The organism is Arthrobacter sp. NPDC056727 (genome assembly GCF_042790555.1).
Classification (GTDB): domain Bacteria; phylum Actinomycetota; class Actinomycetes; order Actinomycetales; family Micrococcaceae; genus Arthrobacter.
Genome location: NZ_JBHTZA010000012.1, coordinates 1 through 56,736, shown reverse-complemented (window position 1 = coordinate 56,736; position 56,736 = coordinate 1). Strand labels below are relative to the sequence as shown.

49 protein-coding genes, 1 pseudogene and 1 riboswitch (1 of these 51 only partly in view) are annotated in these 56,736 nt (G+C 68.1%); of the genes and pseudogenes, 25 read left to right on the top strand and 25 right to left on the bottom strand.

The window, feature by feature from the left end:
• A protein-coding gene (locus ACFRAH_RS13465) for a GerMN domain-containing protein (protein ID WP_377991389.1) crosses the window boundary here: on the top strand, positions 1-35 show its end. The gene continues 931 nt to the left of window position 1, outside the view; the window shows 35 of its 966 coding nt (coding positions 932-966); the start codon falls outside the window, past its left edge; the stop codon is at positions 33-35.
• Here the strand turns inward: ACFRAH_RS13465 and ACFRAH_RS13460 are convergent.
• Positions 32-940: an isocitrate lyase/phosphoenolpyruvate mutase family protein gene (locus tag ACFRAH_RS13460; protein WP_377991388.1), complete on the bottom strand. Its 909-nt coding sequence runs from the start codon at positions 938-940 to the stop codon at positions 32-34. The two genes, ACFRAH_RS13465 and ACFRAH_RS13460, sit on opposite strands and share 4 nt — an antisense overlap.
• A 126-nt stretch (positions 941-1,066) precedes the next feature.
• Here ACFRAH_RS13460 and ACFRAH_RS13455 point away from each other — a divergent pair, with 126 nt between their 5' ends.
• The 3 genes from ACFRAH_RS13455 (at position 1,067) to ACFRAH_RS13445 (ending at position 3,342) form a co-directional block, all read left to right on the top strand.
• Positions 1,067-2,362, top strand: coding sequence for a PLP-dependent aminotransferase family protein (locus ACFRAH_RS13455; protein WP_377991387.1), 1,296 nt, complete (start codon positions 1,067-1,069; stop codon positions 2,360-2,362).
• 45 nt (positions 2,363-2,407) lie between these two features.
• Positions 2,408-2,839: a universal stress protein gene (locus ACFRAH_RS13450; RefSeq protein WP_377991386.1), complete on the top strand. Its 432-nt coding sequence runs from the start codon at positions 2,408-2,410 to the stop codon at positions 2,837-2,839.
• Positions 2,840-3,000: 161 nt separating this feature from the next.
• Positions 3,001-3,342, top strand: coding sequence for a hypothetical protein (locus ACFRAH_RS13445; RefSeq protein ID WP_377991385.1), 342 nt, complete (start codon positions 3,001-3,003; stop codon positions 3,340-3,342).
• A 27-nt stretch (positions 3,343-3,369) separates the two neighbouring features.
• Here the strand turns inward: ACFRAH_RS13445 and ACFRAH_RS13440 are convergent, their stop codons facing one another.
• From ACFRAH_RS13440 to ACFRAH_RS13420, 5 genes are all read right to left on the bottom strand, one after another.
• Positions 3,370-3,999, bottom strand: a complete 630-nt coding sequence (locus ACFRAH_RS13440; RefSeq protein ID WP_377991384.1) for a phosphatase PAP2 family protein — start codon at positions 3,997-3,999, stop codon at positions 3,370-3,372.
• Between the two features lie 65 nt (positions 4,000-4,064).
• Positions 4,065-5,585, bottom strand: a complete 1,521-nt coding sequence (locus tag ACFRAH_RS13435; RefSeq protein WP_377991383.1) for a dihydrolipoamide acetyltransferase family protein — start codon at positions 5,583-5,585, stop codon at positions 4,065-4,067.
• Between the two features lie 90 nt (positions 5,586-5,675).
• Positions 5,676-6,656: an alpha-ketoacid dehydrogenase subunit beta gene (locus ACFRAH_RS13430; RefSeq protein WP_377991382.1), complete on the bottom strand. Its 981-nt coding sequence runs from the start codon at positions 6,654-6,656 to the stop codon at positions 5,676-5,678.
• Positions 6,656-7,882 carry a pyruvate dehydrogenase (acetyl-transferring) E1 component subunit alpha gene (pdhA, locus tag ACFRAH_RS13425; RefSeq protein ID WP_377991381.1) on the bottom strand — a complete coding sequence of 409 codons (1,227 nt, stop codon included), beginning with the start codon at positions 7,880-7,882 and terminating at the stop codon, positions 6,656-6,658. Before pdhA ends, ACFRAH_RS13430 begins: the two co-directional genes overlap by 1 nt.
• Before the next feature lie 148 nt (positions 7,883-8,030).
• Entirely contained in the window at positions 8,031-9,149 is a 1,119-nt protein-coding gene (locus ACFRAH_RS13420; RefSeq protein WP_377991380.1) for a histidinol-phosphate transaminase, read from the bottom strand.
• Between the two features lie 59 nt (positions 9,150-9,208).
• On the opposite strand from ACFRAH_RS13420, the gene ACFRAH_RS13415 reads away from it, so the two are divergent.
• Positions 9,209-9,637, top strand: coding sequence for a phage holin family protein (locus ACFRAH_RS13415; RefSeq protein WP_377991379.1), 429 nt, complete (start codon positions 9,209-9,211; stop codon positions 9,635-9,637).
• On the opposite strand, the gene ACFRAH_RS13410 is transcribed toward ACFRAH_RS13415, so the two are convergent.
• Both ACFRAH_RS13410 and ACFRAH_RS13405 read right to left on the bottom strand, forming a co-directional pair.
• Positions 9,591-11,192 (bottom strand): hypothetical protein, encoded by a 1,602-nt coding sequence (locus ACFRAH_RS13410; protein ID WP_377991378.1) that lies wholly within the window; start codon positions 11,190-11,192, stop codon positions 9,591-9,593. The two genes, ACFRAH_RS13415 and ACFRAH_RS13410, sit on opposite strands and share 47 nt — an antisense overlap.
• On the bottom strand, positions 11,192-11,497 hold the full coding sequence (locus tag ACFRAH_RS13405) for a hypothetical protein (protein WP_377991377.1): 306 nt from the start codon (positions 11,495-11,497) through the stop codon (positions 11,192-11,194). The genes ACFRAH_RS13410 and ACFRAH_RS13405 overlap by 1 nt, the downstream gene beginning before the upstream one ends.
• Positions 11,498-11,698: 201 nt before the next feature.
• Here ACFRAH_RS13405 and purB point away from each other — a divergent pair, with 201 nt between their 5' ends.
• The 5 genes from purB (at position 11,699) to ACFRAH_RS13380 (ending at position 19,926) form a co-directional block, all read left to right on the top strand.
• Entirely contained in the window at positions 11,699-13,141 is a 1,443-nt protein-coding gene (gene purB / locus ACFRAH_RS13400) for an adenylosuccinate lyase (RefSeq protein WP_377991376.1), read from the top strand.
• A gap of 129 nt (positions 13,142-13,270) precedes the next feature.
• Complete coding sequence (locus tag ACFRAH_RS13395; protein WP_377991477.1) at positions 13,271-13,936, top strand: histidine phosphatase family protein; 666 nt, start codon at positions 13,271-13,273, stop codon at positions 13,934-13,936.
• A 129-nt stretch (positions 13,937-14,065) separates the two neighbouring features.
• On the top strand, positions 14,066-18,781 hold the full coding sequence (locus tag ACFRAH_RS13390) for an NAD-glutamate dehydrogenase (RefSeq protein ID WP_377991375.1): 4,716 nt from the start codon (positions 14,066-14,068) through the stop codon (positions 18,779-18,781).
• Positions 18,782-18,907: 126 nt separating this feature from the next.
• A complete protein-coding gene (locus tag ACFRAH_RS13385; RefSeq protein WP_377991373.1) occupies positions 18,908-19,411 on the top strand; it encodes a GNAT family N-acetyltransferase in 504 nt (167 codons plus the stop codon).
• A gap of 80 nt (positions 19,412-19,491) precedes the next feature.
• The gene (locus ACFRAH_RS13380) at positions 19,492-19,926 is read left to right on the top strand and encodes an acyl-CoA thioesterase (protein ID WP_377991372.1); all 435 of its coding nucleotides are present in this window, start codon (positions 19,492-19,494) and stop codon (positions 19,924-19,926) included.
• A gap of 21 nt (positions 19,927-19,947) precedes the next feature.
• Here the strand turns inward: ACFRAH_RS13380 and ACFRAH_RS13375 are convergent, their stop codons facing one another.
• The 3 genes from ACFRAH_RS13375 to ACFRAH_RS13365 all read right to left on the bottom strand — a co-directional run bounded on the left by ACFRAH_RS13375 (position 19,948) and on the right by ACFRAH_RS13365 (position 23,168).
• Complete coding sequence (locus ACFRAH_RS13375; protein WP_377991371.1) at positions 19,948-21,039, bottom strand: FAD-dependent monooxygenase; 1,092 nt, start codon at positions 21,037-21,039, stop codon at positions 19,948-19,950.
• Between the two features lie 57 nt (positions 21,040-21,096).
• On the bottom strand, positions 21,097-22,281 hold the full coding sequence (locus ACFRAH_RS13370) for a 4-hydroxybenzoate 3-monooxygenase (protein ID WP_377991370.1): 1,185 nt from the start codon (positions 22,279-22,281) through the stop codon (positions 21,097-21,099).
• Positions 22,282-22,418: 137 nt separating this feature from the next.
• Positions 22,419-23,168: an IclR family transcriptional regulator gene (locus ACFRAH_RS13365; RefSeq protein ID WP_377991369.1), complete on the bottom strand. Its 750-nt coding sequence runs from the start codon at positions 23,166-23,168 to the stop codon at positions 22,419-22,421.
• Between the two features lie 204 nt (positions 23,169-23,372).
• On the opposite strand from ACFRAH_RS13365, the gene ACFRAH_RS13360 reads away from it, so the two are divergent.
• The 3 genes from ACFRAH_RS13360 (at position 23,373) to ACFRAH_RS13350 (ending at position 27,768) form a co-directional block, all read left to right on the top strand.
• Positions 23,373-24,761, top strand: coding sequence for an MFS transporter (locus tag ACFRAH_RS13360; protein ID WP_377991368.1), 1,389 nt, complete (start codon positions 23,373-23,375; stop codon positions 24,759-24,761).
• 110 nt (positions 24,762-24,871) lie between these two features.
• Entirely contained in the window at positions 24,872-27,310 is a 2,439-nt protein-coding gene (locus ACFRAH_RS13355; protein ID WP_377991476.1) for a molybdopterin oxidoreductase family protein, read from the top strand.
• Complete coding sequence (locus ACFRAH_RS13350; RefSeq protein WP_377991367.1) at positions 27,307-27,768, top strand: hypothetical protein; 462 nt, start codon at positions 27,307-27,309, stop codon at positions 27,766-27,768. The genes ACFRAH_RS13355 and ACFRAH_RS13350 overlap by 4 nt, the downstream gene beginning before the upstream one ends.
• A 19-nt stretch (positions 27,769-27,787) precedes the next feature.
• Here the strand turns inward: ACFRAH_RS13350 and ACFRAH_RS13345 are convergent, their stop codons facing one another.
• Together ACFRAH_RS13345 and ACFRAH_RS13340 are read right to left on the bottom strand one after the other, a co-directional pair.
• Positions 27,788-28,864 (bottom strand): FUSC family protein, encoded by a 1,077-nt coding sequence (locus ACFRAH_RS13345; RefSeq protein WP_377991366.1) that lies wholly within the window; start codon positions 28,862-28,864, stop codon positions 27,788-27,790.
• A gap of 141 nt (positions 28,865-29,005) precedes the next feature.
• Entirely contained in the window at positions 29,006-29,977 is a 972-nt protein-coding gene (locus tag ACFRAH_RS13340; RefSeq protein ID WP_377991365.1) for a hypothetical protein, read from the bottom strand.
• 244 nt (positions 29,978-30,221) lie between these two features.
• On the opposite strand from ACFRAH_RS13340, the gene ACFRAH_RS13335 reads away from it, so the two are divergent.
• Entirely contained in the window at positions 30,222-31,199 is a 978-nt protein-coding gene (locus ACFRAH_RS13335) for an amino acid-binding protein (RefSeq protein WP_377991364.1), read from the top strand.
• On the opposite strand, the gene ACFRAH_RS13330 is transcribed toward ACFRAH_RS13335, so the two are convergent.
• The gene (locus ACFRAH_RS13330; RefSeq protein WP_377991363.1) at positions 31,147-31,653 is read right to left on the bottom strand and encodes an HPP family protein; all 507 of its coding nucleotides are present in this window, start codon (positions 31,651-31,653) and stop codon (positions 31,147-31,149) included. The genes ACFRAH_RS13335 and ACFRAH_RS13330 overlap by 53 nt on opposite strands.
• Before the next feature lie 113 nt (positions 31,654-31,766).
• Positions 31,767-32,750, bottom strand: coding sequence for an aldo/keto reductase (locus ACFRAH_RS13325; protein ID WP_377991362.1), 984 nt, complete (start codon positions 32,748-32,750; stop codon positions 31,767-31,769).
• A gap of 273 nt (positions 32,751-33,023) precedes the next feature.
• Between ACFRAH_RS13325 and ACFRAH_RS13320 the strand changes: the two genes are divergently transcribed.
• From ACFRAH_RS13320 to ACFRAH_RS13300, 5 genes are all read left to right on the top strand, one after another.
• Positions 33,024-34,382: an MFS transporter gene (locus ACFRAH_RS13320; protein ID WP_377991361.1), complete on the top strand. Its 1,359-nt coding sequence runs from the start codon at positions 33,024-33,026 to the stop codon at positions 34,380-34,382.
• A gap of 69 nt (positions 34,383-34,451) precedes the next feature.
• Positions 34,452-35,135 carry a GntR family transcriptional regulator gene (locus ACFRAH_RS13315; protein WP_377991360.1) on the top strand — a complete coding sequence of 228 codons (684 nt, stop codon included), beginning with the start codon at positions 34,452-34,454 and terminating at the stop codon, positions 35,133-35,135.
• On the top strand, positions 35,132-35,941 hold the full coding sequence (locus tag ACFRAH_RS13310; RefSeq protein ID WP_377991359.1) for an aspartate/glutamate racemase family protein: 810 nt from the start codon (positions 35,132-35,134) through the stop codon (positions 35,939-35,941). Before ACFRAH_RS13315 ends, ACFRAH_RS13310 begins: the two co-directional genes overlap by 4 nt.
• Before the next feature lie 31 nt (positions 35,942-35,972).
• On the top strand, positions 35,973-37,394 hold the full coding sequence (locus ACFRAH_RS13305; RefSeq protein ID WP_377991358.1) for an amidohydrolase family protein: 1,422 nt from the start codon (positions 35,973-35,975) through the stop codon (positions 37,392-37,394).
• Positions 37,395-37,403: 9 nt separating this feature from the next.
• Positions 37,404-38,132: an aspartate/glutamate racemase family protein gene (locus ACFRAH_RS13300; RefSeq protein WP_377991357.1), complete on the top strand. Its 729-nt coding sequence runs from the start codon at positions 37,404-37,406 to the stop codon at positions 38,130-38,132.
• A 74-nt stretch (positions 38,133-38,206) separates the two neighbouring features.
• Here the strand turns inward: ACFRAH_RS13300 and ACFRAH_RS13295 are convergent, their stop codons facing one another.
• The 3 genes from ACFRAH_RS13295 to ACFRAH_RS13285 form a co-directional block, all read right to left on the bottom strand.
• Positions 38,207-39,124: a diacylglycerol/lipid kinase family protein gene (locus ACFRAH_RS13295; RefSeq protein WP_377991356.1), complete on the bottom strand. Its 918-nt coding sequence runs from the start codon at positions 39,122-39,124 to the stop codon at positions 38,207-38,209.
• Positions 39,125-39,208: 84 nt separating this feature from the next.
• On the bottom strand, positions 39,209-40,456 hold the full coding sequence (locus tag ACFRAH_RS13290; protein WP_377991355.1) for an MFS transporter: 1,248 nt from the start codon (positions 40,454-40,456) through the stop codon (positions 39,209-39,211).
• Between the two features lie 11 nt (positions 40,457-40,467).
• Complete coding sequence (locus tag ACFRAH_RS13285) at positions 40,468-41,391, bottom strand: dihydrodipicolinate synthase family protein (protein WP_377991354.1); 924 nt, start codon at positions 41,389-41,391, stop codon at positions 40,468-40,470.
• A gap of 95 nt (positions 41,392-41,486) precedes the next feature.
• Between ACFRAH_RS13285 and ACFRAH_RS13280 the strand changes: the two genes are divergently transcribed.
• Positions 41,487-42,899: a PLP-dependent aminotransferase family protein gene (locus ACFRAH_RS13280; protein WP_377991353.1), complete on the top strand. Its 1,413-nt coding sequence runs from the start codon at positions 41,487-41,489 to the stop codon at positions 42,897-42,899.
• Positions 42,900-42,927: 28 nt separating this feature from the next.
• On the opposite strand, the gene ACFRAH_RS13275 is transcribed toward ACFRAH_RS13280, so the two are convergent.
• Positions 42,928-43,533, bottom strand: coding sequence for a LysE/ArgO family amino acid transporter (locus ACFRAH_RS13275; RefSeq protein ID WP_377991352.1), 606 nt, complete (start codon positions 43,531-43,533; stop codon positions 42,928-42,930).
• Positions 43,534-43,603: 70 nt separating this feature from the next.
• Between ACFRAH_RS13275 and ACFRAH_RS13270 the strand changes: the two genes are divergently transcribed.
• Positions 43,604-44,512 (top strand): ArgP/LysG family DNA-binding transcriptional regulator, encoded by a 909-nt coding sequence (locus ACFRAH_RS13270; RefSeq protein WP_377991351.1) that lies wholly within the window; start codon positions 43,604-43,606, stop codon positions 44,510-44,512.
• Between the two features lie 97 nt (positions 44,513-44,609).
• Here the strand turns inward: ACFRAH_RS13270 and ACFRAH_RS13265 are convergent, their stop codons facing one another.
• The 6 genes from ACFRAH_RS13265 to ACFRAH_RS13240 form a co-directional block, all read right to left on the bottom strand.
• Positions 44,610-45,548: a LysM peptidoglycan-binding domain-containing protein gene (locus tag ACFRAH_RS13265; protein WP_377991350.1), complete on the bottom strand. Its 939-nt coding sequence runs from the start codon at positions 45,546-45,548 to the stop codon at positions 44,610-44,612.
• A gap of 3 nt (positions 45,549-45,551) precedes the next feature.
• Positions 45,552-45,753: riboswitch (cyclic di-AMP (ydaO/yuaA leader) on the bottom strand.
• A 156-nt stretch (positions 45,754-45,909) separates the two neighbouring features.
• Positions 45,910-47,283: an NAD(P)(+) transhydrogenase (Re/Si-specific) subunit beta gene (locus tag ACFRAH_RS13260; protein WP_377991349.1), complete on the bottom strand. Its 1,374-nt coding sequence runs from the start codon at positions 47,281-47,283 to the stop codon at positions 45,910-45,912.
• On the bottom strand, positions 47,280-47,624 hold the full coding sequence (locus tag ACFRAH_RS13255) for an NAD(P) transhydrogenase subunit alpha (RefSeq protein WP_377991348.1): 345 nt from the start codon (positions 47,622-47,624) through the stop codon (positions 47,280-47,282). Before ACFRAH_RS13255 ends, ACFRAH_RS13260 begins: the two co-directional genes overlap by 4 nt.
• Positions 47,624-48,895 (bottom strand): Re/Si-specific NAD(P)(+) transhydrogenase subunit alpha, encoded by a 1,272-nt coding sequence (locus ACFRAH_RS13250; RefSeq protein ID WP_377991347.1) that lies wholly within the window; start codon positions 48,893-48,895, stop codon positions 47,624-47,626. Before ACFRAH_RS13250 ends, ACFRAH_RS13255 begins: the two co-directional genes overlap by 1 nt.
• Positions 48,896-49,042: 147 nt before the next feature.
• Positions 49,043-50,311 (bottom strand): M20 family metallo-hydrolase, encoded by a 1,269-nt coding sequence (locus ACFRAH_RS13245; protein WP_377991346.1) that lies wholly within the window; start codon positions 50,309-50,311, stop codon positions 49,043-49,045.
• Positions 50,308-52,005, bottom strand: coding sequence for an amidohydrolase (locus ACFRAH_RS13240; protein ID WP_377991345.1), 1,698 nt, complete (start codon positions 52,003-52,005; stop codon positions 50,308-50,310). The genes ACFRAH_RS13245 and ACFRAH_RS13240 overlap by 4 nt, the downstream gene beginning before the upstream one ends.
• A 201-nt stretch (positions 52,006-52,206) precedes the next feature.
• Here ACFRAH_RS13240 and ACFRAH_RS13235 point away from each other — a divergent pair, with 201 nt between their 5' ends.
• The 4 genes and pseudogenes from ACFRAH_RS13235 to ACFRAH_RS13220 form a co-directional block, all read left to right on the top strand.
• Positions 52,207-53,391, top strand: a complete 1,185-nt coding sequence (locus tag ACFRAH_RS13235; protein WP_377991344.1) for a helix-turn-helix domain-containing protein — start codon at positions 52,207-52,209, stop codon at positions 53,389-53,391.
• Between the two features lie 203 nt (positions 53,392-53,594).
• Positions 53,595-54,923, top strand: coding sequence for an MFS transporter (locus ACFRAH_RS13230; protein WP_377991343.1), 1,329 nt, complete (start codon positions 53,595-53,597; stop codon positions 54,921-54,923).
• Positions 54,924-55,029: 106 nt separating this feature from the next.
• Positions 55,030-56,304 (top strand): ArgE/DapE family deacylase, encoded by a 1,275-nt coding sequence (locus ACFRAH_RS13225; RefSeq protein WP_377991342.1) that lies wholly within the window; start codon positions 55,030-55,032, stop codon positions 56,302-56,304.
• A gap of 67 nt (positions 56,305-56,371) precedes the next feature.
• Positions 56,372-56,736 (top strand): annotated as a pseudogene (locus tag ACFRAH_RS13220) (HNH endonuclease); the annotation flags it as partial.

The window sequence follows — 56,736 nt, the reverse complement described above, 5'->3', positions numbered from 1 at the left end:
GCGTGCCGCTGGCAGAAGTCCTCGGCCTCCGCTAGCCCTGATCGGCACCAGGCCGGGAGAACAGGGCATCCATGTCAGCGTGGCTCGGTGAGCCTGCCAGTTCGGACCAGTTGCCGTCGCCCAGGATTTCGGCCGCCACGCGGGAAACCGTTGCGTAAGCCGCTTTGGCGGCATTGCCGCCGATGCTGACCCGCCGCACACCGGCGTCGTGCAGTTCGCCCACCGACGCGGAACCGACGCCGGCCAGGGCATTCAACGGCGCAGGTATCCGCCTGCTGAGCTCATGCAGGACGTGGAGGTCCGTCACGCCGGGAACGAAAATCCCGTCGGCCCCGGCGGCAAGGTAGCCCTCCGCCCGCGCCAGAGTTTCCTCGTAGGCGGAATCCCCGAACTGCCCGGAAAGGTACGTGTCCGTCCGGGCATTGATGAACAGGTGCACACCGGCCTCGGCCGCAACGCTCCGGACCAGGCGGATCCGGCGGGCCTGTTCGTCGATGGCGGCCAGGCGCGCCCCGCCCGAGTCTTCGATGTTCACTCCCACCGCGCCGGCCCCGAGCACGGCCGCGACGGTCTCCCGGAGCCGGCCGTCATCGAAGGCGCCGTCCGCACCCGCATATCCGGATTCGATGTCCGCCGTCACCGGCATCCGCGTGGCCGCGGCAATCCTGCGGAGCGCGCCGAACGCCAGGCCCGGCGGCACGTGGCTGCCGTCCGGAAAGCCGAGGCTCCAGGAGATGGCCGAACTGGAGGTGGCAATGGCCCGCGCACCGGCCTTCTCCACAAGCCGGGCCGAGGCCGCATCCCACACGTTCACCAGCACCAGCGGTACAGCACCGGCACTATGCATCTGGCGGAAGGCGTCGGCCCTGGCAGCCTGGGACTCTGCGGCCTGGGATATAGCGGAAGAGGACACTGGGGATGAGGGCTCGGCTGACGTCATGGCTCCATTTCATGCCTTGCGGCGGCGGACGTAAAGCCGCCGCGAGGTACCAGTCCGGAAACCCGCATGGATTTTCAGGTCAACAGCTGTTGCCTAACCAGCAACCGAAGGCTGTACTCTGGGATTGTGACCCACGAGACACTCGACGCCGCCGCAGCCGTCCTCCCCGCCGAAGCCATCGACGCCATCGAGCGGGCCGCGACATCAGCCCACCGCCACGACGAACTCTTCTCCGAGCGCGCCGCGAACATCAGACAGTCGGCTGTCCGGGACGTCTTCGACATCTCCATGCGGCCGGGCCTGGTCTCGCTGGCCGGCGGCAGCCCGTACCTGCAGTCCCTGCCTCTCGAAGAGCTGGCTCACACCGCCGCCCGGATCATCTCAGAGGACGGCCTGACCGCGCTGCAGTATGGCGGCGGCCAGGGCACCGAGGAACTGCGGACGCAGATCTGCGAAGTCATGGCCACCGAAGGCATCCTGGACGCCCTGCCGGAAAACGTTGTGATCACCGCCGGCTCGCAGTCCGCGCAGGACGTGGCCACCAAGGTGTTCTGCGACCCCGGCGACGTGGTCCTCGTGGAGGAACCCACCTATGTGGGGGCACTGAACACGTTCGAGGCGTACCAGGTCCAGGTGGAGGCCGTTCCCATGGACGACGACGGGCTGGTGCCCGAGCTGCTCGAGGCCAGGATCGCGGCGCTCCAGACGGCCGGGAAAAACATCAAGTTCCTCTACACCATCCCCAACTTCAACAACCCGTCAGGCATCACGCTGGCGCAGGAGCGCCGGCAGCAGGTCGTGGACATCTGCAGACGCGCCAACATCCTGGTGCTGGAGGACAACCCGTACGGCCTGCTGCGGTTCGACGGCGAGCCGCTGGCACCGCTGCGGGCAGGCAACCCCGACGACGTCATCTACATGGGCTCGTTCTCGAAGATCTTTGCCCCTGGCCTGCGCATCGGCTGGGCCCTGGTTCCGGCCCACCTGCAGCGCCGCTACTACCTGGCCTCCGAGGCGGTGACGCTCTGCCCGCCCACGCTGAACCAGATGCTCGTCTCGGCCTACCTGCGGGACTACGACTGGAAGGGCCAGATCGAGACGTACCGCGGGCTGTACGCCGAGCGCTGCCATGCGATGCTGGCGGCACTGGAGGAGCACATGCCGGAGGGGCTCAGCTGGACTAGGCCGCAGGGCGGGTTCTTCGTCTGGGTGACGCTGCCCAAGGGCGTAGACACCTATCCCCTGCTCCAAAAGGCGATTGATGCCGGCGTCGTCTTCATTCCCGGCGCCGCCTTCACGCATTCGGATGAGCCGTCCAACAAGCTCCGCCTGGCGTTCAGCGCGGTTCCGCCGGATGCCATTGCCGAGGGCGTGCGGCGCCTGGCGCCCGTGCTGCAGAAGGCCATAGACGAGCTGTCCTGACCTGGGCGGCGGACGGAACACCAACCTATCCAAGGAGATTGGGCCATGGCAGGAACCATCATTGTGGGCGTTGACGGAAGCGGGACCGCCCGCAAGGCAGCGGAAGTGGCACGGGACTTGGCCGCGGCACTGGACGCGCGGCTCCACGTCGTGTCCGCGTTCGACACCGACCGCACCGAGGTTTTCGGCAGCGGCAGCGACCGGTGGATCGTCTCGGACGCCGGGGAAGCCGAAAAGGTGGCCCGGGATGTGGCGGCCGGCCTCGCGGGCGGCGAGCTGAAGATCACCTACTCCTCGGCGCGGGGCAAGCCGGCCGAGGCCCTGGTCCGGGAGGCGGACCGCCTCGAGGCGCGAATGATCGTCGTGGGAAACCGCCGCATGCAGGGCCTGGGGCGGGTGCTGGGCAGCGTGGCGAACAGCGTCGCCCACAGTGCATCCTGTGACGTCTACATCGCCAACACCTATGGGGCGGACTAGCCGGAGCCGGCAGGCACAGTACAGCCTGATTTGACGCGGATCACCCGGGCTGGTGGGCAGTCTCACCCCGTTTTCCGGCAATCCGGCATGCCCTGAAAGATAAAATTGGAGGTGCCCCCGATGGTGCGGACAACCCAAAAACTACCTTTCAGGGGAATACTGTGCTTACACTCCAGCGGCGCCACCTCGTCGGCCACGACATCCTCCTTGCCCGCCACGGCAACCACATCAGCGCCATGCGCGTGGACCGCTCCGCGGACCGCGTCATCGCCCTCCTCGACGACGGCTCCGTGGACAGCGCCCCGAACCTCATCTCGCCCGATCTGCGGCTGCCGGACACACTGAAGAGCGTCATCCGCGAAGACTGGAAGTTCCTTGCCCTGGTCAGCACCGGCATCGCGGCCGTGTGCGGCATCATGCTCGCCGGCGCCGTGAGCATGGCGGGCATGTCCTCGGATCCGGCCATGGCGCAGCTGCTGGCCAACACCTACGCCGCCTACTAAGCCGGCCGAACCACGCTGTCCCCGGGCTCAGCCCATCCGGACCAGCAGCTCGCGCAGCAGCCACCAAAGCCCGGCGGTGACACCGCCGCCCACCAGCGCACCGGCAACCACCTGCGCCACCGTGTGAGCGCGCAGCACCACCCTGGACCAGCCGACGGCGGGAACCAACAGCAGCAACGGCAGCCACTGGAAGCCCAGGATCAACACCGCGATGACCGCTGTCAGCGCGATGGCTCCGGCGTGGCCGCTGATTTTCCAGAACAGGCTGATGACGGCGAGCACCACCACGCCGCCCACTATCGCGAGAACCACCACAATGACGCTGTACGGGGCGTTGATGGCCAGGAGCACGGCCAGCCCGGCGAGCAGTGACACCACCGACATGGCCAGCACCGGCGCGCGCTGCTTGCGGTCGCTGACGTGGTGGTCCGTCACCTTGCCCAGCCGCACCAGAAGAACGACGGCGGCCAGCGGCAGCACACACACAAACAGTACCGCCACCGCGCCGAACCAGACGGTGCCCGGAAAGCCCGGTTCCATCGCCGGGCTGAGGAGCAGCAGCAGCGCAACGGTGATGGGCGGCTGAAGGGCCTCCGTGATGACCCGGGCCACGCGGTTCTTCACGCGGATGCTGACGATCCCGCGATCCTCACCCATGGGAACCCCGTCCCTGCCTGTCCGGTCCATCCCCCTTTGTCCGGAGGGTACCCCTCCGGGGCCCGTCAGTCGAGCAGCAGTGCCGGCTCCTCCAGGATGGCGGCGACGTCGGCCATGAAGCGGGCTGAAAGGTCGCCGTCCACGACGCGGTGGTCGAAGGATCCGCCCAGCGTGGTGATCCAGCGCGGAATGACCTCCCCGTCCAGGACCCACGGCTTCTGCTTGATGGTGCCGAACGCCACGATGGCCACCTCACCCGGGTTGATGATGGGGGTTCCGGTGTCGATGCCGAGGGCGCCGATGTTGGTGACCGTCAGGGTGCCGCCCTGCATCTGCGCGGGCTGGGTCTTGCCGGCACGTGCCGTGGTGGCGAGCTCGTTGAGGGCCAGCGCCAGTTCCTTCAGGGACAGGTCCTGGGCGTTCTTGATGTTCGGGACCATCAGCCCGCGTGGCGTGGCTGCGGCGATGCCCAGGTTCATGAAGTGCTTGACGTGGATCTCGGCGGCATCGCTGCCGTCCGGGTTGTCCACCCAGGTGGCGTTCACGCTCGGGTTCCGCGCCGCCGCCCAGATGACTGCCTTGGCCAGGATCAGCAGCGGCGAGACCTTAATGCCCTCAAAGTCGCGCGACGCCTTGAGCCGCTTGACGAATTCCATGGTGCGGCTGGCATCAACGTCCACGAAAATGCTCACGTGCGGCGCTGAGAACGCCGACTCCACCATAGCCTTCGCGGTGGCCTTGCGGACGCCCTTGACCGGGATCCGCTCAATCCGCTGCTCCTGCGGACGGCCGGAGGTCCCCCAGAAGGTGTCCGCCTTGTCCACTTCGGCATCGCGCTGCGCCTGGTAGCTGACCAGGTCCTCGCGCGTCACCTCGCCGCGCGCGCCCGTGGCCACGACGTCGGCCAGGTCGATGCCCAGGTCGCGGGCAATCTTGCGCACCGGCGGCTTGGCCAGGACCCTGTTCATGAGCCCGGAGATGGCGCCGCCGAAGGTCGGCTTGTCGGCCTCGACTGCAGGAGTCCATTCGGGCCGCCTGGTCACAGCGCGCCCAGCCACCGGCCCGGCGATGGCCGGGCCGTCCAAGAGTGTTTCCTCCGCAGAGTGGGGCTGGACGGGTTCGACCTCCGGGGCGCCGTGCACGGCGTCTGCCGGAATTACATGCCCCGTCTTGCGCGGGCGCCGCTTCACGGCATCGGCCTTCGGACCGGAACCCACCAGCGGGCCGGCGGCAAGGCCGCCGGCGGCAGCTCCGTCGTCGGCCGGGAGCTTTCCGTACATCAGCGCAGGCTCATCTGCCTGGACCGCAGGCAGCGGAGCGTCCGCCGGTGTGGGGTCGCCGTGCATCGTGTCAGAAACGCTGATGATGGCCGTGCCGACGTCGACAGTCACCCCTTCCGGGACCAGCAGTTCGGTGACGGTACCGGCGAACGGCGACGGCAGTTCCACGAGGGACTTGGCCGTCTCGATTTCGCAGAGGACGTCGTTGATGGCCACCTCGTCGCCGGGCTTGACCTTCCACGAAACGATCTCTGCCTCGGTCAGGCCCTCACCGACGTCGGGGAGGTTGAACTTGTTAAGCGTCATGGGATCCTCGGGTTCGAAAGCTCGGGCGCTCCGGGCGGTGCGGAGGCAACTGTTGGCGAAAAAGTCGGCAGGCGCTGGTGCGCAACAGCGTCAGTACGCGAAGGTGCGGTCCAGCGCCTCAAGGATGCGGTCGATGTCCGGGAGGTAGTCCTCTTCGACCTTGGCCACGGGGTACGGCATATGGAAGCCACCCACCCGGATGACCGGCGCTTCCAGCGACAGGAAGGCCCGTTCGCTGATCCGGGCAGCGATTTCGCCGCCGATGCCGCCGAAGGTGGGAGCCTCATGCGCCACGACCAGCCGGCCCGTTTTCTTGACGGAGGCTTCGATGGCGTCGAAATCAATCGGCGAGATGGAGCGCAGGTCGATCACTTCGATGCTGTGGCCGTCCTCTGCCGCGGCGTTGGCGGCGGCCAGGGCGACAGGCACGAGCGGGCCGTAGACCACCACGGTGGCGTCGGTTCCCTCCCGGACCACGTGGGCCTTGAACGGATCTTCAGACGGGCCCGCGGATTCGGTGTCCACCTCGCCCTTGAGCCAGTAGCGGCGCTTGGGTTCGAAGACGATCACCGGGTCCTGGCAGTTCACGGCCTGTTGGATCATCCAGTAGGCATCGTGGGGGTTGGACGGGGTGATGATGCGCAGCCCCGCGGTGTGCGCGAACAGTGCCTCGGGCGATTCCGAGTGGTGTTCGATGGAGCCGATGCCGCCGCCGTAGGGGATGCGGATGACTACCGGGACCGTGAGGTTGCCGTTGCTGCGCGAGTGCATTTTGGCCAGCTGGGTGGTGATCTGGTTGAAGCCGGGGAAGACAAAGCCGTCGAACTGGATCTCGGCCACGGGCAAGTACCCGCGCAGCGCCAGGCCTATCGCGGTGCCCACGATGCCGGATTCCGCGAGCGGGGTATCCACTACGCGGTCCGGTCCGAATTCGCCGATCAGGCCGTCGGTGACGCGGTAGACGCCGCCGAGGGGTCCGATGTCCTCGCCCATGAGGAGCGACTTGGGGTGGTTGCTGAGCGTGGCTCGCAGGCCTTCGTTGATGGCCTTGGCAATGGTCATGGTGGTCATCAGCGGCCCGCCCCTTCTCCCTCGTCGTCGCCGGCAAAGCCTGCACTGTACTCTTCGAACCACGCCAGCTCCTCCGCCACAAGCGGGTGTGCCTCGACGTAGGTGTTGGCGAAGGCCGTCCTGATGTCCGGGGCGTCCGATTCGTAGGTGGACTTGCGGATGTAGGCGGCAAGTTCGTCGCCGTCGGCGGCAACCCGGGCGAAGAAGGCGTCGTCGGCCATGCCCTCGGCGCGGAGGTACTTCTCCAGCCGGTCCAGCGGATCCTTCTCCCGCCACAGGGCCTCTTCCGAGGACTCGCGGTACTTCGTGGGATCGTCGGCCGTGGTGTGGGCTCCCACGCGGTACGTGAAGGCCTCGATCAGCACCGGGCCATTGCCCTGGCGTGCGTGCTCGAGCGCCCATTCGGTGACCGCGTGGACCGCGATGACGTCGTTCCCGTCCACGCGGATGCCCGGGAAGCCGTAGCCCTTGGCGCGGTTGGAGAGCGGGATGCGGGTCTGCACCGTGGTGGGCACGGAGATGGCCCAATGGTTGTTCTGGCAGAAGAAGACCACCGGGGCGTTGTACGAGGAGGCAAACACCATCGATTCGTGGACGTCGCCTTCGGAGCTGGCACCGTCGCCGAAGTAGACCATGACGGCGGCCTTCGGTTCCACCGAGCCGTCCACGCCCTGCGCCGCAGCCATCCGCTGGTCGCGCTGGATGCCCATGGCATATCCGACGGCATGCGGCGTCTGCGCAGCCAGCACCAGGGTGTACAGGTGGAAGTTGGTGTCCTTGGGGTTCCAGCCGCCGTTGGAGACGCCGCGGAACTGCTTCAGCAGTTCGGCCAGGTCCACGTTGCGGGTCAGGGCGACGCCGTGCTCGCGGTAGGTGGGGAAGATGTAGTCCTGCGGCTGGCTGGCCCGCCCGGATCCGATCTGGGCAGCTTCCTGGCCGGTCAGCGGAACCCACAGTGCCAGCTGGCCCTGCCGCTGCAGTGCCGTGGCCTCCTGGTCAAAGCGGCGGATGGCCGCCATGTCCGCGTAGAAACCCCGCAGCTTTTCGCCATCGAGGCGTTCGGCGTACTCGGCGAACACAGAGTCCGTGTCCAGCGTGCCGTCGGGGCCCAGAAGCTGGACCATTTCAGTCGGAGGCACGCCCAGGTCAGCCTCGGCCTGCGCCTCGAGCTGGTCGTCCAGTTCCGTTCCATCGAACTCGGTGGAGGGCAGATGTGTTGCGCCCATACCGTCTCCTTGCCTGCCGCATCCGGATGCGTTGCAATGTCGCTGGGATATATGCCTCACCGGGAATGCATTCCTGGTGAGGCATATATATTTGGCTTACTGTTTCTTACTTTATCCGGCGTAGGTAGCACCGGCTGTTTGTTAAGCGCTAGGAACGGCGTGGCGGTTTTGTGTAAACCGCACAGAGTTCCAGGAACCGCGTATTGGCTTCCACCTCGCCGATGCTGACCCGGACCCCTTCGTTTCCGAAGGCGCGCACCGACAACGCGCGTTGCCCGGCGAGCTGGGCGAACTCCCCGCTGTTCTCGCCAAGATCGAGCCAGACAAAGTTCCCCTGGGCGTCCGGAACAAACCAGCCGAGATCCCGGAGGCCCGCTGTCACGCGGTCCCGCTCGTCCACCAGGCTTTGTACCCTTTCTACAACCTGGTCAAAATTCTGCAGGGAGACCACCGCGGCCTGTTCGGCAATTTGCGAGACCGCGAACGGGGTGGCGGCGACTCGCAGGTGCTGGGTGAGCTGGGGCTGGGAAACGCTGTAGCCGACCCGGAGACCGGCGAGGCCGTGGGCCTTGGAGAACGTCCGGAGCACCACCACATTGGGGTATTTGCGGTACATGCGGATGCCGTCCACGGCGTCTTCGGCCCGGACGAACTCCTGGTAGGCCTCATCGATGACCACCACAACGTCCGACGGAACGGCCTTGATGAACCGCTCGGTTTCCTCGGCGGTCAGGATGGGGCCGGTGGGGTTGTTCGGCGTGCACAGCAGGATCACCCTGGTCCGCGCCGTGACGGCTGCGGCCATGGCATCGAGGTCGTGCCGGCCGTCTGCGGTCACGGGGATCCGGACGCTCTCTGCCCCGGCCAGCCCGACGCAGATGGGGTAGGCCTCGAAGGACCGCCACGCGTAGATCACTTCGTCCGGTTTCCCGTCGTCATTCTGCCCGGCGAACGTGCTCAGCAGCTGGGTAAGGGCGCCGAGGCTGCCGGCACCGGTGACGATGTCCTCGGCCGGCACGTCGAGGAATGCGGCGAGGGCAGTGCGCAGCTTGGTGCTCAGCGGATCGGGATAACGGTTGAAGTCGGTCTGTGCCGCAATGGCCTCCACAACGGCCGGGATGGGCGGCAGCGGGTTCTCGTTGGAGGACAGTTTGTAGCTGGCAAGGCCGTCGACCGCGACGGGCGGCTTGCCTGCGGCGTAGCGGGGCAGCCGGTCAACCACCGGTCGGGGCCGCAGTCCTCCCGCCATGGTCTCTGATGAAGTCATGGCACCTAGCCTATGCCCCTGGCTGACCGCCCGGCCGTGCGGTGTGACAGCATGGGCGCATGCGGTCTTTCATCATGCGCGTGATCATTAATGGACTGGCGCTGTGGGTCGCCAGCTGGCTTCTGCCCGGCCTGGACATCTCCACCACAGCCACTACGGAAGCTGTGGCCAAGACCGGGGTGAGCCAGGGAACCGACGCCGCAGGCCTCGTCCTCGCGTACCTGTTCATCGGGCTGATTTTCGGCCTGGTCAATGCCTTCGTACGGCCAGTGGTCAGCTTCCTCTCCCTGCCGATCACCATCCTGACGCTGGGCCTGTTCACCGTCGTCATCAACGCCGCGATGCTGTACCTCACCTCCTGGATCAGCAGCTACACACCCGTGCACTTCACCATCGATTCGTTCTTCTGGACCGCCGTCCTGGCCGCCATCATCATCACCATCATTTCGCTGGTGGCAGACCGGCTGCCGGGCGCCCGCCACCGCTAACGGGCCAGCCCGCGCCGGGCAGTGACGGCTGCGGAGCGGCCGCCGGCGGCTTTGGCGCACGGACCAGCTGGAACCGGGTGGCCTTGGCCGTTCCTCCGGCACCCACTACGGCGGCAAGCGTGGCGGTGGACGCCACCAGTGAAGGATCCGTACTCGCGGAGACAGCCGTGGCTCCCGCCTCATAGTTGGTCAGCCTGTGCCCGGGGCCGAGGCCTTCGTCTTCACCCGAAGGCGTCCTGACCAGACCGTTCAGGGTTACCGTTACCCTGTCCCGGGTGTCCGGATTGGGAAGGCCCTCGCTGCCCGGAACCCAGTCCTGCCGGTGCTCAAGATGCAGGCTGCTGACGCCCGGCTCGGGGGTTATCGCGCCCACCGGCGACCCCGCGGTCAGCACGTACTTAAGGCGGTACTCGGCGAGGAAGGCCTTGTCCTGGCTCAGGTTCATTGCATGGATGCCGCCCTGGCTGTAGCCGACGGCCACCACCTGGTCCCCGGCCTCCGCCCCGGCCTGCCGCAGCGCGGAGCGGATGGCAGCAGCCGTGTATTCCGACCCGTACCCCAGCGATTCGCCGATGCCGACCTCGTCGAACGGGTTGGGGCCGCCCATGTTTCCGGGCTGGGTTCCGGGAATGATGACGATGAACGCGTCCCGTGCCCCGTTGGATGTCTGGATCACCTCGATTTGGCCGGGCCCGGCGGCTTCCACCTCCCCGGCCCGGGCCAGGAGACCCGCCGGGGACGTGTCCACGGCGGTGTCCCCGGCCCCGTTCTCCATTCCCGTGACCGGGACGGCTGTGACCGGCCGCGGCCTCAGATCCGGCCTCACCCTGTCCAGCAGCATCCGGACAAGGACCGGCACGCTGGTGCCCCCGCCGGCGGCCAGCGCCATCCGCGCTGCGGCGTCGATCTCGCCGGGCCGCGTTCCCAGGAGCGCAGCCAGAATCGCACCACCGAGCAAATGATCACTCCCGGCGATCGCCTCTGCGCTCCCCCGGTTCGGATGCCAGTCCCGTGACATGCCGAAGTCCACCACCTGCCGCCCCCACAGCCAGGACGGATTCTGGCCGAGCTCCGTCACCAGAACATTCATGCTCTCGGCGGCGCTGTACTCGAGCTGGCAGGCCCGCACACTTCCGGACAGGCCTTCCAGCTCCTCCCGCGCCGCCGCCACGGAGCGCTGCCCCTCCCAGGCGGCAGTGAGTGCCTCGGCACCGCTGAACGGGTCATCCCGCTGGTAGCTTCCCAGCGCCTCCCAGACCCTGTGGACGCCGAGTTCCGCCGCCGCCAGGTCCCGTGCCAGCACGTCCAGCCCCCGCGCCCCCGCATCCAGTTCCTCAAGCTGGAAGGAGATACTGCCCACTCCGCCGCGCACGGAGAGGCCACCATCGGAGGCCGGCTCGACGGGACGGAACTGCCCGACTTCTCTGAGCTGCCCGACTTCACTGAACTGCCCGACTTCACTGAGCTGCCCGACTTCACTGAGCTGCCCGACTTCACTGGAATGTCCAACGCCACGGAGCTGGCCGCCGCCGTCGACCGGCGGGTCCTCGGCCATCAGTAGCCCCCGGCAGCTGCGGGGAGGGTGGACCTGGCGACATGCACGGAGTGCCGCCGCACGGCGAGGGAGGCGGCAAGCACAGCTTCCCGGGCCCTGGAAAGCGCGACGGCCTGCAACCGGAGGTTCGAGCGGTACGCCAGCCCCGCCGGAGACTGCCAGTCCATGAGCTGGAGCTGCGAAAGCCTTGCCTGTACGGCATCCACCTGTTCCGCGCAGGCCTCCATCCGCCCGGCCAGCAGCTGGACTTCAAAGCTGCGCGACGAACATGCCGCGGCATCGGCCGCCGTGACGCTGGCGTTCATTCCGGTACCCCCATCCCTGCCGGCCGGCGCCGCCGCCTGCCCGTTCCAGATTTCCTGACCACGACGCTAAGGTGCCGGCCCCGGCGACGGAACGGCCGGCGTCGTCCATGTGGAGAAGTGCCCGGCGGCGGGGCTGTGGAGGAGAGGTCACACGGAATCCTGCGCTTCAACGGGCACAGAACTTCATGAAAGAATCAGGTCATGCCTGAAACTGCCGCCACAGCTGATACCCGTACGCCCTCCGGACGCCTCGCCCTCGCCGCGTCAGGGGAACAAATCGCGCTCGGCCCGCTGGACGGCCGCTACAAGTCCGCCGTCGGCCCTCTCGTTGACTACCTGTCCGAGGCAGCCCTCAACCGCGACCGCGTCGCAGTCGAGGTGGAGTGGCTTATCCACCTGACCGGGGACAACGTCCTCCCGGGGGCCGGCCCCCTGACCGGGGACCAGCAGCAGCAGCTGCGCGCCATCGTCACCGAATTCGATGCCGCCTCCGTCACCGAGCTGGCCGAAATCGAAGCCGTCACGGTCCACGATGTGAAGGCCGTGGAGTACTACATCGGCCGCCGCCTGCCGGCCATCGGCATCGAGAACCTGACGGCCATGGTGCACTTCGGCTGCACCTCCGAGGACATCAACAACCTGTCCTACGCCCTCGGCGTGAAGGGTGCTGTGGAGGACGTGTGGCTGCCCGCCGCCCGTGACCTCGTGGCCCAGATCGGCAAAATGGCCGAGGACAACCGCGCCGTTCCGATGCTGTCCCGCACGCACGGCCAGCCCGCCACGCCCACCACCTTGGGCAAGGAACTCGCCGTCATCGCACACCGCCTGAACCGGCAGCTGGACCGGATCGCCAGGACCGAATACCTCGGCAAGATCAACGGCGCCACCGGCACGTACGCCGCCCATGTGGCATCCGTCCCGGGCGCGGACTGGCAGCAGGTGGCCAAGTCGTTCGTGGAGAAGCTGGGCCTGACCTGGAACCCGCTGACCACGCAGATCGAAAGCCACGACTGGCAGGCCGAGCTGTACGCCGACGTCGCCCGCTTCAACCGGATCCTGCACAACGTCTGCACGGACATCTGGAGCTACATCTCGATCGGCTACTTCGCGCAGATCCCCGTGGCAGGTGCCACCGGCTCCTCCACGATGCCGCACAAGGTCAACCCGATCCGCTTTGAAAACGCCGAGGCCAACCTGGAGATCTCCTCCGGGCTCCTGGACGTGCTGGGCTCCACCCTGGTCACCTCCCGCTGGCAGCGCGACCTCACGGACTCCTCCAGCCAGCGCAACATCGGCGTGGCGTTCGGCCACTCCCTGCTGGCCATCTCCAACGTGGCCAAGGGCCTGGAGCGGCTCGACGTCGCGGAGAGCGTGCTCGCCGAGGACCTCGACACCAACTGGGAAGTCCTGGGCGAGGCCATCCAGATGGTGATGCGCGCGGAGGCGATTGCCGGCGTCGAAGGCATGGAGAACCCGTACGAGCGGCTCAAGGACCTCACCCGCGGCCAGCGCGTGGACGGCGCCCGGATGCAGGAGTTCGTCCAGGGCCTGGGCCTCTCCGCTGACGCCGAGGCGCGGCTGCTGGCACTGACGCCTGGCAAGTACACCGGCATCGCGGACCAGCTGGTGGACCACCTCAAGTAAGTGCGACGGCGGTGCCGGGCCTTGGTGTCCGGCACCGCTTCCGTTTCCGGCGGCTCCCGCAAGGCAGCGGTCCCGCCCCAGGCGGGCCGTCCCGCCGGCCTTCCCGACGATGACAAGGAACGCGAAACCATGAGGCTGCTGCTCATCCGCCACGGCGAAACCCCCGGGAACGTGCTGGGGCAGCTGGACACCGCGCACCCGGGACCCGGCCTGACCGAGCTGGGCGAGCGCCAGGCCGAAGCCCTGCCGCGGGCCCTGGCGAACGAGCCGATCAGCGCCCTCTACGCCTCCACCCTGCTCCGCACACAGATCACCGCCAGGCCGCTGGGCCGCGAGCTCGGCCTCGAGGTGGAGATCCTGGACGGCATCCACGAGATCGAGGCCGGCGCCCTCGAAAAGCTGACGGACCATGAGTCCCACCGGCGCTACATGAGCACCGTCTTCGCGTGGACCGACGGCGACTTTGACCGCCGGATGCCCGCCGGACCGGACGGGCACGAGTTCTTCGGGCGCTACGACGCTGCCATCGCCAAGGTGGCCGCGGAAGCCGCCGGTACAGGTGCAGTCGCCGTGGTGAGCCACGGTGCCGCAATCCGCGTCTGGGCCGGCCACCGCGCCGACAACATCGACATGGAGTTCGCCGCCCGGCACGTCCTCGCCAACACCGGCATTGTGGCGCTGGAAGGGGACCCCGACGGCGGCTGGAACCTGATCCACTGGGACGCCAGCCCGGTGGGTGGCCTTGCCTTGGCCGACCCCACCGCCGAGGACCCGATGGGAAAGACCACCGGCTAGGTTCGCGCCGCTTGGGCCGCCTCACGCACTGGACTCGCGTCCGGGACGCGGCCATCATGGGAGCAGGCGTGGGGACAGGACCGGAAACCGCGGCTTGCGGCGGCTCCCCCGCGGTGGAGGCGCACTGCCATGGCGCAAGAAACGGTGCCGGGGGACGTGAACGGCGGGGGCGGCTTCCTGCCCGGCGGGTCGTTCCTGACCGACTACTACGAGCACGTGTCCGGGGAAGACATCGGCGACTACAGCCTCGACGTTCTCCGCCAGCGGGCCATGTACCACCTTTCTGTCGCGGCGGAGCGGGCCCCGGGACATGCCGCCGTCGGGGTTTTGAACGATCCGGACGCCACGATCGTGGCCATCGTCGCGGACGACATGCCCTTTCTTGTCCACTCGGTCACGGCTGAGCTGACGCGCGAGGACGCGGGGATCCGGCTGCTGGTGCACCCCACGTTCGAGGCGCGGCGGGACTCGCGGACCAATCAGCTCCTGGACCTGCAGCACGGGCCTTCGAGGTCGGGACTGGCGGCAGCGGATGCCGTGGCTGAAGTGCAAAGCCCGGACGCAGGCGGAGGACCGGCCGGCTTCTGGACCGCCAGCGAGACGTGGGTGGCGGTGGAAATCGACAGGCTGCCGGACCGGTCCGAACAATCCGGCGTCGACGGGCTCACCGCCAACCTGCGCCGGGTGCTGGACGATGTCCGGGCGGCCGCGGACGACTCTGCGGCCATCCAGGAAGCCGTGACCGCTGCGGTTGCCTCCGTGGACAGCTTCCCCGCCTCATCGGCGCCGCCGCCGGACCAGGTCCGGGACCTGCTGCGCTGGCTGGACGACGGCAACTTCACATTCCTGGGATACGCGGAGCGCCTGGAAAACGCGGAACCGCGGACCGGTCAAGCGCTGGGACTGCTGCGCCGTCCCATGGCAGACGGCGCATGGACAGACGGCGGCGAATTGACGAACGACGGCGGGCCGGAGGGCGGTGCCTACGCGGACGGCGGCGCACAACGGGACGGGTCCTGGCGCGGACAGGTTTTCACGCTGACCACCTGTACTCTCCGGTCGAGCGTTCTTCGAGCGTCCTATCTGGATGAACTGCGGATGCCGGTTTACGGCACCGCGGGTACCGTGATCGGGGAGCGGCATTTCGTGGGCCTCTTCACCCCGGGCGCTTCAAGCCAGTCCGTGCGCCGGATACCGGTGATCCGCGACAAGCTGGCTGCAGTGCTGGAACACCTCGACTCCACGCCCAGGTCGCAGCGGAGCAAGGACGTGCTGGCGGTCCTTGAATCATTTCCGCGTGACGAACTGTTCTCCATTGGCGTCGATGACCTGGCCCGGCTGGCAGCGGACATCCTTGACCTGCAGCAGCGGCGCCGGACCCGGCTGTTCCTGCGCCCGGACAGCCCCGGACGGTTTGTCCACGCCCTGGTGTTCCTGCCGAGGCGGCGCTACAACACCGCCGTCCGGCTCAGGATCGAGCATGTTCTCCGCCAGGCGTTCCGGCCACAGGACATGGAGTTCGAGGTGCGGCTGGGAGATTCCCCGATGGCCCGCGTCTTCTTCCGGATCCTGCTGGCCCCCGGTGCGGCGCCGGATACCGATGCCGCTGCGCTGGAACATCGGGTCCTGTCTGCTACGCGCTCCTGGGCCGAGGGGCTCGACGAAGCACTCAGGGAGCGCTTTCCGGGCCCCGAGGCGGCAAGGCTCTCGGCACTTTGGTCAGGCGCCTTTCCGCCCAGCTACCGCGCGGAATACGGCTCCGAGCAGGCCATCCGGGATATCAGCAGGTTCGAGGAGTTTGACCTGGACGGCCGGGGCGGCCGGGACCCTGATGATCCGGCCCTGACGGTCTATACCCCGCCCCGCCCTTCCGACGCCTCGCACGCCGCGGCCGGAAGCTCCCGGATCAGGCTCTACCTCACCCGGCCCCGCAGTCTCACCACCTTTCTGCCGTTCTTCCACAATCTCGGCGTGGAGGTGCTGGACCAGCGGCCATTCGGCCTGCGCCGTGGCGGCCGCGAGCTGCACCTGTACGACCTCGGCGTGAAGTATCCCGACGGCGTCCACCCCGCCAAGGTGGGTGGCCTGCTGGCGGATTGCTTTTCCGCAGCGATGCGGGGGGACGCTGAGTCCGACGGTTTTGATGCCCTGGTGATCCGGGAGGCGGTGCCATGGCGGCAGGTTGTCATCCTGCGCAGTTACGCCAAATACCTGCAGCAGCTGGGCACCACCAATTCCTACGGGTTCATCGCCGAAACACTGCTGGCCAACGTCCGCGCCACGCGTGCCCTGCTGGAGCTGTTCGCCGCCAAGTTCGATCCGGACCTGACCGGAGCCGAGCAGCTCCATGGCACCGCGGCGGCACGGCAGGAGCTTCTGGCTGCCATCGACGAGGTCCCCGTGCTGCGCTGGTCGGACCGGCGCGAGGACTTCCGTACCGAGGTCCTTGGCCTGGTGAAGGCACAGGTGGTCAAGAACTCCGTCATTGTGCCAACGGGGGCAAAGGGCGGGTTCTATCCCAAGCGGCTGCCGGATCAGGCCACGGACCGGGCGGCCTGGCTGGCCGAGGGCCGGGAATGCTACCGGATCTTCATCCGCGGCCTGCTGGACCTGACCGACAACCTGGTCCTGTCCGCCGTCGGACAAACCGGCGACGCCGGCCGGGAGACAGTGGTCCCACCGGAACGCGTGGTGCGCCACGACGGCGACGACTATTACCTTGTGGTGGCTGCCGACAAGGGGACCGCGTCCTTCTCGGACACGGCAAACCTCCTTGCCGATGAATACGGATTCTGGCTGGGTGACGCCTTCGCCTCCGGCGGTTCGGTGGGCTACGACCACAAGCAGATGGGCATCACCGCCCGGGGTGCCTGGGAGTCGGTCAAGGAGCACTTCAGGGAGCTGGGGCTGGACAGCCAGAACCAGGATTTCACAGTGGCGGGCATCGGCGACATGAGCGGGGACGTCTTCGGAAACGGCATGCTGCTCTCCCCGCACATCCGCCTCGTTGCGGCCTTCGACCATCGGCACATCTTCCTGGACCCCGACCCGGACGCGTCGGCCTCCTTCCTCGAGCGCTGGCGCCTCTTCGGACTGCCCCGCTCGTCCTGGGCCGATTACGACGCGGCATTCATTAGTGAGGGCGGCGGTGTCTACTCCCGCCAGGCCAAGTCAATCACTGTCGCGGAGCCGGTCCGGCGCGTCCTGGGGCTGGAGCGCGGCACCACCGAGCTGACGCCGCAGGAACTCCTTCAGGCCATTCTCCGGGCGCCGGTGGACCTCCTGTACAACGGCGGGATAGGCACCTACGTGAAGGCCAGGACGGAAACGAACGCCGACGTCGGCGACAAGGCCAACGACCCCATCAGGGTCAACGGCTCCGAACTGCGGGCCAGGGTGGTGGCCGAGGGCGGCAACCTGGGGCTGACCCAGCGCGGCCGCATCGAGGCTGCGCTGGGCGGGGTCCTACTCAACACCGACGCGATCGACAACTCAGCCGGGGTGGATTGCTCGGACCACGAAGTCAACATCAAGATCTTCCTGGACCGGATGATTGCCGCAGGCCGGATGGACCCCGCTGAACGGACCGGTTTCCTGCATTCCCTCACGGATGAAGTGGCCCGGCTGGTCCTCCACAACAACACCGACCAGAACGTGCTGCTGCTCAACGACCGGCACCTGGTGTCCAACTGGAGTCCCGGATTCGAGCGGGCCATGGATTGGCTGGAGACCGCCGCGGACCTCGACCGCAGCATCGAAGCGCTGCCCGGCACCGAAGAGCTCCATGACCGGCTCCGTTCCGGCCACGGGCTGACCGCCCCGGAGCTGTCCGTGCTTGCCGCCTACGCCAAGATCGAGCTGGCCGCCGACCTCGTCGCCAGCGACCTCGCCGATGACCCCTGGTTCCGCGGCGTGCTCCGGAACTACTTCCCCCGCCAGCTGTCCGAACGCTTCGGTGCCGACCTGGACACCCACCCGCTGCGGCGCGAGATTATCTGCACCGTGGTGGCCAACGACATGATCAACCTGGGCGGCATCACGTTCGCCTTCCGCGCCATCGAGGAGACAACCGCCACCCCGGCGGCCGTGGCGAAGGGCTTCGTGGTGGCACGGGAAGTATACGACCTGCCGTGGGTCGTGGACAGGATTGCCGCCCTCCCGCCCGGGTTCCCCACCGGGCAGGCTGCCGAGGTCGCGCTGCACATGCGCCGGATACTCGACCGGGCCACCCGGTGGTACGTGACCCACGACCACCGGGACCGGCCCATCACGGAGGCTCTGGCACGGATTATGCCAACCCTGGAGATGCTCCGGACCCGCACCGTGGACTACCTCCGCGGCTCGGACCTGGACCGCGTGCAGGACCGCCTCGCCCACTCGGACGAGGTGGGGCTGCCGCACGACCTGGGGCTGCGGGCTTCGGACATGCTGGAGAGCTTCGGGCTGCTGGACATCTCGCTCGTGTCGGAACAGATCCGGGAGCCCATCGCCACCATCGCGGACCTGTACTACACGGTGTTCCAGCGCATCGGGGCCGCCAGCCTGCTGCTGCGCATCACGGACCTGCCGCGTCAGAACCGGTGGGAAGCCCTCGCCCGGGCCGCCCTGCGGGACGACGTCTATTCCGCTGTGGCGGACATGACCATCTCGGTCATGCAGCACACCCTGGACGCCGACCCGGCTGCCCCGGACCCGATCGGCCGCATCGTGGCCTGGGAGCGCGGGCACCAGGAGCAGCTGGCCCGGATCAAGGACACGTTCGCCGAGGTCACCAAGCCCGGGCAGGTGGACATCGCCTCCATCTCGGTGGCCCTGAAGCTCCTGCGGACCCTGGTGCGGCCATAACACCGGAGTGCGGCCATAACTTCGCGGCGCCAAGTGTTCCCACGGCGCTTACCGGCAGGAAACACCACGGTAACGGCCCGCTTCTAGCCTTGATCTGCATCACCCCTTCGGCGAATCGAGGCTCAGATGCAGACCAACCCCCGGCTCAACATCCGGAAAGTCACTTGGTCCAACCCGGTGGGCGCCGACTTGCGGGCTGCACAGCAGGCCGAACTTGATGCCCGCTTCGGGTGCGCAGACCACGAGCCGGGGCCCAAGCCGTCCGAGGCGGACACAGCCGTGTTCCTCGTGGCCTACGACAAGGGGTCCGGCCAGCCCGTCGGGTGCGGCGGACTGCGGTTGCTTGATTCCGAGACCGCGGAAATCAAGCGCCTGTACGTCCTCCCCTACACCCGCGGCTCTGGCGTGGCGAGCTCCATCCTGGCAGCCCTTGAGGCGGAGGCCTTTGCCCAGGGGATCACCCGGATCACGGCGGAAGCGGGCTCGGTACAGACAGACGGCCGCAATTTCTACGCGAACTCCGGCTTCGACCAGGTTCCCAACTTCGGCCCCTACATCGGCGTCGAGCACTCGTACTGCTTCGCCAAGAAGCTCAATTCCCACACTGCAGCCCACACCGCCATGGCCTAAGCCTGCCCACAATCCGAGGAACAACCGACGGCGGCCGTCACACTCCGGTGGGGCGGGCCGCCGTCGGCTAATCTCGCGCTATGGAAACCAAAGACATTACGTTCCGCACCCGCAAGTGGGTGCGGCCGGAGGACCTCAACGCCAACGGCACGCTGTTCGGTGGCAGCCTGCTGAAATGGATCGATGAGGAAGCCGCGATCTACGCCATCCTGCAGCTTGGCAACGGCCGGGCGGTCACCAAGTACATCTCCGAAATCAACTTCGTCAGCTCCGCGGTCCAGGGCGACCTGATCGAGATGGGCCTGACCGCCACCCGCTTCGGCCGCACGTCGCTGACCATGCGGGCCGAGGTCCGCAACATGATCACGCGGCAGAGCATCCTCACGATCGAGGAGATCGTGTTCGTGAACCTGAGCCCCAACGGCAAGCCGGAGCCGCACGGCTACACGGAAATCACCTACGACCGCGACCGCATCCCCACGCACCACCTCACCGAAACGCTGCAGCAGGACTAGCGCGCCGCCGTCGTCCATTCATCAAAGCGCGCCGCCAGCAGTTACCGCGAAGCGAGCTTCAGCAGCCTGTCGCGCAGCGGCTGTCTGCGAAGCGAGCCGCAACAGCCTGTCGCGCAGCGGCTGTCCCCGCTCGGCAAGCGCGATGCCCGCAACGGCGGACGAGGCCAGCCGCAGCAACTGTGTCCGGAGGGCGCGCTGCCTGTTGTAGGCCTTGAGCGCGTCATCCAGGGGCCCGGCGTTGAGAAACCCGGCCAGCGTGACGGCATCCACGAGTGCTTCACAGGCACCGCGGCCAAGGTTTGGCGTCATGCCGTGGGCGGCGTCGCCGGCCAGGACGGCGCCCGGCCGCACAAAGCTGCCCAGGTTGGGCGTGGTCCAGATCCGCTGCACGAGCGTGGCATCCGGCGCTGCCTGCTCCAGCACCGCCCGGACGGCCGGCGCGCCTCCAGCGAAGCGATTCTTTGCCTGCTGCAGCGCCTCCGCTTCATTGACGCCGGCCGGGCCCAGGTCGGAGCGGAACGAGGCATACCAATAGGTCCTGCCGCCAGCAGCAGGCGTGATGCCGAACAGGTGCCCGCGCCCCCAGTACTCCCCGCCGGTGCCGGCCTGGACGGGGACCGGAAGGACGCCACGCAACGCGAGATACGGGGTCAGCCTGGCCTGCGACCGGGCGCCCCAGAAGTTGCGCCGGACCACGCTGTGCACGCCGTCGGCACCCACCAGCAGGCCAGATGCCAGCGGTCCGGTGGCCGGGATGTCGCCCACCCGGCCCTCGACGCGGCGCACGGATGCGGGCATGGCGGCATCGAGGATCCGGATAAGGTCCGCGCGCGAGACGCCCAGGACCCCGCGCACCTCGGGTGCAACCAGGGCTGTTCCGGACGCATCACGCAGGGCCATCCCGCCGAACGCCGTGCCCGCCTCCCTGATCTGCGGCAGCACGCCCAGAACCGCCAGTACCGCCTGCGCCTCCGGCCACATGGCCAGCGACGTCTCCACCGCCGGCACACCGGGCCGCTGCTCATGGATGGCGACGTCGAAACGCTGCGGGTCCAGGCCGGCTGCGAGCGCCAGGCCGGCGATGCCGCCGCCGATGATGGTTATGGCTTCCATGGACCGATGTTAAGCCCGACGGCGGGATGCTGGGCGGGGCTGCCCGGGCTCGGGCGGCTAGGCGGAGGGCCAGCCGGTGTAGGCCTCGGCAAGGTAGGCCTGGCCGTGCCGCGAGGACACCACCGAGTTCAGCTCGCCCAGTTGACGGGCACGGGCGAAGTCGCCGGCATCGGCGGGGGTGTGCAGCATGGTGGTCATCCAGTAGGAGAACTGCTGTGCCTTCCACACCCGGTCCAGCGCGCGGTCGCTGTACGAATCCAGCAAGGCGGTGGAGCCCCCGTTGTAATAGCTGTCGAGCCCTTCGAACAGCACCTTCACGTCGTGGATCGCCAGGTTCAGGCCCTTGGCGCCGGTCGGCGGCACCGTGTGCGCGGCGTCGCCGGCCAGGAAGAGCTTGCCGTGCCGCATGGGCGTGTGCACGAAGCTGCGGAACGGCAGGACCATCTTGTCGATGACCGGGCCTTCCTTCAGTTCGAAGCCGTTGCCGTTGACCCGGCTGCGGAACTCCGCCCAGATCCTCTCGTCGTTCCAGTCGGCCACGTTTTCCTTCGGGTCGCACTGGAAGTACATCCGCTGCACTGTCTCGGTGCGCTGGCTGATGAGGGCAAAGCCGTTCTCCGAGTTGGCGTAGATCAGTTCGTCGGAGCTTCGGGGCGCCTCGGTGAGGATGCCGAACCACGCGAACGGATACTCGTGGAAGTACCACTTGCGCCGCGCCTCGGGGATCTGGAAACGGCAGTGGCTGCGTGAGCCGTCCGCCCCGGCGATGAAGTCGGTCTGCAGCTCGTACTCCACGCCGTCGGCGTCGGTGAACCAGACCTTGGGCCTGTCCTCAATGCCGTGGATGGTGGTGTCGGTAACGCTGTAGCGCACGTCGCCGCCGTCGGCCTCCCGCCGGGCGGCAAGGTCCATAAAGACGTCAGTCTGCGGGTACAGCCAGACGGACTCGCCCACCAGTTCCTTGAAGTCGATGCGGTGGCTCTCACCGTTGAACCGCAGCTCGATGCCGTCATGCCGGTCACCTTCGCGCAGCACGCGGTCGGATACGCCGCTGTCCACCAGCATGTTGACCGTGCCGTGCTCCAGGATGCCGGCGCGGACGGTCTCGGAGATTTCCTGCCGGCTGCGGATTTCGATCACGGTGGATTCGATGCCGGCCTTCGCCAGCAGGTGGGACAGCATGAGTCCGGCGGGTCCGGCTCCCAGGATGGCCACCTGGGTGGTGATGATCTGTCGTGCCATGGTGTTCCTCGCTCCGTTGCGTGTGCCCAAGGCCGGGGCCCGGGCGGAAGGTGGTTGCTGGCTAACAGTGTGCGCCGGAGTGTGTGGTCGGCGTTACAGCAATTCCGCTGAATGGAATCTTGGGCAGCTGCGAAACCTCAGCCGGCGCCTTCGCTGAGCCGCCGCGCGATTCCGCGCGCCGCCGTCTGGAGCGCGGGAACCAGCGCCTGCATCCGCATCTCCCGCAGCGGAACGACGACGCCGATCGCCGCCACCGCGCGCCTCTGGCCGTCCAGGACGGGAACCGCGATACCCCATGTGTCAGGGTCGATCACGCCCGCCAGTTCGGCGTAACCCTGGTTCGCTGCCTCAGCCAGCAGGGCCCGCACCTCGTCGCGGCCGACCTTTTTGGCAGGGTCAGCGAACTGGTCCAGGTACTCGGCCTGGATGTGCTTTGGCTGGTGCGACATCAGGGCCAGGCCGGCGGACGACACGTGGACTGCCATGCGGCCGGCGATCTGGGCGCGGTTTGCCACGGAACCGCGGCGCGACAGCCGGTCCACGAACAGCGCCTCCCAGCCGTCCAGCACCGCGAGGTTCACGTTCTGGTTGAGCACGTGCTGGATGTCCTCCATGAAGGGCATCGCCGCCTGCCGCAGGGCCAGCGTTGGCGAATTGCGGTTCACCAGCTCCCACAGCCGCAGCCCCAGCCGCACCGAGCCGCCGGGGCTGGTTTCCAGCAGTCCATGGATGGCGAGCTGCCGCACCAGGCGGTGGGCGGTGGTGAGGGGCAGGTCGGCGCGCTCCGCAAGCTCGGAGAGCTGCAGGACCGTGACGCCGGCGGGGAACGCCGCGATGACGCGCACCACCCGGTCCACCACCGAATCCCCGGACACTGAGTTGGCCACGGCACTCTCGCTTCCATTGAATGGTTTGAGTTATCCCAGATTACACCTGTTGGTGATACAACTCTCATGTCGGAAATGCCTTCCCGGCCCACCAGGCCGCCGCGGCTTCGCTGGCTCCAGGCGCCGGACAGAAAACTCCGGGCAGTTGGCCGCAGCCGCCCTCCCTTCATGAACAGTTCTCCAAACCCGAACAACGAGGTTCCCATGTCAACGATGTCTGTTGCCCGCCGCTCCCAGTGGCCCGTCTGGCTTTGCTGGCTGGCCATGGTGCTGGACGGATTCGACCTGGTGGTGCTGGGCACCGTCATACCCACCCTGATCAAGACCCACGAACTGGGCTTCGACGCCATCGGCGCAACCTACGCGGCCACCATCTCCCTCGTGGGCGTGGGCATCGGGGCGCTGTTCATCGCGCCCCTCTCGGACCGCTTCGGACGCCGCCGGCTGCTGGTCGGGTGCGTCGCCTGGTTTTCCCTGTTCACCATCGCCGTGGTTTTCGCCCCCAACGTCGCCATGTTCGGGATCTTCCGGCTCCTCGCAGGCGTGGGGCTCGGCGCCTGCCTGCCCGCAGCCCTTGCCTACATGAACGACTACGCCCCCGCCGGAACAGCAGGAAAGTCCACCACCCGGACCATGACCGGATACCACGTGGGGGCTGTGGCCACAGCATTCCTGGCCATCCTGGTGGTGCCGGACTGGCGCATCATGTTCGTGGTGGGAGGGCTGGCTGGCTTCGCCCTGGTGCCGTTCCTGTGGTTCCGGCTGCCTGAAACACTGCCTCAGGTCCCGGCCGAAGAGGGAACTGAGATCAAGGGTGCGGAAATCAGCAGCGCCCAGGTCAGGGGCGCCGGAGCCACCGCAGAAGCCCGCCGCGGCGGAACGGCACGGCCGCACCGCCACATCGCTGTTCCGGCTGCGGAGCCCGAGGCCGCGCCTGCGTCGCTGCTGGCAACCGACCAGTCCGACGAGGGGGCCAGTTTCCGCGACCTCGCCCGCAAGCCGTATCCGCTGGTGGCCTTGGGAATCGCGGTGGCATCATTCATGGGGCTCCTGCTGGTCTACGGCCTGAACACCTGGCTGCCGCAGCTCATGTCTTCCGCCGGATACACCGTAAGCGCAGGCCTGGTGCTGCTGCTGGTGCTCAATGTGGGCGCCGTCGTGGGCCTGATCGTGGCCGGGATCCTGGCCGACAAGCACGGCACCAAGAAGATTGTCCTGCTGTGGTTCGGATTGTCCGCAGTGTTCCTCGCTGTCCTCAGCATCAAGGTCCAGAGCGAATTCCTGCTGAACGCCGCCGTGTTCGTGACCGGCGTGTTCGTCTTCAGCTCGCAGGTCCTGGTCTACGCGTGGGTCAGCCAACTCTTCCCGGCCCGGCTCCGCGGCACCGCCCTCGGCTTTGCCGCAGGCGTGGGGCGGATCGGCGCCATCATGGGGCCGGCCGTTACCGGAACGCTGGTCGCCGCCGGCATCGCCTACCCGTGGGGCTTCTACGTCTTCGCCGGCGCCGCGCTGGTGGGTGTGCTGGCCCTGGTGACCGTCCCCCACGCCATCACGCCGGCACCCGGCCAGGCATCCGGCGTCGGGCCTTCCTAGACCCGGCACCCGGCCGCCGTCGAACATCACGGCCAGGGCCCTTCCGTTGACGACGGCGGCGGGTAACCTAAGGACAGTAAGTTCACTTACCATCCATGGAGGCTGAGCAGATGACGGACCGGATCGCGGACATCTGGGGCGAACGGACACCTCACGGAAGCGGCCAGGCATGGCCGGAGCGCGTGGACCAGGTCCTGGCCGAGGGACTGGCCGACGGCGACGTGGACCGCTGGGTGCAGTCGGCATGCGTCCTGTGCAGCAACGGGTGCGGCTGCGACATCGCCGTCAAGGACGGGAAAATGGTGGGCATCCGCGGCCGCGCGCAGGACCGGGTGAACCGCGGCAGGCTGGGGCCCAAAGGCCTCTACGGCAGCTGGCAGGGCGAGGAGAGCCGGGACCGCCTGACCCGCCCGCTGATCAGGGTGGCGGGCGAGCTGGTGGAGACCGACTGGGACACCGCCATGGGCCGCATCGTGGAGCGCAGCAAGGAGCTCTTGGCCAGCAAGGGCCCGCTCAGCCACGGCTTCTACACCAGCGGACAGCTGTTCCTCGAGGAGTACTACGCTCTGGGCATCCTCGGAAAGGCCGGGATCGGCACACCGCACATGGACGGCAACACCCGGCTCTGCACGGCCACCGCCGCGGCTGCCCTGAAGGAATCCTTCGGCGCCGACGGGCAACCGGGCAGCTATGAGGATGTGGACCACTGCACCGCCATCTTCCTTTACGGCCACAACATGGCGGAGACGCAGACGGTCCTGTGGGCCCGGGCGCTGGACAGGTTGGACGGGCCCAACCCGCCAAGGCTTGTGTGCGTTGACCCGCGCGACACCGAGGTGGCCCGCCGCGCCGACGTGCACCTGGCGGTCCATCCGGGCACCAACCTCGCCCTGATGAACGGGCTGATCCGCGAACTCTTCGCCAACAACTGGATCGACGGGGAGTACATCGAGCAGCACACCGCCAACCTGGACCAGCTGCGCAGCGTGGTGGAGCCGTGGACCCCGGACAAGGTCGCGGAAACCTGCGGCGTGAATGCTGACGATGTGCGGCGGGCCGCCGAGATCTTCGGCACCGAAGAGAGGGTGCTGTCCACGGTCCTGCAGGGCTTCTACCAGTCGGCCCATGCCACGGCGGCGTCCTGCCAGGTCAACAACCTGCACCTGCTCCGCGGCATGCTGGGCAAACCGGGCTGCGGCCTGCTCCAGATGAACGGCCAGCCCACCGCCCAGAACAACAGGGAATGCGGGGCCGACGGCGACCTGCCGGGCTTCCGCAACTGGGAGAACCCGCAGCATGTTGAGGACCTGGCCCGGCTGTGGAACGTGGACCCCGCGATCATCCCGCACTGGGCCCCGCCGACGCACGCACTCCAGATTTTCCGGTACGCCGAGCAGGGCTCCATCAAGCTGCTGTGGATATCCGCGACCAATCCGGCCGTGTCCATGCCTCAGCTGGAACGGATCCGGCACATCCTCGAGAAGGAGAGCCTGTTCCTGGTGGTGCAGGACATCTACCTCACTGAGACGGCGCAGTACGCCGACGTCGTCCTCCCCTGCGCGGCCTGGGGCGAGAAAACCGGCACCTTCACCAACGTGGACCGCACGGTCCACCTGTCCGAGAAGGCCGTGGAACCGCCCGGCGAAGCGCGGAGCGACCTCGACGTCTTCATCGACTACGCCCGCCGGATGGGGTTCACGGACAAGGACGGGCGGCCGCTGCTGGACTGGTCCGGCCCCGAGGACGGCTTCGAGGCGTGGAAGGAGTGCTCGCGCGGCCGGCCGTGCGACTACACGGGCCTCAGCTACGGCAAGCTGCGCGGCGGCAGCGGCATCCAGTGGCCGTGCACCGCGGAACAGCCTGACGGGACCGCGCGGCTCTACACCGACGGGAAATTCCCCACCGCACCCGGGTACTGCGAGTCGTTCGGCCACGACCTCCTCACCGGGGCCACCACCGGGGAGACCGTGTACAAGGCAACGGTGCAGCCGGGCAAGGCCTGGCTCAAGGCGCTCGACTACAGTCCCCCGCATGAGGAACCCGACGCCGACTACCCGCTGCGCTACACCACGGGCAGGACGGCGTACCACTTCCACACCCGGACCAAGACCGGCCGGAGCAGCCGCCTGAACAGCGCCGCACCCGAGCCCTGGATCGAGATGTCGGTCGAGGACGCGGCCCGCGCGGGCTGCCAGGAGGGGGACATCGCCCGCGTGACGTCACGCCGCGGCAGCCTCGAAGTTCCGGTCCGGGTGGGGGACATCCGGCCCGGCACCGTTTTCGCGCCGTTCCACTACGGGTACTGGGACGTGCCCGACGGCGGTGCTGCCGCCGGCAGCGGGACCGGGGAACCCGCCGTCGTTCTTAAGCCCGAGGGCGGCCGGCACCGGGCCGCCAACGAACTCACCATCACCGAGTGGGACCCGGTGTCCAAGCAACCGGTGTTCAAGAACGCCGCCGTGCGGGTGGAAAAGCTGCGCAGCGGCGACGGCCCGTCGAAGGCCCCGGACACCACCGCATCCCGCCGCGCAACAGGAGCCCAGCGATGAAACTGCCTGTCTACATCGGCCTCCTGGACGAGGCGGAGGCCACGCTCGCGTCGTCGTTCCGGGTAGTGGCGGACGGCCACGGGGACGAACCCGACGTGCATTTCATCCTGCAGACCTTCGCCAAAAAGTGCGATGCGCACCGGGAAGCACTGAAACCGGTCATTGACCGCTACGGCGAGGACGTCGAGGGCGAGGAGGAGCACCGGCTGACGGCCAACGGCGTGAAGGAGGTCCGCTCCGGGCCGCTGGCACTGATGCTTGACCTGCAGGACCTGTACGTCCTGGTCAACCACATCGACGTCACGTGGATGATGGTGGGCCAGGCGGCGCAGGGCGATCAGGACAAGGAACTGCAGGGCATCGTGAAGGACTGCGAGGGCGACTCCGAGCTGGAAATCAGGTGGCTGCAGACCAGGATGAAGCAGGCCGCCCCGCAGGCACTCCTGGTGGCCGAGTAGGCGCGGCCGGTTCCGCGGCTTAGCGCGCCGCCACCCCCGCCGAAGTCCGCCGCGACAGCCGGGACCACGCGGCCGGAGCCAGCACCACGGCGATTCCCACCGCGGCGCCGATCACCGTCTCCACGATCCGGTCGCGGAGCAGGATGCCGGGCGCCGCCGGCGAGACGAGCAGCGTGGCGCTCAGGGCCAGCGGCGTCACGAAGACCTGGGCCAGCACATAGTTCCGGGCGATGAAGAGCTCGGCGCCGAACTGGCAGATGGCGATCACCAGGACCGTCTGCCACGGGACAGGCTGCAGCAGCAGGATGCCCGCCAGCAGGATCAGGCCCAGCACAGTGCCGATGATCCTCTGGACGCCCCGGGCGATGCGGTGCCGCGTGGTGCGTCCCACCAGCGGAACCACCGCCGCCACCATGGCCCAGTAGTTGTGACCGAAGCCGAGCCGCTGGCCAACGAGGGTGGCAAGGGTGCCTGCGAGCCCGGCTGCCAGGAGGTAGCCCACCGCCTCGAGCCCGGCCGCACGCTTTTCCTCGGCGGTCAGCCGGACAGGGGGCGGCATCTCCCACGGGGTCCGGTGGCTGCGCAGCACCCGCGAGGACAGCCCGACCGCCAGGCAGAAGAGCGTGGTCAGGACGGACACCAGCATGCACTGCCACAGCGGCGGCTGGCTGGGGATGGACGCGATCGCGGCGAAGGCGAAGATGTGGAACAGCGAGCCTGCGGGACGGTGCCGCCAGCGGGCGATCACCAGGGAGCAGCCGCCGGCCACGAGAGTGGTGGCCAGCACCTGCAGCCAGATGCTCGTCTCCTGGGACAGGCCGCCGGCGTGCACAGTCCGGGCGGTCAGCGTGGCCAGGAGGATCACCAGCAGCATGAGCGCGCCGGCGCGGACCTGGATGAAGAACCGCTTCCGGTGCAGCTCGCCGCGGCCGTAGATGCCGGTGAACGCGCCGAAGGACGCGAAAATCGCCAGGTCCAGGCGGCCCAGCAACACGAGGGTGATCAGCGGCACGAACACGCCCACGGCGCACCGCAGGGCGACGTGATGGTCCTTGTTTGCCGGGGCAAGGGTGAACATCTCGGCCAGCAGCTTCACGGGGGAATCGCGCCTTTCGTTGCAGTTTGGAACTGACGACGGCGGCCCTGGCGTCCGCTTACCAGTTTAACGGGGGCGGCCCCCGGCTTTCCCCCGGAGGCCGCCTGTGGTCCTGTTGCCTTCGTCTCCTCTGCCGTATCTTTACTTGCTTTGGTTGGTGCGTGCGTCCACGGTCACGACTTCGAAGGTCTTGGCGTTCGGCACACCAAACTTGGCGTTGACGGCGGCGAGGGTGTCATCGAACAGGGCGGCCGTCGTCGGGATGTTGAAGTCCGGGCTGGTGATGACCTCGCGCAGCTTGGCGGTGGATTCGTGGAAGTTCACCCGGAGCCGGCTGATCTGGTTGGACATGTTCTGCACGGCCCAGACGGTGTCGCCCTTGACCAGGACGCCGTCGACGTTGGGCACCTTCACGCCCGTGATCTCGGTGCTGTTGCCGGTCCGCGGACTGACCGTGTACAGCGCCGCGTTGCCAGAGTGGGCCACCACCAGGCGGCGGGCGTCGCGCGAGTAGGCGATGCCGTTGAGGTTGAACTGCTTGCTGGTGTCTGCCGCCGGCCCCTTCAACGCCAACGTGCGAACCTTGCCGAGGTCGCCGTCGTCGTCCACCGGAATGAAGTACAGCTCAGCCTGCCGGGAGTTCGTGAACCACGCCCCATGGTCGGTGAGCGCCACGTCGTTGATGAAGGCCTCCTTCGTGGTGAGCTGGTAGGTCTTGACCGTCTTTCCCGTGTCGGTGTCGTACACATAGGCCTGGCCGGTGGGGCCGCCTGCCACGAACAGCAGATCATTGCGCCGGTCCGCCTTCATGCCCACGGCCACCCTGCCGTCGGGTGCATCGATGAATTTGGTCGCCTTGTCCTTGCGGATGTCGCCGCGGTAGATGTCCCCGGTGGCCAGGTCGCCGGCGAAGAATCTGGTGCTGCCGGCGGCGGCGATGCCTTCGGCGCCTTTGGCGCCGTCGAGCAGGATGACCGGGGCGATATCGTCAGAGTCTCCGGCGGAAGCGGTTGGTGCGGGGACCAGGAGCGCGGCGAGGGCGAGGATCCCTGCGGCGGCACGGCGGCGTGTATGGCCTGAACTGATGCTGATGGGCATGGCGGTGCTCTCCACGAGTCGACTCTTCCGTGCGAGCAGGCCGTTGTACGGGAGCTCCGCACGCTGGTCCCTTCAGTGTAGGGACGGGGCCGGAGGCTGGCCATAGCCCCGGAAAGGAGCGGAGTTTTTGTACAGATATTGGCCGCAAAAGGCCCATCAGAGTCCATTATCTGTACAAAAACTCCAGCCATTGGGGTTGTTTCGCGGATCGGAACTTCGGGGCAATCCGCCTGTAACAGCTGCCCGGCAGGCTGGCACCATGAAGCCCCGCCGGCAGAACCGCCACACCCAGAACCGCCACACCTCGAGCCACGCCGCCTCCGAACTCAGCTGCGAAGTCTGTGGGCAGATGCCCGAGCCCACCAAGACCCGCCTCACGGTGGCGAATGTGGCCGTCATGCTCCCGATTGAACTGCTGGTGCACGCGCTGGTGGTGCAGACCCATCTGCCGTATGTGGCCAAAGTGCTGGTCCTGACGCTGACGGCCACCGTCCTGGTGATCTGGGTGGCCGAACCGTCCGCGGCGAGGATCCTGCGGCGGTGGCTCCACGCCCCCGCGCTCCGCCACCGCCGGCGCCTCGGCACGGCACCCGCGCTGTGGCGCGCCAGGACCGTGCTCCGCGACGAGCCCGGCTCCCTCAAGCGGATCACCAGGTCGCTGGCGCTGCTGGATACCAACATCCTGGGCATCCATGTCCATCCGGTCCGGGGCGGGGTGATGGACGAATTCGTGCTGTCCGCCCCGGGCGGGGTCAGCGAGCGCCAACTGCTTGAGGCCCTGGCCGACGGCGGCGGGCGGAGCACGCAGGTCTGGCCCACCACCGCGCTGGCCATGGCCGACGGCCAAACCAAGGCCCTGAGCCTGGCCGCCCGGATCGCCGCGGCTCCCGGGGAACTTCCACTGGCCGTGGCAGAACTGCTGTCCGCCAGGATCCTCGGCCCCGGCAGCGAGTCAGCAAGCCACACCCCCATGAACGGCGGTGAAACGAACGACGCCGGCACCCTCCTGAAGATTCCCACCGCCTGGCACGGGCCCATCACCTTCTTCCGGCCCGGGGAGCCGTTCACACCGGCCGAATCCGCCCGCGCCCACCGGCTCGCCGAGCTCGCGGAAATCCTCGCACACCGGGAGCCCCGGACGAATGTGGACGGTCAGGGATCCGGGAAGGCGCAGGGACCTGGGCTCATTTCCGGGCCGGACGCGTCCCCAGCAGCATGTTCAGCCCCCAGCCGATGAGCGTGGTCATCACCACGGCTGCCGCCATGGACAGGAGCTGCGGCGGCGTGGTGAGGATGCCAAGGCTGACGATCAGTGTGGTCGCTCCGGCCGGCGGATGCGGCAGGCCGACCCACGTCAGCACCAGCGTGGTCAGCGCCACCGACAGGGCCCCGCTGAGCACGTGCAGCGGCGTCAGCCCGCCCACCGGCGCCGAAGGCTGGCCCTGCAGCCCGAACGCGTACAGGCACAGGGCACCCGCCACCAGCCCGACGCCGTGCCCGGCGAGGGCGTTGACCGGCCTGGATGCCTCCTGCTCAGGGGATTCGAAGAACAGCATCACCGTGGGGCCGAGGCTGGGGAAAAGCCACGGGAGATGGAGGACAACGCCGACCACGCCGCAGAGCCCCAGGACCACGACCACCAGGGCCGCCGCATACACACCGGCCCCGAGCCCGTTCCACTGACTTTTCATTCGCTCCAGCAAAGAAGCCTGTGCCATCGCCGATCCTCCTGAGTACGTCAACACCGTTAATCCGGCGTTGTTGTGACCCGTACCCAGACGGCGGCAGACTTACCCGGGCCCCGTCAGAACCCGGACGGGTTGCGGGGCGTGTAGCTCTCTTCGAGGCGCCGGACCTCCGCCTCGGTCAGCGCAAGCCCGACGGCGGCAGCGGCGTCGTCGATATGGCGTTCCCTGGTGGCACCAATGATGGGCGCGGTAACGGCGGACTTGCCTGCGCTCCATGCCAGGGCGATCTGCGCCATCGGCACGCCGCGTTCGTCCGCAACAGCGGCCACTGCGTCCACGATGGCCTTGTTCGCGTCCTCGTCCTGCTTGTACAGCCCCTTGCCGAACTCGTCGGTGTCCTGCCGGGTCCCGGATCCGGCAGCACCCCACGGCCGGGTCAGGTTTCCGCGCGCCAGCGGGCTCCAGGGGATGACGCCCACCCCGGTGGCCTGGCAGAACGGGTGCATTTCGCGCTCTTCCTCCCGCTCGAGGAGATTGTACTGGTCCTGCATGGACACGAACCTGGTCCAGCCGTGCAGCTCCGCCACATGCTGCATCTGCGCGAACTGCCACGCCCACATGCTTGACGCACCGATGTACCGCGCCTTGCCGGCCTTCACGACGTCGTGCAGGGCCTCCATGGTCTCCTCAACCGGAGTCACCGGGTCATGGCGGTGGATCTGGTAGAGGTCCACGTAGTCGGTGCCAAGCCGGGTGAGGGAGGCGTCGATTTCGTGCATGATCGCGGCCCGGCTGAGCCCGGCCCCGTTGCGCCCCTGGCGCATCCGGCCGTGGACCTTGGTGGCGATCTGGACCTCCTCGCGGGGGGCCAGTTCCTTGAGCAGGGTGCCGGTGATCTCCTCGCTCGAGCCAGCCGAATACACGTTCGCCGTATCGAAGGTGGTGATGCCGGCTTCGTAAGCGCGCCGCACGAACGGCCTGGCTTCATCGAGTCCCACGCTCCAACCGTGCGCCCCCTTGGCCGGATCGCCATAGCTCATCATGCCCAGGACAACGGCGCTGATTTCCAGACCGGAGTTTCCAAGTCGGACCGTTTTCATTCGGCGCTCCCTTTCAAAATGTCTCGCGCTCCGGCCGCAGTCACAATTCGTTTTTTCGAGAGCTGCGGCCAACTTTCCCTCAAACCCTTGACAGTGTCCCACGCCACTCCTTACCTTGAATTTGGGATCCCAAATCGGGATCCCAAACGGCGGGATTAATCCACCGGCGCACCCCAACAAACCGCCCCACCGGGAGATCCCGCCCCCGCGGCCGCACCGCCCTCCTAACTCATCCCCCTTCCCTGTCCGCACCCTTCCCGCAAAGGAGAAGCTGTGTCTCTCCCAGATACTGAAGCAGTGACATCCCAGACCCAATCCACCGATTCCCGCGGCAGCAAGCCCGGAAAGGACGGCGTGCAACGGCGCACCAGCGTCCGTTGGAAGCTCTTCCTGCTGCTGCTGGTCCTGGTCGCCGTCAATTACATCGACCGGGGCTCCATCTCGGTGGCGCTGCCCATCATCCAAAAGGAGTTCAACCTCGCCCCGGAGCTCGTGGGCCTCCTGCTCTCCGCCTTTTTCTGGACCTATGCCCTCATGCAGATCCCGGTCGGCCTGCTGATCGACAAGTTCGGTCCGCGCAAGGTCATGACCGCCTCCTGCGTGGGCTGGGGGGCGGCAACTGCGGCCTCCGGCATGGCCGGCGGCTTCCTCAGCATGTTCATCGCCCGCCTCGGCATCGGCGTCACCGAGGCCGGCGTGATGCCGGCCGGCGGCAAGCTGAACGCCATCTGGATGCACAAGTCGGAGCGGGGCCGCGGCGCCACCATCCTGGACGCCGGCGCTCCCCTCGGCGCCGGGCTGGGCGGCATCCTCATCGCCGGACTCATCGCATCCACCGGCAGCTGGCGGACGTCCTTCGTCATCGCCGGTGCCGCCACTGTCCTCATGGGCCTCGCCGTCTGGCTGTACGTCCGCGACAATCCCCGCCAGCACCGCGGCGTCAACGCCGCCGAGGCCGACTACATCGAGGCTTCCCACGCCGAGGAGGACGCCGAGGCGCAGCGGGAAGGCAGCAAGGGCAAGCGCGCACTGCTCCCCTACCTGAAGTTCCGCTCCTTCTGGGCCATGTGCTTTGGCTGGCTGGGCTTCAACGGCGTCTTCTACGGTCTGCTCACCTGGGGCCCGCTGTACCTCGCCCAGGCCAAGGGCTTCGACCTGAAGACCATCGGCTGGTCCACGTTCGTGATCTTCGGTGCCGGCTTCGTCGGCGAGATCCTGGGCGGCACCATTGCCGACAAGTGGCGCGCGGCCGGCGCCTCCGCCAACCGCGTCATGCGGACGCTGCTGGGCACCTCCAGCGTCGTGGTGGTGGGCGGCCTTGTCGGGGTGACCGTCGTCGCGGACCCGACCACCGCCGTCGTCCTTCTCTCCGTGGTGATGTTCTTCCTCCGCTGGGTGGGGCTGTTCTGGAGCATCCCGGCCATCCTGGGCGGCCGCACCAACGCCGGCGTGCTCGGCGGGGCCATGAACTTCAGCGGCAACATCTCCGGCTTCGTCACCCCGATCGCCGTCGGCCTGATCGTTGGCGCCACCGGCTCCTACACCTGGGCACTGCTCTACTTCGTGGGATCCGCGATCATCATGGGGGTTTCCGTGCTCACGCTGAACTACAACAAGCGGCTGCCTGTCTAAGCTGGGCAGCAAGCCACAACTCCCGCCCGCCGGGAACGCAAGCCACACCAAGAATCCGAATGGAGCAACATGCTTACCGCAGAAGAGACCCAGGACAAGGAACGCCCCCTCCGCGAGGCCGTCCGGGACACGCTCCGCAGCAGGATCTTCGAGGGCCATTACGTTCCCGGCACCCGGCTGGTGGAGCGCGACCTCGCCGCCGAATTCAATGTCTCCCGCCTTCCCGTCCGGGAGGCGCTGCGGATGCTCCGCCAGGAAGGGCTCATCAGCGACCGCGGGGCACGCGGCGCCGAAGTCAGCACCCTCAGCGCCAAGGACGTCGAGGACCTCTTCGACGTCCGGCAGTCGCTGGAGGTGCTGGCCTGCCGGCTCGCCGCCACCCGGGCCACGGCTGAGGACCTCGGCCGCCTGAAAGGGCTGCTGGACGAGGCCGTCCGCTGCCTGGCCAAGGGAGCCGTCATCGAGGCGCACCGTGCCAACAGCGAATTCCACGACGCCATCACCGGCATCGCCGACAACAACTTTCTCAAATCCGCGCTGGAACCCCTGCAGGGGCGCATGCACTGGCTTTTCCGCCACGTCAGCGACCTGCCGGAACTGATCCAGGAACACCGGGACCTGTACGAGGCCATCGCCACCGGCGACCCCGACCGCGCCGCCGCCCAGTCGGCCTCGCACATCGGCAAGTACCGCGAACAGTTCCCCGAGGACTTCCAGAAAACGGAACCAGCCCTGCACCGGAAGAAAAAATGAAGCTTCTCGTCATCAACCCGAACATCAGCGACGACGTCACCGCGCTGATCGAGTCCGAGGCCCGGCGCTCCGCCTCCCCCGGCACCAGCCTTGTGGTCCGCACCGCCGGACACGGGGTGGAGTACATTGAAACGCGCTTTGAGTCGCTGATCGCGGCGGGCGCCGTCGCCGAGATCATCGCCGAACACACGGCCGCCGACGCCGACGGCGCTTCTGCGGAGGACCGGATCGACGGCGTCGTGGTGGCCGCATTCGGGGATCCTGGGATGCCGGCCCTGAAGGAACTTGCCGACGTGCCTGTCATCGGCATCACCGAGGCCGCCCTCTGCGCCGCCGCACTGCAGGGGCACCGCTTCTCCATCATCGCCATCTCCGACCGGATCCGGCCCTGGTACCGGGACTGCGTGGAACGCTTCGGCCTCGCCGGCCGGCTGGCCTCGATCCGCTCCATCAACGAAAGCCTGAACGGCATCGGCTCCGTGCAGCACGACTTCAAGGAAACCCTCCTGGCACTCAGCCGGCAGGCCGTCGCCGAGGACGGGGCCGACGTCGTCATCCTGGCCGGAGCACCCCTGGCGGGGCTGGCCCGCGAACTCCACGGCCAGATCCCGGTCCCCGTGGTGGACGGTATTTCCGCCGGCATCAAGATGGCGGAGGCCATTGTGGAGCTTCAGTCCGGCCTGCACCGGGCCGGCGCCTTCGCCCCGCCGCCGGTCAAGTCCCGCAAGGGCCTGTCCGAAATTCTCGACGCCGCCCTGACCGCCGCCCAGACGGCGGCAAACGCCGCGGCCCCCACGAACAACTAGTCCCATCAGCTTCCCAGTCAGGAGGACAACGATGTCCCGCATCCCCGAACTCGTTATCGCCAACGGCACCGTGGTCAACAGCTTTGGCCGCCGGCACGCCCACGTCGTGGTCACTGACGGCAAGATCGGCCGGCTCGTTGACGCCACCGAACCCGCGCCCGACGCCGCACGCACCATCGATGCCAGCGGCCAGCTGGTGATCCCCGGCGGCGTGGACGGACACTGCCACGTGGCCCAGGTGACCGGCCGGTTCCGCACCCTGGACGATTACCGGACCACCTCAACGGCTGCCCTCTGGGGCGGCACCACCACCATCATCGACTTCGGCATCCCCCGCGACGCCCGCGAAACCCCGCTTGCCGCCGTGCTCAACAAGAAGGAGCTGGCGCAGGAGTCCCGCTGCGATGTGGCACTGCACGGCTCCGTGATCAGCTGGGACGAGACCGTCCCGTGGCAGCTCGAGCAGCTCGCCGCCGAAGGCGTGCGCTCCGTGAAGATGTACACCACCAATCGCGGCTCCACCATGGCCGACGGCGACACCATCCTGAAGGTGATGCGCGAAATGGTGCGCTTGGATGGGCTCACCTACATCCACGCCGAGCACGATCCCATCATCGCCGACTGCACGCAGCAGCACGCCGACGACGGCAGGATCGGCATCGCGCACCTGCACCGCACCCGTCCGGAACTGGCCGAGGAAATTTCCGTTAAGGAAACCCTGGCCATGGCCGAGTACACGAAAGCTCCCGTGTACTTCGTCCACCAGTCCACGCCCGGCGCAGTGGACCTGGTCACCGAGGCCCGGTCCCGCGGCCAGGAAGCCTACTCGGAAACCTGCCCGCACTACCTCACTCTCGATGACACGGTGTACGGCTCGGCTTTCCCGGAGTGGTACGCCTGCTGCCCGCCCATGCGCAGCCCGGAAACGGTCGCCGCCCTCAAGGAGCGGCTGGCGGCCGGCGCCATCCACACCGTGGCCTCCGACCATTCCTGCTACGACCTGACCCAGAAGCGGGAGCGGACCGACGACGTCCGCGCCATGCCGCACGGGCTGCCCGGCGTGGAGACCCGCATGCCCGTCACGTTCACGGCCATGGCCGGGACCGGCAGCACGTTCGAGGAGTTCGTGGAGGTCTTTTCCGCCGGACCGGCGCGCATCAACGCCCTGCCCGGCAAGGGCATGATTGCCGAAGGCTTCGATGCCGACCTGGTCCTCTTCGACCCCGCCGAACAGCGGACCGTGGACGGCAGCGCGCTGCACATGGGCACCGACTTCTCGCCGTTCGACGGCTGCACCCTGGCCGGCTGGCCCGCCGTCGTGGTTTCCGCAGGCCGCGTGGTGCTGGACCGGGAGGGCTTCCACGATCCGGGGGCCGTGGGCCGCTTCGTGGCCCGGAACGGCTTCCGGGAGCACCACGCCGCCACCGCCGAGCTGTCCCCCGCCGCCCTCTAGGAGCACGCCATGACCGCCGTAAAACGCAACACCCGGATCGGCATGATCGTGCCGTCCTCGAACACGTGCCTGGAGCCGCAAAGCTACCGGATCCTGGGCGACCGCACCGATGTCACCATCCATTTCACCCGGATCCCGGTCACCCGGATCGCGCTGGACAATTCATCGGACAAGCAGTTCGACCCCGCCGTCATGCGCGAGGCTGCCCGGCTGCTGGCGACGGCGGACGTGGACGTGATCGCCTGGAACGGCACCTCCGGTTCGTGGCTGGGCTCCCGGCACGACCGTGAGCTGGTCCACGAGATCACCGACGCCACCGGCATCCCCGCCACGACGTCCACGCTCGCTTACCTGGAGGCTTTCCGCACGTTCGGTACGGAACGGATCGGGCTGTTCACCCCGTACACGGAGGACGTCAACCACGCCATCATCGGGTCCTACGAACGGGACGGCATTAAAACCGTGAGCCACCGCTGCCTGGGCCTGAGCGACAACGAATCCTTCGGCCGGGTCACCGACGACGAGATGCGCCCGGGCTCGCTCGAGCTCGCGGCTGACGCCCCCGACGCGCTGATCTACCTCTGCACCAACCTGTACGGCGCCAACATCGCGGCGGAGATCGAAGCGGGCACCGGCGTTCCGGTGCTCGACTCCGTGGCCGTCACGCTGTGGCACTGCCTCAAACTTGCCGGGTCCCCCTTGCTCGCACCAAGGTGGGGCAGGCTGCTCGCGGACTGATCCGGCAGCAGTCCAGGCAAGACCGACGGCGGGCCGCCCACTGGGAGCGGGCCGCCGTCGAACCTTAACGGGAGCTACATCCGGACTTTCAGCGCCCCCGGGTCCACCCAGATGGACACGCGCTTGACGGTGCCCACGTGGTCGCCGTCGAGCTGGAACTCCTCCTGGTGCTCCAGGGTCACTTCGACCCTCTTGCCCTGGAAGTACTCCGCGGATTCCTTCTTGTTCTTCCTGCGGCCGAAGATGCCGGCCGCGACGCCAAGCCAGCCGAAGTGCCCGCGGGGGGCCAGGATCAGCAGGTCGAGCACGCCGTCGTCGATCTTGGCTTCCGGAAATATCTCGATGCCGCCCATGATCCGGCCGCAGTTGCCGGCCATCACACTGCGGATCCGCCGTTTGACCGGGTGCTTTCCCTCCACCTCGATCGTGGCCCTGACCGGTTTGCCGGGCAGCTTGCGGATCCCCGCCTCAACGTAGGCGAGCCAGCCCATACGGTCCTTCAGTGCGTCCACGGTGTCGGCCATGATCGCTGCGTCGTAACCCACGCCGGCCATCACCAGGAACACGTTCTCGTCGTCGGACCCGTCAAAGGTGGCCCGGGCGACGTCAACCGTGCGGTCGGTGCCGTTCAGGACGTCGTAGGCGGCGGACACGGGGTCGGTGATGTCCACCCCCATGTTGCGGGCCAGCAGGTTGCCGGTCCCCAGCGGCACCAGCCCGATGGGCGTGTCCGTTCCGGCCAGCACCTCCGCCACGCACCGGACGGTGCCGTCGCCGCCGGCTGCAAGAACGACGTCGACCCCCGCCTCGAGTGCCTCCCTCGCCTGCCCGACGCCCGGGTCCTCCGGAGTGGTCTCCAGCCACAGCGGCTCCGCCCAGCCCTGTGTCTCGCACAGCCGGACAAGCGACGCGCGAAGGTCGGCGCCGACTGCCTTCGCGGGATTAACCACCACGGCGGCCCGTGGCGTCGGGGAAGCATTCTGGGCTGTCATGGCGTCCTTCGGCTGCGGCGGTAGGGCCCGAAAGCCCCGGAACTCAAATCGTAACCGCGTTCCCGGGATATGGGGACGAACCCATCAATCCGGCTGATAGTTGCGGTCCAGGACCGAGGCGCCGGCAGCCGCCAGGATGAGTGCGGAGACCAGGAAGAGCGGAAGCTGGGGCTCGCCTGTTATGGCAACGCCGGCTGCGGCGGTACCCGCGGACCCGGCGGCGATTTTCAGGGCGCCGACCCAGACGAAGACCTGGCCCCGGACCTGCGGCGGAGCAAACTCGCTGCGGGCGGCCAGTGTCGCCGCGAAGAAGTACGAGTTCATGAGCCCGGCTGCTGCGTAGGCGGCGACGGCCGGCATGAAGGATGCAGACAATGCTGCCACCGCGAGCGCTGCCGCGACCAGCCCGGCGAACCGGGTGACCAGCCGGTCGGCATCGCCGCGCAGCGGGCGGACCATCACGGCGGCGGAACCAGCCAGGCCGCCCAGCCCGTAGGCAGCCGTCAGGACGCCGGCGGCGGCTGGCTGGACCTGGAACAGGGCGGTGGAGGCCACGGCGGCGATGGGCAGCGCAGCCACTGAGAACGCCACTGTCACGGTCAGGTACAGCGTCCTCCGCAGGCGTCCGGTGACTGCCATGATCCGGAGAGTCCGGACCGGCCCCGGAATGTCGGCTGGCCCGGCTGCGGGAGGGGCATAGGGCAGCAGCCGCACGACGGCGGCAGCAACCAGTGTGGCCCCCGCCAGAATGAGTGCAGCCGCAGTGGCTCCGGCCCAGGCCGAAACGGCGGCCACGACGCTGGGGCCGATGGTTCCACCGATGCCATACGTGGCCACGTCCCAGCCCTGGGCACGCCTTTGGCTGGTCCGGTCCGGTCCGGCGATCGCGGGGAGCCGGCTGCTGATGCCGCCGGTGAGCAGCGGCCCGGCCAGCCCCGAGGCCACCAGCAGGAAGCCGGTGACCGGCCACGCCACCGGGTACAGCAGCACGGCGGCCGCAAGGGTGGCTCCGTGGACGACGCACGCCCCCGCGATCAGGACCCGTCCGTCACGGCATGAGTCCAGGCTCCGCGCCACGAACGGTCCCAGCAGGTGGGGAGCGGTGATGGTGGCCCCGAGCAGGCCGGCCAGCCAGCCGGGTGCGCCGCTGGTGGTGACCATGAGGACAATCGCGACGACGGCCCCGCCGTCTGCGGTGCGTGCCAGCGCCGCGGCGGCGACGTAGCGGGCCAATCCGCCGCGGGCACGGGCGAGCTCCGGTGTTTTCTTTTCCGGTATTTTCTGTTCTGGCCGAGCCGTCTGGCCCTCGGTATCACGGCCCAGGCTGCCCACGCCGCACCCGCTCAGGCACCGAGTCCGCTGAGGCGCAGGGCTTCCTCAACCTTCGCGCGGCCCTCGGCTTCCAGGCTTTGCAGCGGACGGGGCAGGCACGGCGTCTCCACGAAGCCAAGGATTTCGGCCATGGTGGCAGCGACGCGCAGGCTTCCGTGGGCACGGAAGAGGGCCCAGACGGGCTCCAGGACGGCCGAGGCTTCCAGCGCCGGATCGCCCTGGCCGGACTGCTGGCCGGACTGCTGACCGGACTTCCGGCCGGACAGGGCAAGGTCAACGATTGCCCGGGCCGTCTTGGGAAAGAGGCCGGCGATGACCGAATACCAGGCGTCGCAGCCTGCGAGCAGGGCTTCCGCAGCGGCCCAGTCGCCGCTGACGCCCAGCGAAACTCCCGCCGGCACCGCGGCACGGAGGCGTGCGACGCGGTCGGCGGCCTGCCCCGGTCCAGGCGGCGGGAACTTGATTGCAGCGATTCCGGGAAGTTCGGCGATACGCCCGTGGAATTCATCGGAGAAGGTGAAGCCCGTGGTGGCAGGGTTGTCGTAAACCACAATCGGCAGCTCAGCGGCGGACGAGACGTCTCTGTAGAGGCTGTAGACCTCTTCCTCCGTCAGCCGCTGATAGGACACCGGCGCGAGCAGCAGGCCGGAGGCACCTGCAACGTGGGCATCCTCAACGCACCCAAGAACGTCGCGGGTCCGCATGGCGCCGACACCTGCCACTACGGGCGTCCCCTGGGCGGCGCCCACCGCAGCCTCCACCGCCTTGCGGCGTTCCTCGCGACGGAGATAGCTGTAGATGCCCGTCGAACCCAGCACGCCGATAGAGTCCGCCCCGGCGTCGGCCGCCCGCGCGACCAGCCGAACCAGCGCGGCTTCGTCGACGTCATCTCCCGCGAGCGGAGTCAGCGGGAATGCGCACAGGCCGTTAAACACGAGCGTGTCCTTTCTTCCGTGGGTAACTCCCTTCATGCTCACAGCCGCATTGGCCCTAGCATAGATCCAAGAATCGACGATTCAGGAGGACCAAGATGGAGGCGGAGCTGCCGCTGGTTCTGGACCATCGGAGCCGCGTTCCGCTGGCGGCCCAGCTGGTCGGCCTGCTGCGGTCAGCCGTCCTGAACGGAACCCTGCGGCCGGAGCACACGCTGCCGGCATCGCGGCGGCTCGCAGCGGAACTGGGAGTGTCCCGCGGAGTGGTGGTCCGCGCCTACGAACAGCTCTCGGGCGAGGGATACCTGGAAAGCCGGGGTTCGGCAGGCACCCGCGTGGCGGTACGTCCCGACGGCCGCGGCACAGTGACGGAGGGCGTCCGGACCGCTCCCGGAGCGGACCCCGCCGGGACCATTGACCTCACTCCCGGGCGGCCGTCCGGCGCACCGTTCCGCGACCGTGACTGGCGGGCAGCGTGGCGGAAGGCCATCTCCGAGCCGGTGGATGTTGAGCTTCCGCCGGCCCTGGGCATGCCGGCGCTTCGTACAGCTGTGGCCGATCACCTGGCCGCGTCCCGCGGGCTCACAGTGAGCGCCGACGACGTCGTTATCACAGCCGGCACCAGCGACGCCCTGCAGCTGGCGGTGGCGGCACTCCGCGGCCAGGCGGAGCGGCCCCGCGTGCTGATGGAGGACCCCGGCTATCCCACGGCCAGGCGCGTGCTTATCGCGGCGGGGGCCACCGTGCTCACCCTTCCGGCAGGTGACGACGGCCTGGAGGCCTCCCAGCTCGCGGCCATTGATTCCCTTCCTGACGCCGTCCTGGTGACCCCCAGCCACCAGTACCCCCTCGGCGGCAGGATGCCGGTCAGCGAGAGGCTTGCCCTGCTGGCCTGGGCTGAAACGAACCAGGTGGTGATCCTGGAGGACGACTACGACAGCGAGTTCCGGCACCGCAGAATGCCGCTGCCCGCCCTCGCCTCGCTGCCGTCCGGCGCCGAAGTCGTCCTCGTGGGCACGTTCTCGAAGTCGCTGAGCCCGTGGCTGCGGTGCGGCTACCTGGTGGTCCGCGGTACGTCGGGGCAGCGCCTCAGGAATGCCCGGCTGGACCTCGGCACCCCCGTTCCCGGAATGCTGCAGTCCGCGTTGGCCACCTACATCGCCGGCGGCGGGCTCGCACGGCACATCGCCCGGGCGCGGCGCCAGTACGCGCACCGCCGGGCACTGCTGCTGGACCGGCTTGGCGGACGGGCAGGCCTGGAATTGGCAGCCCTCGACGGCGGCCTGCACGCCGTCATCCGGCTTCATCCGAAGGTTCCTGCCGAACGCCTCGCCGAGGAAGCGCTGGGGCTCGGGGTGCGGGTGGTGACGCTGGCCAGCTACTTCGCAGAGCGGACGCCGGAAAACGGCCTGGTCATCGGTTACGGCGCCCCCACCGACCTGCAGCTGGCCCGTGCGCTGGACGTTCTCACCGGGCTGATCGACCGCATGGCCGCCGGCGCACAGCAGTAGCACTGCCGGCGATCGCCTGCGGCGAGCGTCAGTGCCCGGTCGCCAGGACCACGGCCAGGGTGAGCATCAGCAGGGCGACGCCGCCGTCGAGGACGCGCCAGGACGCCGGACGCGCGAAGAAGCCGCTGAGGCCGCGTGCCCCGTAGCCGATCAGGGGAAACCACAGTGCACTGCCGGCGGCGGCGCCCGCGCCGAAGAGCCATTTGCCGGAGTCACCATGGGTGTTGGCCAGTGAGCCCAGCAGCACGAGCGTATCGAGGTACACGTGGGGATTGAGCCAGGTGATGGCTGCTGCGGTGAGCACCGCCGACCAGACGGTCCCCTTGCCCGGAGAATCTGCAGCCTTGAGCGCACCTGGCTGCAGCGCACGCCGGGCGGCGAAGACAGCATAGGAAACCAGGAACGCGACACTGAACCAGCGCACCACGGCGAGCAGGACAGGGGCGCCCTGGATCAGCGCGCCGATCCCGCCGACGCCGGCAAATATCAGGACCGCATCACTGCCGAGGCACATGAGGACAACCGGCAGCACCCCCTCGCGCTTGAGGCCCTGCCGCAGCACGAAAGCGTTCTGGGCGCCAATGGCGACGATGAGGCTGAGGCCGGCTCCGAGACCGGTCAGGAAGGGGATCATGTCTTCGACGGTACGAGCCGAAAATCTTAAAGGCAATTCACTTTTCCTGCAGTTCCATTAGAATTTCTTCATGGAACTCGACCAGCTCAGGGCCCTCGCCGCCGTCGTTGACCACGAAACGTTCGACGCCGCGGCGAGCGAACTCCGGCTCACGCCTTCGGCCGTGAGCCAGCGCATCAAGGCCCTGGAACGCTCCGTGGGCAGCGTACTGGTGCGGCGGCTCAAGCCGGTCCGGCCGACGCCGGCAGGCGAGCAACTTCTTCGCTCCGCACGCCAGCTCCTGCTCCTCGCCGACGAGGCGGTCCTTTCGCTGCGCGGGTCCGGGGCGGCGGACGCGAACGACGGCGGCGCGCGGCCGAGTGCCGAACGGCTGCGGGTTCCGATCGTGGCCAATGCGGACTCGATCGCGACGTGGCTGCCGGCCGCCTTCCGGGAGATCGCGCTCGGCGGGCGGGTGGCGCTTGAGCTGTTGCGCGACGACGAGCACGCCACGGCTGATCTCCTGCGGTCCGGCGACGCCGTCGGTGCGATCACCGCGGATCCCCGACCGGTGCAGGGGTGCACCATCCGGCCGCTGGGCACCATGGTGTACCGCGCCAAGGCCTCACGCGGGTTCGTAGAGCGCTGGTTCCCCGGCGGCCCCACTCCGGAGGCCGTCGCCGTCGCCCCCGTCATGCAGTACGACCGGAAGGACACCCACCAGCTCGCGGTCCTGGCCCGCGTCGCACCGGACGCCACTCCCCCGCAGCATTTCATCCCCGATTCGGTCCAGTACGTCGAATCGGTCCACGCCGGCCTGGGCTGGGGCATGGTGCCGGACCAGCAGGACCCGGAGGACTCACTCGTGGAGCTCGATCCCTCGTGGAGCGAGGACCTGCGGCTCTACTGGCAGGCGTGGACGCTGGAGTCTCCGGGCCTCACGGAGGTGACCAGCGCCGTCGTCCGCGCCGCCCAAACGCTGCCGCCGCACGGCGCCTAGTCAGAACGCAGCGGCCGGTCAGAACACAGCAGCGGCGGGTGCCCAAAGCACCCGCCGCCGCTGCGTGAACCATTCCGCCTATGAGGCGTTAGCGCCGTTAGGCGTTCACGCGCACGTAAGTGGCGCCCGAGAGCCAGGAGGCCGGGTGCACGATGGTTTCGTTGACGCCGTTCATGCCGCTGCTGATCGCCTGCCCGCCGCCGATGTAGACGCCGATGTGGCCGGCGCTGATCATCAGGTCGCCGGGCTGCGGGGAGGAGACCGGCGTTCCGTACTGGTAGAACTGCGCCGGGGCGAGGTCACCGACGGACTTGCCGACGGACCGGAGCGCCTGCTCCACCAGGACCGTGCAGTCCTGGGTGGCGCCGAGCTGCGACTGTGCGGAAGCCACGATGGCCGCACCCACGCCACTGGCCGCCTGGGTGGCGGGCGTGATGGACGCCGAGGCGTTGTAGATTCCCATGCCGGAGGTCTCCGGCGCTGCCTGGGCCGGGGCCGCCGGTGCAGGTGCAGCAGGCACGGCAGGGGCCGCGGGCACCTCCGGCACAGCGGGTGCTGCAGCAGCGCCCGGTCCCGGGATCAGGAGCTGGTCGCCGGGGTAAATGACCGATGCCAGGGTCAGTCCGTTCTCCGCGAGAAGAACATCGAGGCTCACCCCGTGGCTTGCCGCGATGGCACCGAGGGTGTCGCCGGAGACTACGGTGTACGGCGCGCCGGCAACGGCGGATCCGCCACTGGCCGGGGCGGGAGCCACCGGCGCAGCGGGGGCGGCCAGCGCCTGGCCGGCGGCGGACTGGGCAGCAGCGGCCGCGCCCGTGGCTGCCTGGCTGGCGGAGCTGTCCGGCACCTCCGGAGCGTAGGCGCCAGCGTGGGCGGGTGCGCCGGCGCCGAAGAGGAGCCCGGAGGCGACGGCGGCCGCGGCGGCCGGCTTGGCAACCGAGGCGGCGTTGGACTTGAAGGAATACGACAGCCCCTGCAGAGCGATCGAGGTCGTCGGGGTCGCGCGGTGGCGCGCGGCTATGGACTTACGTGACATGGTGATGTGCCTCTCCCATGCCTGCGGGGTTAGCTGTCGGGTTCGGATGGGAGTCACCCGGTCCGGACGTCCGCTGGGCAGAGCGTCTGGACTTAACCCCTAGGCCTTGGCGGGCAAGGCCGGTACTAACGTGGTTCCCCCGTCCCTGCCTGCTGGTCATAGCGAACGGATCCCGGTCAGCGGCAGGGCTCGGCATTCTGTCCGGGAATGCCCTGAGCGGAACCAGGGCACCGGCCGAGGCTATCGCACCCCCACACCAAATGTCACATTTCGGTAACGGCGCGGCGAGGGACCAACTGCAGAAAGGGCCCGCTGGAAAGGAACTGCGGACAACGCACCGCAGGACCCCGAATGCCCCACCCTACAGGGCCTTCACCGCCCCCAACACCTTTGTCAGGGATTCCTTGGCGTCCCCGAACAGCAGGGTGGTCTGCGGCTCGAACATGAGGTCATTCTCGATTCCGGCGAACCCGGGCCGCATGGACCGCTTGAGGAACACCACCTGCCGCGCGTCCGCCACCTCAAGGATCGGCATTCCGTAGATCGGCGAGCCGGCGGTGGTCTTGGCCGCGGGGTTGACGACGTCGTTCGCGCCCACCACCAGCGCGACGTCGGCGGTGCGGAACTCGGAGTTGATCTCGCCCATTTCCTTGAGTGACTCGTAGGGCACGTTGGCCTCGGCAAGCAGCACGTTCATGTGCCCGGGCATGCGCCCCGCCACCGGATGGATGGCGAAGTCCACGCGGGTTCCCCGCGATTCCAGGGCCTGTGCCAGCTCCGCCGCCGTGTGCTGTCCCTGCGCCACGGCCAGCCCGTACCCCGGGACGATGATCACGCGCTGTGCGTAGCCCAGCAGCACCGCCACGTCCTCCGGGCTGGACGAGCGGACCGGACGGTCGCTCACGGCGGTGGATCCCGCCGTCGAACCTCCCCGGAAGGCGCCGAACAGGATGCCGGCCACGCTGCGGCCCATGGCCGCCGCCATCGCCCGCGTCAGGATGGTGCCCGACGCCCCCACCAGCGTTCCGGCCACCACCAGCAGAACGTTCCCCAGCACCAGGCCGGACGCCGCCACAGCCAGGCCGGTGAAGGCGTTGAGCAGCGAAATGACGATCGGCACGTCGGCGCCGCCCACCGGCAGGACCAGCAGCACGCCGGCCACCAGGCCCAGCAGCAGGAGCAGCAGCGCCAGGACGAGCGAGCCGCCCAGCACGACGGCGGCCGCCGCGCCGACCGCGGCGAGCAGCACCGCTCCCATGAGCACCGGCAGGCCTGGGAACACCACGGGGCGGGTGGTCATGAGCTCCTGCAGCTTGGCGAACGTCACGGCGGACCCGGCGAAGGACACCGCCCCCACCAGCAGGGTGAAGACGACGGCGACCCGCACCCAGGCGTCCTCCGCATGCGGCAGTTCCAGCAGCGCCACGAGCGCGGCGGCGCCGCCGCCCACGCCGTTGAACAGCGCCACGAGCTGGGGCATCTGGGTCATCTTGACGCGCCTGGCCACGGGGGCGGCCACACCGGAACCGACCACAATGGCGCCAAGGATCAGCGGAACGTTGTCCAGCCGGGTGGAGAAAAAGACGGTGACGACGGCGACCAGCGCACCGAAGGCGCCGATGAGGTTGCCGCGCCGGGCCGTGCGCGGGGAGTTGAGCCCCTTCAGCGCCAGGATGAAGAAGACGGCGGCGGCGAGGTAGAGCAGCGCGGTGACGTTGGGATCGAGGAGGGTCACCGCCGGGCCTCCGTGTTCTCCCTGGCCTCACCCTGCCCGGGAGTGGGCGCGGCCGGTTTGTCCGGCTTGCGGCCCCGGAACATCTCCAGCATGCGGTCGGTCACCACGAAGCCGCCCACCAGGTTGGCCGTGGCAAGGACCACCGCGAGCAGTGCCACCGCAAGGACCCAGGGGTGCGTGGCCTGGCCGGCGACGATGATGGCGCCCACCAGGATGATCCCGTGGATGGCGTTCGCGCCGGACATGAGGGGCGTGTGCAGGGTGCTGGAAACCTTCGATACCACTTCGAAGCCAACAAACACCGCAAGCACGGTGATGGTCAGCAGGCTGATGCCATCCATCAGGCCACCCCTTCGTTTTCCGATGCCTTCACTGGGCCATCCGCCAACTCATCGGCGAGTTCGGTGTCCGTCACGTCGGCGCTGCCCTCCAGCGCATCGACAGTTGCGACTCCGGGCACGTCCTCCCCGGGGAGCGCGGCGAGCGCCTCCGCTGTGGGCTGGTGCCGCACCACGCCGTCGTGCGTCAGGCAAGCACCTGCTACCACGTCGTCGTCGAAATCCGGAGCCACCGTCCCGTCCCGGACCATCAGGGCCAGCAGGTTGGCCACGTTCTTCGCGTAGAGCCGGGAGGCGTCCGCCGGCATGGCCGACGGCGCGTCCTTGAGGCCGACGACGGCGACAGTCCCCTTGCCGTCGGCGGTGGGGACATGGATGTCCCGGCCCGGAACGGACCCCTCAACGTTGCCGCCGGATTCCGCGGCGAGGTCGACGACGACCGATCCGGGGCGCATTCCCTGCACCATTTCACGGGTCACCAGGAGCGGTGCATGCCGGCCGGGGACGGCCGCCGTCGTAATCAGTACGTCGGCATCGGCAACATGCGGCGCAAGCAGCTGCCGCTGCAGGGCACCTCGGTCGGCGCTCAGCTCGCGGGCGTACCCGCCCGACGCTTCCGCCGTCTCAAGGTCCAGGTTGATGAAAGTGCCGCCCATGGACGTGACTTCTTCCGCCGAGGACGGCCGGATGTCGTTGGCGGAGACGCGGGCGCCCAGCCGCTTCGCCGTGCCGATCGCCTGCAGACCCGCCACGCCGACGCCGAGCACCAGCACCCGCGCGGGCGGGACGGTGCCGGCGGCGGTCATGTAGAGCGGAAAGAAGCGGGGCAGGCGGATGGCAGCTTCGAGGACGCACCGGTACCCGGCCACCAGGGCCTGCGAGGAGAGGGCATCCATCGACTGGGCCCGGGAGATGCGGGGCACGAGTTCCAGCGCGAAGGACGTGACGCCGCGTTCGGCGAGCGCCCTGACCGTGGCGAGTTCGGACGACGGCGAGGCAAGGCCCACGGTGACAGCACCGCGGCGGAGGGCCGCCGCCGTCGGAAGCTCCAGCGGGCGGACATGCGCCAGGATGTCCAGCCCGGCGGGATCGAGGTCCGCGACGATGTGGGCTCCTGCCTGGCGGTATTCCTCGTCGGCATGCCCTGCGGAAACACCCGCCCGGGATTCGACCAGCACCTCCAGGCCCAGCCCCGTGAGCTGCTTTACCGTCTCTGGGGTCGCAGCGACCCGCCGTTCGCCTTCCCGGCGCTCCCGCGCTATGCCCAGCTTCACCCGCCACGTCCTTCCAACGGGTGCAGCGGCGCTATGGCTCCTTGGTTTCCCGAACCTTCGGGGCCCGGATGGACGGAGCGGCGCTGCTGCACGTAGTTGGCTAGAGTCTATGGCCCCCGGGCGCCGGGCGGGAGGGTGACCCGGTACTTAGGCGTTGCTCTTTCCGGCTGGCTCGAGTTCGCCGCGGACCAGCCGGCGGACCACCTCGGTGAGAAGCTCTGCGCCTCGGACCGCATCCTCGTCCCGGGTGAATTCCGCCTCGTTGTGGGAGATGCCTTCCTCGCTCGGGACGAAGAGCATCACCGTTGGCACGGCATCCTTCATGTTCGTGGAGTCATGCCCGGCCACCGTCATGATGTCCATGTGGCTGAAACCGAGGTGCTGTGCGCTGGCGGTTCCCAGGGCCACACCCTCCGGCTGGTAGGCCACAAGCCCCCACTGGTGCGTCAGGTTCAGCTGGATTTCGGTGCGGGAACGGTCCTGGGCGTCGCCGATCCACTTGGCCATGATGTCCCGGGCGCGGGCCAGGACGTCCTCGTCCGGGGAGCGGAGGTCCAGGTTCATCAGCACCTGGCGGGCAATCGTGACGGGCGAGTTGGGCAGGACCTGCATCTCGGACACGGAAGTGTGCAGCATTCCCGGCTCGAATTCCGCGGCCAGGTCCCGCGCTGCCGCAATGATCAGCGCCGCGCCATACAGCGCATCCTGGCGGTCTTCCATCCGGGTGGCGCCGGTGTGCGACTGCGCCCCGTTGACCGTGACGCGGTACTTGCTGGCGGCCCAGGTCCTGTCCACGATGCCGATCTGGACGTCCTGCTCCTGCAGGATCCGGCCCTGCTCGATGTGGATCTCCGCGTAGTTGGCCACGTCCGTCAGAACGGGCGTGTCCGCGGTCGCCTGCCGGTGCCCGGATTCCAGGGCTGACGCCACGGTCACCCCGGCCACGTCGGTAGTGGCCAGTGCTGCTTCGAGTTCCAGCTTTCCGGTGAACACCGAGCTGCCCATCATGCTGGGGGTGAAGCGGCTGCCCTCCTCGTTGAACCAGTTCACCACGGCCAGGTTGTAGCGCGGCTGCACCTTGCCGTCCTTGGCGTCCCGGGCGACGCGGGCGGCGGCATGCGCGGCGGCCAGCACGCCGTAGGCACCGTCGTAGCGGCCGGCAAGCGGCTGCGAGTCCAGGTGCGAACCAACCAGGACATAAGGTGCGCCAGGAACGAGTTCGACCGTGCCGAACTGGTTGCCGGCCCGGTCCACTTTTTCTTCGAAGCCGTGGCGCGCCAGCCAGCCGCCGAACCACCGGCGGGTTTCATGGTCCGCTGCCGTTCCGGCCTGGCGGTCGACGCCGCCGCCGGCCGTTGCCCCGAAGGTGGACATAGCCCTGAAATCGTCAAGGAACTGTTCGTTGGTGGTGCTCATGGGGTTTCCTTCCCGCTCAGTGCTGTCGCGAGTGTTGTCGTGTCTGTTCCGGCGGCCGGGAACCTCTCCGCCCCGAACCGCAGCTGGCCGCCCACCATGGTGGCCAGCACCTGCGTTGCGGCGATCTCCGAGGCGGCCACCGCCGTCGGGTCCTGGTCGAGGAAGACCAGGTCGGCGAGGTACCCGGGCGAGAGCCTGCCCTTGACATCCGCCGCTCCGGTGGCCGCCGCAGAGCCTGTGGTGTAGGCGGCGAGCGCCTCGGCGGCCGTGATCCGTTCCTCCGGACCGTACACGGCGCCCGAGGGAGTCAGGCGTTCGACGAATGACTGCATCACGTTCAGCGGCCGGCCCTCGGAGACGGGGCGGTCCGAACTTCCGGGCAGTATTGACCCCCGGCGCAGCAGGCTCTTGGCCGGGTAGGACAGCTCTGTGCGCCGGGGCCCCAGCAAACGGGCCATGCCGTCACCGAATTCCGTGATGAAGTGCGGCTGCGGAACCACCACGATCCCGGCCCTGGCGATCCTGTCCAGCTGGTCCGGCCGGAGTACGCCGCCATGCTCGATCCGGTTGGGCAGCGAGTTGAGGCCGTAGGCGTCCTGGGCCTCACTGATGATGTCTATGGCGTGGTCAATGGCGTGGTCGCCGATGGCGTGCATGGCAATGGCCCAGCCAGCGCGGTAAGCCTCCAGGGCAGCAGAGCGGAGCTCCTGGGCATCCATCTGCAGGTAGCCGTGGTTGTGGGTGCAGCCAACGTAGTCCTCGGTCATGTACGCCGTGCTGCCCAGCAGCGAGCCGTCGCTGAAGATCTTCACAGACCCCAGGCGGAGCCAGTCATCGCCCAGCCCGGTGCGGATTCCGGCGTCGACGCTCCGCGCTTTCGGTTCTGAAGCATGGCCTGTCACAGGATGCAGGGCGTCGAGGACCAGCATCGGCTGCATCCGGACGCTGAGCAGGCCCTTGTCCCGGGCATTCTGATAGGCCACGAATTCACGCGGGCTGTGCCCGATCCAGCCGCCTGCAATGCCGGCGTCGGTGACGCTGGTGATGCCTTCCGAGAGGTAGTGGGTAGTGGCCAGGTCCAGGGCGCGCTCGATGGTCTCCAGCGGGTACGGCAGCATGAGGTCCTGGACCAGCCGCATGGCATTTTCTTCCAGCAGCCCTGTGGGCCGGCCTGACCCGTCCCTGACGATCACGCCGCCGTCAATCGGAAGGTCCGGGTCAACGTCCTTGAGCACAAGGTCAAGGGCGGCTCCGTTGAGGGTGCAGGCGTGCCCCGACGAATGTTTGATCCAGACGGGACGGCCGCCGGCGGCCTCGTCCAGGCGGTCGCGGTCAGGCTGGGTGCCGGCCAGCAGCAGCGGGCTGAAGCCCGAGGCGACCACCCATTCACCGGCGCCTAGCGGCCCCGACGCCTCTTCAATGACAGCGTAGACGTCCTCCGTGCTCCTGGCTGCGCCGAGGTCGGCCTCCATCAGGGTCAGCCCAAACCAGACGCTGTGCGCGTGGACATCGTTGAAGCCCGGAACCACCGTGCTGCCTGCCGCATCAATGGTGCGCCGGGCCTCGAGTCCGCAGTCAGGGCCCTCGTCCACAGCGATCACTTTTCCATCGTGGATCCACAGCGCCTGCGCCTGGGGATGTGCGGGATCCTGGGTCACAATGTGGGCGTTGCGGATTAGGAGATCGACCAGCATGAGTCCTCGTGGTGTGCGTTGATGTGCGCTTCCGGACCCGCGAAGCGGTTCCCGGTGGTGGTCCCGGCGTCGGGAATCCCGCGTGCCGGCGCAGGCCGGTTCCTGCTGACCCTGCAATTCAACACTGGAAAAATATCGTTCTCAATGGAAAAAAGCCGCCGGTTTGACGCTGGAACTTGGGCAAATGCCTAAAATGGTTCTATGGATACCCTCCCGCCAACCTCCACCGCCGGGAAAGCCCAGGTCAGGAAGTTTCCGCAGTCACCCTCAACCGAACCGGACTGGACCGAACTCATTGAAAGGCTGTGGAAGGAGCGCGACACCCTGGTCAGCGACTTCCTTGAGCGCTTCCAGGCCGTGTCCTATGACGAGGCCCTCGTCCCTGAGGAGGACATCTACCAGACGGCTGCGGACAGCATGGACATGTTCCTGCTGCAACTGGCCGGCGCACGGCTTCCGCCGGACCTGCAGGCCCTGCCGCGGGCCGTGGCCGTCCGCAGGGCACGCCAGGGTGTTCCGCTGAACGCCTTCCTGGAGGCAGTGCGCAACGACTTCCGGGTCCTGTGGAAAGGGCTGGAGCGGGTGGCCCGCGAGGATCGCATGGATGTCCTCGTGGCCAACATGGACCGGCTGCTGGATACCGTCGAGGGCTATGTCAGCAGCATCCAGCAGGCCTTCGCCGAGGAAGAGGCCCTTCTGGCCCGGAACAAGCAGTTGTACCTGCAGCGCCTGCTGACCAGGCTCTTCGACCACGCCAATCCGTCGGACCTGCCGGACATCGCGTCAGCTTTGGGCGTCCGGATCACGGACACGTTCGAGGTGCTTGCGGTCACCGGGGACGCGGTGACCCAGGCAGTGCAGCAATATGAGTCGGACCGCCGGACCTTCATGTTTGAAAAGTCCGGAGCCCTGTACCTGTTCCGGGTGGTCCGCAAGGAGCAGACCTGGCTGCGGAAGCAGCCTGACTTTTCCGCAGGCTACATCCCGAAGGCTGAGGGGCTCGCCGCAGTTCCGAAGGCGGCATCGTCCGCCCTTGTCCTGGCGACGCACCTCTCGCCCGGAACCAGGCTGGGCACCATGGCCGATACCTGGATGGGCGTGGCGGCAGAGATGCTCGAAGACTCATTGCCTGATTTTGCCGCGCCGGTGTGGAATGCCCTGGACAAGTGCAGCCCGCATGAACGGCAGCGCCTCCTGGACGTGGCGTTGAGCTATGGCCGCACCGGGTCCGTCAAGCTGACCTCCGAGGAGCTCTACTGCCACCGGAACACCGTGGTCAACCGGCTCAACGCCCTGCAGGAGCTGATCGGGCTGGACCTGACGGTGCCGGTTCAGGCCGCCCTGGCCCTGGTCTCGATTGCCCGCTACGAACCACCCGCCTTGTGATAATGCACACGCCGCGGCCGAATTGTGGGTGAAAAATGTCATTGTTTAGGCGATTGTCACTCCTCTACGCTCGAACTACTAGCCCGGCCCTATCCGCTAGGCGTCCTCCCTCCACCTCCCCGGCAGGGAACTCACGGAATCTTCAGGCTGCGGCCGCCGCACATGATGCGGGACGGAGCACGCACAGTTCGAAAGGCATCCACGTGGCGACGTCACACTCACTTGAAGGCGCACAAGTTGCGCCGACCATCTCGGGCAAGGATGCAGGCACCATTGCCCGCGCCGCGTTCGTCGGCACCGCGCTCGAGTGGTACGACTACTACCTCTTCGGTACCGCAGCCGCCCTGGTGTTCAACCGTCTCATCTTCACCGATCTGGACCCGACGGCGGCCCTGCTCGCCTCGTTCGCGACCTTCGGCGTAGGCTTCGCCGCCAGGCCCATTGGCGCCATCCTCTTCGGCTACATCGGCGACCGCTACGGGCGGCGGCCGGCGCTGCTGACCACGATCGTCATGATCGGCGTCGCCACCGGCCTCATCGGTCTGATGCCGGACTTCGGCACCATCGGGCTGGCGGCCCCCATCCTGCTCGCCGTGCTTCGCCTCGTCCAGGGCCTCGCAGTGGGCGGTGAATGGGGCGGTGCAGTAACCATGGCCGTGGAACACGCCCCCGCAGAGAAGCGCGGCCGATTCGCCGCCCTGGTTCAGATCGGCTCGCCCGTGGGCACGCTGCTTTCCTCCGGCGCCTTCACCCTGGTGCTGCTGTTCCCTTCGCAGACCTTTGACGCCTGGGGCTGGCGCATCCCCTTCCTGCTGGCCTTCCCGCTGCTGGTGATCGCACTGTGGATCCGGATGAAGGTGGAGGAGTCCCCGATCTTCAAGGACCTCCTCGCCCATGAGGAAACCGCCAAGGTTCCGGCGCTCGACGTCCTCCGTCACGCCGGCGGCCGCCTGGTCATCGCTGTGCTCGCGGCAATGCTGGGCGTGGGCGGCTTCTACATGATCACCACCTTCACCGTCAGCTACGGTTCCAACAGCCTCGGTGTGCCCCGCAGTGTCATGGTCAACGCCACCCTGATTGCCGCCGTCGCCCAGATCATCATCACGGTCCTCATGGGGCGGCTCGCCGAAAAGATCGGCCCAGGCAAGGTGACCATGTGGGGCGGCCTGCTGACCGCCGTCGCAGCGTTCCCGCTGTTTGCCATGATCGATACCAAGTCTCCGGTCTTGATCACCCTGGCCATCACCATCGGCATCGTCCTCGTGGGCGTGGCCTATGCCGTGAACGGGGCGCTGCTGACCGAACTGTTCCCGCCGAAGCTGCGGTACTCGGGCGTGGCCCTCGGCTACAACATTGCCGGTGCCACGAGCGGCTTCATGCCGATGATTGCCACCGCAATGCTCGGAGTCTCCGGCAACAGGTCCTGGGGTGCAGCGCTGATCCTGGCCATCATCGCCCTGATGACCGCAGCCGGCGGACTGATCGGCGAGCGGCTGCGGGTGCAGGACAAGCGCATCGTGACTGACAACTGAACATCACCTTTTCCTGGGGGAGCCGTCCGTTGGCCGGCTCCCCCAGCCGTTTCCCGCCGTCGTACTCCCCCACGGCATTCCCGCCGTATTCCCCGTAGAGGACCACATGATCACCGAAGAACAGTCGCGCCGGATCCTCGACGCCGTGGACGCAGCCTTCGATGCACAGATGGCGTTCACCCAGGACCTCGTCAGGCACCCGTCCCTGCGCACCCAGGAAGGGAGCGCCCAGGACCTTCTGCATTCCGCGATGGCGCAGCGCGGGCTGGAGATGGACCGGTGGGAGCTGGACCCAGGGGAACTTTCCACGCATGAGGGCTTCGGCCCGGTGACCGTCTCCTATGAGGGGGTGACAAACGTCGTCGGCACATACCGGCCAGCCGCCGAGGAAGGCCGGTCGCTGATTCTTAACGGCCATGTCGACGTCGTTCCCGAAGGCCCGTACGATGCCTGGGCCCGCTCCCCGTGGGATGCACCGATCATCGACGGTTGGCTCTACGGTCGTGGCGCGGGCGACATGAAGGCCGGCCTTGCCGCCAATCTGTTTGCTTTCGACGCCGTCCGCACCGCCGGCCTGGAACCTGCGGGGCGGATCCACTTCCAGTCGGTCGTTGAGGAGGAGTGCACCGGAAATGGCTCACTGGCGGCCCTGTTGCGCGGATACCGGGCGGACGCCGTCATCATCCCGGAACCCGAGGAGGACATGCTGGTGCGCGCCAACGTCGGCGTGCTCTGGTTCAAGGTGCGGGTCACCGGCAACCCCACCCACCCGCGCGAGATGGGCTCCGGCTTCAACGCGATCGACGCAGCGTACACGGCCATGACAGCCCTTCGCGAGGTTGAAGAGAAATGGAATGCGGACCGGGGCAGCCACCCCTATTTCGAGAACCTTGAACATCCCATCAATTTCAACTTCGGCGGCATTGCAGGCGGTGATTGGCCGTCAAGCGTGCCTGCCTGGTGTGAGTTCGATGTGCGTGCGGCCATCTACCCGGGCATCAGCGCCGATGCGGCCTGGGCCGAGTTGACGGAGTGCCTCGCCGGGCTCTCCCGGGGACCTGAGCCCATCAACGCTGTCCCCACGAAGACCGGCTTCTACTCCGAGGGCTACGTCCTCGAGCCCGGCAGCGATGCCGAAAACCTGCTGGAACAGACGCACCGCCGGGTTTTTGACGGGGACCTCCAGAGCTTTACGACGCCGGGATACCTGGACGGGCGGGTCTTCGCCCTCTACGCGGACACCCCGGCGCTGGTCTACGGGCCGGTTTCCGAAGCCATCCACGGGTTCGACGAACGGGTGTCCGTGGAGTCGGTACGCCGCATCACCAAGAGCATTGCCCTGTTCATCGCCAACTGGTGCGGGGTCACGGAACGCAACTAACGCTGCCGGTGTGCCGTTCCTTCAGGCCGCCGCTAATAATGTCAGACCCTCGCGTCAGAATGTTTCTATGGAAGCCGTTGGGGGATTCACCGCAGACCGGGACTTAGCGCCCGGTGCCGGCGTGCTGGCTTCCGCCGGTGCGACCGCCCTGCAGAGCGTCCCTGCTGAAGTGGTTGGTGGTGCGGACGCGGTTGATCACGCCATTGCGTGGCTCGAGTCGAACCCCATCACCGCCGAAGACACCGCGCTGTGGGGTTTCCGCCAGTCCGCTGACTTCGCCGACCGGGTCGAACGGCTCTCCCGGAAAGTCGAGCACCTGCAGGTGGTCGCCGCCGGCGCCGTGGACCGCTCCCGCACCGCCGCACTCACCGCAGCAGCCTCACCCCTCGTCCCCACCGCCGCTGCTTCGGGCGAGGATGCGGACGCGGACCC

Bases quoted from the DNA above. Each gene is read 5' to 3' on its own strand.
- ACFRAH_RS13315 (WP_377991360.1), top strand. From the start codon at position 34,452: ATGCTTACCGCAGAAGAGACCCAGGACAAGGAACGCCCCCTCCGCGAG.
- ACFRAH_RS13390 (WP_377991375.1), top strand. From the start codon at position 14,066: ATGGCGCAAGAAACGGTGCCGGGGGACGTGAACGGCGGGGGCGGCTTC.
- ACFRAH_RS13460 (WP_377991388.1), bottom strand. From the start codon at position 940: ATGACGTCAGCCGAGCCCTCATCCCCAGTGTCCTCTTCCGCTATATCC.
- ACFRAH_RS13330 (WP_377991363.1), bottom strand. From the start codon at position 31,653: ATGAAAAGTCAGTGGAACGGGCTCGGGGCCGGTGTGTATGCGGCGGCC.
- ACFRAH_RS13360 (WP_377991368.1), top strand. From the start codon at position 23,373: ATGTCAACGATGTCTGTTGCCCGCCGCTCCCAGTGGCCCGTCTGGCTT.
- ACFRAH_RS13405 (WP_377991377.1), bottom strand. From the start codon at position 11,497: ATGAACGCCAGCGTCACGGCGGCCGATGCCGCGGCATGTTCGTCGCGC.
- ACFRAH_RS13300 (WP_377991357.1), top strand. From the start codon at position 37,404: ATGACCGCCGTAAAACGCAACACCCGGATCGGCATGATCGTGCCGTCC.
- ACFRAH_RS13265 (WP_377991350.1), bottom strand. From the start codon at position 45,548: ATGTCACGTAAGTCCATAGCCGCGCGCCACCGCGCGACCCCGACGACC.
- ACFRAH_RS13225 (WP_377991342.1), top strand. From the start codon at position 55,030: ATGATCACCGAAGAACAGTCGCGCCGGATCCTCGACGCCGTGGACGCA.
- ACFRAH_RS13245 (WP_377991346.1), bottom strand. From the start codon at position 50,311: ATGAGCACCACCAACGAACAGTTCCTTGACGATTTCAGGGCTATGTCC.
- ACFRAH_RS13335 (WP_377991364.1), top strand. From the start codon at position 30,222: ATGAAGCCCCGCCGGCAGAACCGCCACACCCAGAACCGCCACACCTCG.
- ACFRAH_RS13450 (WP_377991386.1), top strand. From the start codon at position 2,408: ATGGCAGGAACCATCATTGTGGGCGTTGACGGAAGCGGGACCGCCCGC.
- ACFRAH_RS13355 (WP_377991476.1), top strand. From the start codon at position 24,872: ATGACGGACCGGATCGCGGACATCTGGGGCGAACGGACACCTCACGGA.
- ACFRAH_RS13255 (WP_377991348.1), bottom strand. From the start codon at position 47,624: ATGGATGGCATCAGCCTGCTGACCATCACCGTGCTTGCGGTGTTTGTT.
- ACFRAH_RS13270 (WP_377991351.1), top strand. From the start codon at position 43,604: ATGGAACTCGACCAGCTCAGGGCCCTCGCCGCCGTCGTTGACCACGAA.
- ACFRAH_RS13440 (WP_377991384.1), bottom strand. From the start codon at position 3,999: ATGGGTGAGGATCGCGGGATCGTCAGCATCCGCGTGAAGAACCGCGTG.
- ACFRAH_RS13240 (WP_377991345.1), bottom strand. From the start codon at position 52,005: ATGCTGGTCGATCTCCTAATCCGCAACGCCCACATTGTGACCCAGGAT.
- ACFRAH_RS13295 (WP_377991356.1), bottom strand. From the start codon at position 39,124: ATGACAGCCCAGAATGCTTCCCCGACGCCACGGGCCGCCGTGGTGGTT.
- pdhA (WP_377991381.1), bottom strand. From the start codon at position 7,882: ATGGGCGCAACACATCTGCCCTCCACCGAGTTCGATGGAACGGAACTG.
- ACFRAH_RS13410 (WP_377991378.1), bottom strand. From the start codon at position 11,192: ATGGCCGAGGACCCGCCGGTCGACGGCGGCGGCCAGCTCCGTGGCGTT.
- ACFRAH_RS13350 (WP_377991367.1), top strand. From the start codon at position 27,307: ATGAAACTGCCTGTCTACATCGGCCTCCTGGACGAGGCGGAGGCCACG.
- purB (WP_377991376.1), top strand. From the start codon at position 11,699: ATGCCTGAAACTGCCGCCACAGCTGATACCCGTACGCCCTCCGGACGC.
- ACFRAH_RS13325 (WP_377991362.1), bottom strand. From the start codon at position 32,750: ATGAAAACGGTCCGACTTGGAAACTCCGGTCTGGAAATCAGCGCCGTT.
- ACFRAH_RS13275 (WP_377991352.1), bottom strand. From the start codon at position 43,533: ATGATCCCCTTCCTGACCGGTCTCGGAGCCGGCCTCAGCCTCATCGTC.
- ACFRAH_RS13235 (WP_377991344.1), top strand. From the start codon at position 52,207: ATGGATACCCTCCCGCCAACCTCCACCGCCGGGAAAGCCCAGGTCAGG.
- ACFRAH_RS13430 (WP_377991382.1), bottom strand. From the start codon at position 6,656: ATGACCACCATGACCATTGCCAAGGCCATCAACGAAGGCCTGCGAGCC.
- ACFRAH_RS13415 (WP_377991379.1), top strand. From the start codon at position 9,209: ATGCGGTCTTTCATCATGCGCGTGATCATTAATGGACTGGCGCTGTGG.
- ACFRAH_RS13435 (WP_377991383.1), bottom strand. From the start codon at position 5,585: ATGACGCTTAACAAGTTCAACCTCCCCGACGTCGGTGAGGGCCTGACC.
- ACFRAH_RS13305 (WP_377991358.1), top strand. From the start codon at position 35,973: ATGTCCCGCATCCCCGAACTCGTTATCGCCAACGGCACCGTGGTCAAC.
- ACFRAH_RS13420 (WP_377991380.1), bottom strand. From the start codon at position 9,149: ATGACTTCATCAGAGACCATGGCGGGAGGACTGCGGCCCCGACCGGTG.
- ACFRAH_RS13375 (WP_377991371.1), bottom strand. From the start codon at position 21,039: ATGGAAGCCATAACCATCATCGGCGGCGGCATCGCCGGCCTGGCGCTC.
- ACFRAH_RS13380 (WP_377991372.1), top strand. From the start codon at position 19,492: ATGGAAACCAAAGACATTACGTTCCGCACCCGCAAGTGGGTGCGGCCG.
- ACFRAH_RS13395 (WP_377991477.1), top strand. From the start codon at position 13,271: ATGAGGCTGCTGCTCATCCGCCACGGCGAAACCCCCGGGAACGTGCTG.
- ACFRAH_RS13280 (WP_377991353.1), top strand. From the start codon at position 41,487: ATGGAGGCGGAGCTGCCGCTGGTTCTGGACCATCGGAGCCGCGTTCCG.
- ACFRAH_RS13370 (WP_377991370.1), bottom strand. From the start codon at position 22,281: ATGGCACGACAGATCATCACCACCCAGGTGGCCATCCTGGGAGCCGGA.
- ACFRAH_RS13310 (WP_377991359.1), top strand. From the start codon at position 35,132: ATGAAGCTTCTCGTCATCAACCCGAACATCAGCGACGACGTCACCGCG.
- ACFRAH_RS13385 (WP_377991373.1), top strand. From the start codon at position 18,908: ATGCAGACCAACCCCCGGCTCAACATCCGGAAAGTCACTTGGTCCAAC.